Origin of the sequence: Paenibacillus sp. MABNR03, from assembly GCF_050455445.1 — a bacterium.
Classification (GTDB): Bacteria; Bacillota; Bacilli; order Paenibacillales; family Paenibacillaceae; genus Paenibacillus; species Paenibacillus xylanilyticus.
In genome coordinates this window covers 519,042-576,712 of record NZ_JBCIYR010000001.1, presented here as the reverse complement: position 1 = coordinate 576,712, position 57,671 = coordinate 519,042, and the positions used below count along the sequence as shown (strand labels likewise).

At 46.9% G+C, this 57,671-nt stretch carries 55 protein-coding genes (2 of these 55 cut by a window edge); 15 read left to right on the top strand and 40 right to left on the bottom strand.

The window, feature by feature from the left end; all coding sequences use genetic code 11:
• From AAIH57_RS02545 to AAIH57_RS02530, 4 genes are all read left to right on the top strand, one after another.
• Nucleotides 1-699: the 3' portion of a Nif3-like dinuclear metal center hexameric protein gene (locus AAIH57_RS02545; RefSeq protein WP_430020431.1), read on the top strand. Its footprint begins 99 nt before the window's first position; the window shows 699 of its 798 coding nt (coding positions 100-798); its start codon lies off the left edge, out of view; it ends in the stop codon at nt 697-699.
• A 247-nt stretch (nt 700-946) separates the two neighbouring features.
• The gene (locus AAIH57_RS02540; protein ID WP_413033702.1) at nt 947-1,372 is read left to right on the top strand and encodes a DMT family transporter; all 426 of its coding nucleotides are present in this window, start codon (nt 947-949) and stop codon (nt 1,370-1,372) included.
• Nucleotides 1,373-1,416: 44 nt separating this feature from the next.
• Nucleotides 1,417-2,115: a Crp/Fnr family transcriptional regulator gene (locus AAIH57_RS02535; protein ID WP_430020430.1), complete on the top strand. Its 699-nt coding sequence runs from the start codon at nt 1,417-1,419 to the stop codon at nt 2,113-2,115.
• A gap of 14 nt (nt 2,116-2,129) precedes the next feature.
• Nucleotides 2,130-2,618 (top strand): DMT family transporter, encoded by a 489-nt coding sequence (locus AAIH57_RS02530; RefSeq protein ID WP_217506442.1) that lies wholly within the window; start codon nt 2,130-2,132, stop codon nt 2,616-2,618.
• An 84-nt stretch (nt 2,619-2,702) separates the two neighbouring features.
• Here AAIH57_RS02530 and AAIH57_RS02525 read toward each other — a convergent pair whose 3' ends face one another.
• The 4 genes from AAIH57_RS02525 to AAIH57_RS02510 all read right to left on the bottom strand — a co-directional run bounded on the left by AAIH57_RS02525 (nt 2,703) and on the right by AAIH57_RS02510 (nt 7,964).
• Complete coding sequence (locus AAIH57_RS02525; protein ID WP_127536594.1) at nt 2,703-3,419, bottom strand: YebC/PmpR family DNA-binding transcriptional regulator; 717 nt, start codon at nt 3,417-3,419, stop codon at nt 2,703-2,705.
• A gap of 345 nt (nt 3,420-3,764) precedes the next feature.
• Complete coding sequence (gene cysI, locus AAIH57_RS02520) at nt 3,765-5,486, bottom strand: assimilatory sulfite reductase (NADPH) hemoprotein subunit (protein WP_430020429.1); 1,722 nt, start codon at nt 5,484-5,486, stop codon at nt 3,765-3,767.
• Nucleotides 5,487-5,537: 51 nt separating this feature from the next.
• Nucleotides 5,538-7,373, bottom strand: a complete 1,836-nt coding sequence (locus tag AAIH57_RS02515) for an assimilatory sulfite reductase (NADPH) flavoprotein subunit (RefSeq protein ID WP_430020428.1) — start codon at nt 7,371-7,373, stop codon at nt 5,538-5,540.
• A gap of 198 nt (nt 7,374-7,571) precedes the next feature.
• Nucleotides 7,572-7,964: a winged helix-turn-helix transcriptional regulator gene (locus AAIH57_RS02510; protein WP_430020427.1), complete on the bottom strand. Its 393-nt coding sequence runs from the start codon at nt 7,962-7,964 to the stop codon at nt 7,572-7,574.
• Between the two features lie 172 nt (nt 7,965-8,136).
• On the opposite strand from AAIH57_RS02510, the gene AAIH57_RS02505 reads away from it, so the two are divergent.
• On the top strand, nt 8,137-8,490 hold the full coding sequence (locus AAIH57_RS02505; RefSeq protein WP_430020426.1) for an NAD(P)H-dependent oxidoreductase: 354 nt from the start codon (nt 8,137-8,139) through the stop codon (nt 8,488-8,490).
• A 6-nt stretch (nt 8,491-8,496) separates the two neighbouring features.
• Entirely contained in the window at nt 8,497-8,697 is a 201-nt protein-coding gene (locus AAIH57_RS02500; RefSeq protein ID WP_246310904.1) for a hypothetical protein, read from the top strand.
• Nucleotides 8,698-8,786: 89 nt separating this feature from the next.
• On the opposite strand, the gene AAIH57_RS02495 is transcribed toward AAIH57_RS02500, so the two are convergent.
• The gene (locus tag AAIH57_RS02495) at nt 8,787-10,343 is read right to left on the bottom strand and encodes an ABC-F family ATP-binding cassette domain-containing protein (protein WP_095287476.1); all 1,557 of its coding nucleotides are present in this window, start codon (nt 10,341-10,343) and stop codon (nt 8,787-8,789) included.
• Between the two features lie 160 nt (nt 10,344-10,503).
• Between AAIH57_RS02495 and AAIH57_RS02490 the strand changes: the two genes are divergently transcribed.
• Nucleotides 10,504-10,968, top strand: a complete 465-nt coding sequence (locus AAIH57_RS02490; RefSeq protein ID WP_430020425.1) for an SET domain-containing protein — start codon at nt 10,504-10,506, stop codon at nt 10,966-10,968.
• An 80-nt stretch (nt 10,969-11,048) separates the two neighbouring features.
• Here AAIH57_RS02490 and AAIH57_RS02485 read toward each other — a convergent pair whose 3' ends face one another.
• The 6 genes from AAIH57_RS02485 to AAIH57_RS02460 all read right to left on the bottom strand — a co-directional run bounded on the left by AAIH57_RS02485 (nt 11,049) and on the right by AAIH57_RS02460 (nt 17,208).
• Nucleotides 11,049-11,660, bottom strand: a complete 612-nt coding sequence (locus AAIH57_RS02485; RefSeq protein ID WP_430020424.1) for a DUF1349 domain-containing protein — start codon at nt 11,658-11,660, stop codon at nt 11,049-11,051.
• Between the two features lie 104 nt (nt 11,661-11,764).
• A complete protein-coding gene (locus AAIH57_RS02480; protein ID WP_430020423.1) occupies nt 11,765-13,108 on the bottom strand; it encodes a dihydrolipoyl dehydrogenase family protein in 1,344 nt (447 codons plus the stop codon).
• 38 nt (nt 13,109-13,146) lie between these two features.
• Nucleotides 13,147-14,661: an osmoprotectant update ABC transporter permease/substrate-binding subunit OpuFB gene (gene opuFB, locus AAIH57_RS02475; protein ID WP_430021321.1), complete on the bottom strand. Its 1,515-nt coding sequence runs from the start codon at nt 14,659-14,661 to the stop codon at nt 13,147-13,149.
• On the bottom strand, nt 14,654-15,661 hold the full coding sequence (locus AAIH57_RS02470; protein ID WP_430020422.1) for an ABC transporter ATP-binding protein: 1,008 nt from the start codon (nt 15,659-15,661) through the stop codon (nt 14,654-14,656). The genes opuFB and AAIH57_RS02470 overlap by 8 nt, the downstream gene beginning before the upstream one ends.
• 219 nt (nt 15,662-15,880) lie before the next feature.
• Nucleotides 15,881-16,726, bottom strand: a complete 846-nt coding sequence (locus tag AAIH57_RS02465; protein ID WP_430021319.1) for an NmrA family NAD(P)-binding protein — start codon at nt 16,724-16,726, stop codon at nt 15,881-15,883.
• Nucleotides 16,727-16,779: 53 nt separating this feature from the next.
• Entirely contained in the window at nt 16,780-17,208 is a 429-nt protein-coding gene (locus AAIH57_RS02460) for a nuclear transport factor 2 family protein (RefSeq protein WP_430020421.1), read from the bottom strand.
• Nucleotides 17,209-17,576: 368 nt separating this feature from the next.
• Here AAIH57_RS02460 and AAIH57_RS02455 point away from each other — a divergent pair, with 368 nt between their 5' ends.
• A complete protein-coding gene (locus tag AAIH57_RS02455) occupies nt 17,577-17,939 on the top strand; it encodes an iron-sulfur cluster biosynthesis family protein (protein WP_175396322.1) in 363 nt (120 codons plus the stop codon).
• A 259-nt stretch (nt 17,940-18,198) separates the two neighbouring features.
• The gene (locus AAIH57_RS02450) at nt 18,199-18,975 is read left to right on the top strand and encodes a M15 family metallopeptidase (RefSeq protein ID WP_430020420.1); all 777 of its coding nucleotides are present in this window, start codon (nt 18,199-18,201) and stop codon (nt 18,973-18,975) included.
• Nucleotides 18,976-19,104: 129 nt separating this feature from the next.
• Here the strand turns inward: AAIH57_RS02450 and AAIH57_RS02445 are convergent, their stop codons facing one another.
• Nucleotides 19,105-19,344: a hypothetical protein gene (locus tag AAIH57_RS02445; protein WP_175396320.1), complete on the bottom strand. Its 240-nt coding sequence runs from the start codon at nt 19,342-19,344 to the stop codon at nt 19,105-19,107.
• Nucleotides 19,345-19,474: 130 nt separating this feature from the next.
• On the opposite strand from AAIH57_RS02445, the gene AAIH57_RS02440 reads away from it, so the two are divergent.
• Together AAIH57_RS02440 and AAIH57_RS02435 are read left to right on the top strand one after the other, a co-directional pair.
• Complete coding sequence (locus AAIH57_RS02440; protein WP_175396319.1) at nt 19,475-20,107, top strand: nitroreductase family protein; 633 nt, start codon at nt 19,475-19,477, stop codon at nt 20,105-20,107.
• A 149-nt stretch (nt 20,108-20,256) separates the two neighbouring features.
• Nucleotides 20,257-20,715, top strand: coding sequence for an AraC family transcriptional regulator (locus AAIH57_RS02435; RefSeq protein WP_430020419.1), 459 nt, complete (start codon nt 20,257-20,259; stop codon nt 20,713-20,715).
• A gap of 71 nt (nt 20,716-20,786) precedes the next feature.
• Here AAIH57_RS02435 and AAIH57_RS02430 read toward each other — a convergent pair whose 3' ends face one another.
• The 3 genes from AAIH57_RS02430 to AAIH57_RS02420 form a co-directional block, all read right to left on the bottom strand.
• Nucleotides 20,787-22,031, bottom strand: coding sequence for an aminopeptidase (locus tag AAIH57_RS02430; RefSeq protein WP_430020418.1), 1,245 nt, complete (start codon nt 22,029-22,031; stop codon nt 20,787-20,789).
• A 29-nt stretch (nt 22,032-22,060) separates the two neighbouring features.
• Nucleotides 22,061-23,602, bottom strand: a complete 1,542-nt coding sequence (locus tag AAIH57_RS02425; protein ID WP_430021317.1) for an acyl-CoA synthetase — start codon at nt 23,600-23,602, stop codon at nt 22,061-22,063.
• Between the two features lie 264 nt (nt 23,603-23,866).
• Entirely contained in the window at nt 23,867-24,871 is a 1,005-nt protein-coding gene (locus AAIH57_RS02420) for an aldo/keto reductase (RefSeq protein WP_430020417.1), read from the bottom strand.
• 204 nt (nt 24,872-25,075) lie between these two features.
• Here AAIH57_RS02420 and AAIH57_RS02415 point away from each other — a divergent pair, with 204 nt between their 5' ends.
• Nucleotides 25,076-25,918 carry an AraC family transcriptional regulator gene (locus AAIH57_RS02415; protein ID WP_430020416.1) on the top strand — a complete coding sequence of 281 codons (843 nt, stop codon included), beginning with the start codon at nt 25,076-25,078 and terminating at the stop codon, nt 25,916-25,918.
• 93 nt (nt 25,919-26,011) lie between these two features.
• On the opposite strand, the gene AAIH57_RS02410 is transcribed toward AAIH57_RS02415, so the two are convergent.
• The 13 genes from AAIH57_RS02410 to AAIH57_RS02350 form a co-directional block, all read right to left on the bottom strand.
• Nucleotides 26,012-26,410, bottom strand: a complete 399-nt coding sequence (locus tag AAIH57_RS02410) for an Asp23/Gls24 family envelope stress response protein (protein WP_430020415.1) — start codon at nt 26,408-26,410, stop codon at nt 26,012-26,014.
• Between the two features lie 232 nt (nt 26,411-26,642).
• Nucleotides 26,643-27,722: an AI-2E family transporter gene (locus AAIH57_RS02405; protein WP_430020414.1), complete on the bottom strand. Its 1,080-nt coding sequence runs from the start codon at nt 27,720-27,722 to the stop codon at nt 26,643-26,645.
• A gap of 108 nt (nt 27,723-27,830) precedes the next feature.
• The gene (locus AAIH57_RS02400; RefSeq protein WP_430020413.1) at nt 27,831-29,273 is read right to left on the bottom strand and encodes an ATP-binding protein; all 1,443 of its coding nucleotides are present in this window, start codon (nt 29,271-29,273) and stop codon (nt 27,831-27,833) included.
• Complete coding sequence (locus AAIH57_RS02395; RefSeq protein WP_175396311.1) at nt 29,251-29,958, bottom strand: response regulator transcription factor; 708 nt, start codon at nt 29,956-29,958, stop codon at nt 29,251-29,253. The genes AAIH57_RS02400 and AAIH57_RS02395 overlap by 23 nt, the downstream gene beginning before the upstream one ends.
• A gap of 185 nt (nt 29,959-30,143) precedes the next feature.
• Nucleotides 30,144-31,583 (bottom strand): 4-hydroxyphenylacetate 3-hydroxylase family protein, encoded by a 1,440-nt coding sequence (locus AAIH57_RS02390; protein ID WP_430020412.1) that lies wholly within the window; start codon nt 31,581-31,583, stop codon nt 30,144-30,146.
• A 170-nt stretch (nt 31,584-31,753) separates the two neighbouring features.
• The gene (locus AAIH57_RS02385; RefSeq protein ID WP_430020411.1) at nt 31,754-33,712 is read right to left on the bottom strand and encodes an ABC transporter permease; all 1,959 of its coding nucleotides are present in this window, start codon (nt 33,710-33,712) and stop codon (nt 31,754-31,756) included.
• Nucleotides 33,687-34,457, bottom strand: coding sequence for an ABC transporter ATP-binding protein (locus AAIH57_RS02380; RefSeq protein WP_175396308.1), 771 nt, complete (start codon nt 34,455-34,457; stop codon nt 33,687-33,689). Before AAIH57_RS02380 ends, AAIH57_RS02385 begins: the two co-directional genes overlap by 26 nt.
• A 275-nt stretch (nt 34,458-34,732) precedes the next feature.
• Nucleotides 34,733-35,716, bottom strand: a complete 984-nt coding sequence (locus AAIH57_RS02375; RefSeq protein ID WP_430020410.1) for a sensor histidine kinase — start codon at nt 35,714-35,716, stop codon at nt 34,733-34,735.
• Nucleotides 35,713-36,417 (bottom strand): response regulator transcription factor, encoded by a 705-nt coding sequence (locus AAIH57_RS02370; protein ID WP_175396306.1) that lies wholly within the window; start codon nt 36,415-36,417, stop codon nt 35,713-35,715. Before AAIH57_RS02370 ends, AAIH57_RS02375 begins: the two co-directional genes overlap by 4 nt.
• 78 nt (nt 36,418-36,495) lie before the next feature.
• Nucleotides 36,496-37,845 (bottom strand): beta-N-acetylhexosaminidase, encoded by a 1,350-nt coding sequence (nagZ, locus tag AAIH57_RS02365; protein ID WP_430020409.1) that lies wholly within the window; start codon nt 37,843-37,845, stop codon nt 36,496-36,498.
• Between the two features lie 365 nt (nt 37,846-38,210).
• Complete coding sequence (locus AAIH57_RS02360; RefSeq protein ID WP_430020408.1) at nt 38,211-39,314, bottom strand: NADH:flavin oxidoreductase; 1,104 nt, start codon at nt 39,312-39,314, stop codon at nt 38,211-38,213.
• A 254-nt stretch (nt 39,315-39,568) separates the two neighbouring features.
• Complete coding sequence (locus tag AAIH57_RS02355) at nt 39,569-40,882, bottom strand: hypothetical protein (protein ID WP_430020407.1); 1,314 nt, start codon at nt 40,880-40,882, stop codon at nt 39,569-39,571.
• Between the two features lie 213 nt (nt 40,883-41,095).
• Complete coding sequence (locus AAIH57_RS02350) at nt 41,096-42,145, bottom strand: 2,3-butanediol dehydrogenase (RefSeq protein WP_430020406.1); 1,050 nt, start codon at nt 42,143-42,145, stop codon at nt 41,096-41,098.
• A gap of 352 nt (nt 42,146-42,497) precedes the next feature.
• On the opposite strand from AAIH57_RS02350, the gene AAIH57_RS02345 reads away from it, so the two are divergent.
• The gene (locus tag AAIH57_RS02345; RefSeq protein ID WP_430020405.1) at nt 42,498-43,535 is read left to right on the top strand and encodes a LacI family DNA-binding transcriptional regulator; all 1,038 of its coding nucleotides are present in this window, start codon (nt 42,498-42,500) and stop codon (nt 43,533-43,535) included.
• A 134-nt stretch (nt 43,536-43,669) separates the two neighbouring features.
• Here AAIH57_RS02345 and AAIH57_RS02340 read toward each other — a convergent pair whose 3' ends face one another.
• The 3 genes from AAIH57_RS02340 to AAIH57_RS02330 form a co-directional block, all read right to left on the bottom strand.
• On the bottom strand, nt 43,670-44,644 hold the full coding sequence (locus tag AAIH57_RS02340) for a D-2-hydroxyacid dehydrogenase family protein (RefSeq protein ID WP_175396301.1): 975 nt from the start codon (nt 44,642-44,644) through the stop codon (nt 43,670-43,672).
• Between the two features lie 126 nt (nt 44,645-44,770).
• Entirely contained in the window at nt 44,771-45,025 is a 255-nt protein-coding gene (locus AAIH57_RS02335; protein WP_175396300.1) for a hypothetical protein, read from the bottom strand.
• A gap of 178 nt (nt 45,026-45,203) precedes the next feature.
• On the bottom strand, nt 45,204-45,785 hold the full coding sequence (locus AAIH57_RS02330; RefSeq protein WP_430020404.1) for a TetR/AcrR family transcriptional regulator: 582 nt from the start codon (nt 45,783-45,785) through the stop codon (nt 45,204-45,206).
• A 227-nt stretch (nt 45,786-46,012) separates the two neighbouring features.
• Here AAIH57_RS02330 and AAIH57_RS02325 point away from each other — a divergent pair, with 227 nt between their 5' ends.
• On the top strand, nt 46,013-47,266 hold the full coding sequence (locus AAIH57_RS02325; protein WP_430020403.1) for an MFS transporter: 1,254 nt from the start codon (nt 46,013-46,015) through the stop codon (nt 47,264-47,266).
• A 204-nt stretch (nt 47,267-47,470) separates the two neighbouring features.
• Here AAIH57_RS02325 and AAIH57_RS02320 read toward each other — a convergent pair whose 3' ends face one another.
• The 9 genes from AAIH57_RS02320 to AAIH57_RS02280 form a co-directional block, all read right to left on the bottom strand.
• Nucleotides 47,471-47,926 carry an SRPBCC family protein gene (locus AAIH57_RS02320; protein ID WP_430020402.1) on the bottom strand — a complete coding sequence of 152 codons (456 nt, stop codon included), beginning with the start codon at nt 47,924-47,926 and terminating at the stop codon, nt 47,471-47,473.
• Between the two features lie 147 nt (nt 47,927-48,073).
• Nucleotides 48,074-49,159, bottom strand: coding sequence for an HD-GYP domain-containing protein (locus tag AAIH57_RS02315; protein ID WP_430020401.1), 1,086 nt, complete (start codon nt 49,157-49,159; stop codon nt 48,074-48,076).
• Nucleotides 49,160-49,436: 277 nt separating this feature from the next.
• Nucleotides 49,437-51,272, bottom strand: a complete 1,836-nt coding sequence (locus tag AAIH57_RS02310; RefSeq protein ID WP_175396294.1) for a UbiD family decarboxylase — start codon at nt 51,270-51,272, stop codon at nt 49,437-49,439.
• Nucleotides 51,273-51,705: 433 nt separating this feature from the next.
• Entirely contained in the window at nt 51,706-52,998 is a 1,293-nt protein-coding gene (locus AAIH57_RS02305) for an amidohydrolase (RefSeq protein WP_430020400.1), read from the bottom strand.
• A gap of 77 nt (nt 52,999-53,075) precedes the next feature.
• Entirely contained in the window at nt 53,076-53,369 is a 294-nt protein-coding gene (locus AAIH57_RS02300) for a hypothetical protein (protein ID WP_175396292.1), read from the bottom strand.
• Nucleotides 53,370-53,478: 109 nt separating this feature from the next.
• Nucleotides 53,479-53,628 (bottom strand): hypothetical protein, encoded by a 150-nt coding sequence (locus AAIH57_RS02295; RefSeq protein ID WP_430020399.1) that lies wholly within the window; start codon nt 53,626-53,628, stop codon nt 53,479-53,481.
• A 142-nt stretch (nt 53,629-53,770) separates the two neighbouring features.
• Complete coding sequence (yidC, locus tag AAIH57_RS02290) at nt 53,771-54,640, bottom strand: membrane protein insertase YidC (RefSeq protein WP_175396291.1); 870 nt, start codon at nt 54,638-54,640, stop codon at nt 53,771-53,773.
• On the bottom strand, nt 54,577-54,927 hold the full coding sequence (locus AAIH57_RS02285; RefSeq protein ID WP_175396290.1) for a hypothetical protein: 351 nt from the start codon (nt 54,925-54,927) through the stop codon (nt 54,577-54,579). The genes yidC and AAIH57_RS02285 overlap by 64 nt, the downstream gene beginning before the upstream one ends.
• A gap of 92 nt (nt 54,928-55,019) precedes the next feature.
• Nucleotides 55,020-56,645, bottom strand: coding sequence for a DUF4153 domain-containing protein (locus AAIH57_RS02280; protein ID WP_430020398.1), 1,626 nt, complete (start codon nt 56,643-56,645; stop codon nt 55,020-55,022).
• Nucleotides 56,646-56,778: 133 nt separating this feature from the next.
• Between AAIH57_RS02280 and AAIH57_RS02275 the strand changes: the two genes are divergently transcribed.
• Nucleotides 56,779-57,671, top strand: the 5' portion of a protein-coding gene (locus tag AAIH57_RS02275) for an ABC transporter substrate-binding protein (RefSeq protein ID WP_430020397.1). Its footprint extends 829 nt past the window's final position; only the first 893 of its 1,722 coding nucleotides appear in the window; it begins with the start codon at nt 56,779-56,781; its stop codon lies off the right edge, out of view.

The window sequence follows — 57,671 nt, the reverse complement described above, 5'->3', positions numbered from 1 at the left end:
CTCGTCACGGGTATTATCGTTACATTCATGCCCTCACAGCATGTCATTGAGCAGGCAATACATCAGGGAGCCAATCTGATTATCGCTCATGAGCCTCCCTTCTATAACCATCATAGTCACACGGAGTGGCTCACTGAAGACCCTGTCTATCAGACGAAGCGCAGCCTCATTGAGAAGGCGGGAATTGCCATTTATCGTTGTCATGATTCCATTCACCAGATTCAACCCGATGGAATCACGGAAGGATTAATTCAGGCATTGGGATGGTCATCCTATGTCGTGCAAAGAAAGCCCGAAGCAGATATTATTTCTTTCGATGATCACATGACGGTTCAGCAGATTGCAGAACATATCAAAGGTACACTTGGAGTTGAATATGTGCGCGTTGCCGGCAGTCTGGAGATGACTTGCAAGCGTGCAGCAGTGTTGGTCGGTTTCCGTGGAAACGGTAATCTAACCATCCCCTTACTTCATAACGAACAATTGGACCTCATTATCGCAGGCGAAGGCTTCGAATGGGAAACACCGGAATACATACGTGATGCTGTGAAGCAGGGCAAACAAAAGGCACTTATTATGATGGGACATGCCGAAAGCGAGGCCGCGGGTATGAAGCTTCTGGCAGCAAGGCTTGACCATGCCTTCCCCGGATTGCCTGTCCACTTTGTAGGCGAGCAGCCCGTGTACAAAGTACTCTAATGAAATGCGATTAATCGCTCCCTGATGTAGGGGGCTTTTTTCTTTTCCTCCATAAACTCCTACCTGTAATTGCTTCCTCTTAAAAATGAATTATTCGAGTGATCATTCGGTCATATGTGGATTTTTGCAGTCCTTTGTTGTACGCTGAATGCTGTGTATTTGGAGCTGAGGACATTTGTCCTTGGCGATCGGGGTACGTTTGTCATTTAATAGAAGTCAAAGTAACACATGATAAGGAGAGTACAGCATGAAAGGAATTATTTTTGCATTATTGGGCGGGGCCTGCATTACGCTGCAAGGTGTAGCCAACACCCGGATAAGTACCGATATGGGCACATGGCAAGCCGCCACCATTACGCAGCTGACCGGCTTCATTTTGGCAGCCATCATCCTGATGTTTGTTCGTGATGTCAACCTTCAGGGTTTAAAACAAGTCAAACCGTTATATCTGGCCGGAGGTGCCTTCGGTGCAGTTATTATTTTCAGCGAAGTGACCGCCATACAGCAAATTGGAGTCACATTTACGATCTCGGCCCTGCTGATTGCCCAGCTGTTCCTGACTTTTCTGGTAGACAGCAACGGGTGGTTCGGTGTAGTGAAGCAGAAGATGAAGTTACCACAATTTCTTGGCATAGCACTCATGGTTACAGGTGTCATCATTATGAAGCTGTAGTTTGCTTTTAGTTTTCACAAGAACAAGTCGGGGGCGAAGTACTGATGGAAGAAATCCATAATGAAAATCAATTGTTGCACTATTTGAAGCAGTATCAGCTCGAATCGGTATTTCACGAGCCCCTGCGTCCATACATGACGGTATGCCATTTTGAGAAATGTGAGTTGATCTATCGCGAAGGCGAAGTATCGGAATACTTATATGTGCTGGTGGAAGGCAAAGTCAAGATCTTCACCACCTCCGCTCAGGACAAAACACTTGTACTCTGCTTCAAAACACCACTTGAAGTTGTTGGCGATGTGGAGTATGTCCGGGAAAGCAATATTATCAATACCGTACAGGCCGTCACACCTGTCGTCATGCTGCGTATTCACTATCGATACCTCGCTGAACATGCGAGTGATTATGCACCATTGCTCAAATTTTTGCTAAAAATTATATCCCATAAGTTCTACATTGATTCGAACTTTTCCAACTTCAATCTGATGTACCCCGTTGAGGTTCGGTTAGCCAGCTACCTGCTCTCCATATCCACCGAAGAAGCAGGAGCAGTTGTACACGAGGAGCTTGACTCATTCAATCTGACCGACATCGCGAATCTGATCGGTACAAGTTATCGGCATCTGAACAGAGTCATTCAGAAATTGTGTACTGATGGGTTGATTGAACGCAACCAAGGTTTTATCCAGATTAAAAACCGGGACGGTTTGCGTCTAATAGCAGGTCACAATATTTATGAATAAGGAGTTTACAACCGATGATTATTACGGGTATTTTGCTCGCATTACTTGCAGGTTCACTGGTCAGTCTGCAGACCGTTTTTAATAGTAAAGTCAATGAAAAAACCGGATCATGGTCCACTACAACGATGGTTCTACTCACCGGATTTCTTGCCTCATTCCTGATCTCATTGCTGGTGGAAGGCAAGAATACCTTCAGCTTCCAGCATATGCAGCCGTGGTACTGGTTAAGTGGAGCAATTGGTGTAGGCGTCGTGTTCTGTCTCGTACAGGGGATGAAGCTGCTGGGACCCACCTTTGCTATTTCCATCGTGCTGACATCGCAGCTGAGTTTTGCACTGTTGTTTGATTCCATGGGGTGGCTTGGCCTGGAGAAAATTCCGTTTTCCTGGAATCAGCTGCTCGGCGTGCTTGTTATCGTTGGAGGGATCGTATTATTCAAATTTGGCGGCAGCAAAACAAAGAAATCGGAAAAAGCCCGTAGAGCTCTGCGGTCCAATTCGTAGGGAACCAAACAAAAAGAGTGTCCAACCCATCAGCAAGATGGACTGGACACTCTTTTTCAATTGACAAGAGCTTACGTCGTTTTCTTATACAAACTCTACGTTGTGGTACACTTGCTGAACATCTTCAAGGTCTTCAAGGGCATCAATCAGTTTTTCGAATTGAGCCTGTGCATCCTCGGGAAGTTCAATATGGTTTTGCGCCAGCATGGTCAGCTCGGCAACGGTGAACTCAGTAACACCGGCAGCTTTGAATGCTTCCTGTACCGCATGGAATTGATCTGGCTCCGCGTAAACGATAACAGCCTCATCCTCATCCACGATATCACGAACATCCACGTCTGCTTCGAGCAGAATTTCCAGCACTTCTTCAGCGTTTTTACCTTCTACTCCGATTACCGCAGTTGGATCAAACATGTACGCAACAGAACCGCTGACACCCATGTTTCCTCCGTTTTTGTTAAACGCGGAGCGTACTTCAGGGGCTGTCCGGTTTACATTGTTGGTGAGTGCATCCACGATGACCATCGCACCATTCGGTCCAAAGCCTTCATAACGCAGCTCTTCGTAGTTCTCATCCCCACTGCCTTTTGCCTTTTCCATGGCACGATCAATGATCGCTTTGGGTACGTTATACGTTTTCGCACGTTCCAGCACGACTTTCAGTGCACGGTTCGCCTCCGGGTCTGGTTCACCCTTCTTGGCAGCTACATAAATCTCAACGCCGAACTTGGCATATACCCGGCTCGTATTTGCATCTTTTGAAGCTTTTTTTTCTTTAATATTATTCCACTTACGACCCATATCGTTTCCGCTCACTTTCAACATGTAATCTGCATTCTACCTAGTTATTATATCTTGTTAACACTGCTTCAACAAGTTCAGTGAGACGAAATAATGGTAATCTATCCATCCAAAAGGAGGGACTGATAAAGGATTTACCAGTCACTAGCCTTTAATCAAGGTCTCGGCTCCATCAACAAATACCTCAGTACCTGTAATGTGAAGCGCCTCGTCGGATGTCAGATAGAGTAATAGACTAGCTGCATCTTTCGGTTAGCCTGGTTTTCGGGTAAGCGGAATACCATGTTCGGAAATTCCAAAAGGAGCACTCCCACAGGGAATGCTCCTCTAACGCTACCGGATCATTTAAGCGTGAAACTGCTGGCCGTCCAGCACTTCAGGCACATAGCCGGCACGAATCACAAAATCTCCAAAATGTTCACCTTCATGACGTTCTCTCGCATACTGATGCACCATCGGCGTCAACGTATCCAAAATCTCCGTTTCACCAATATTTTCTTTGTAAAGCTTGTTTAGACGATGACCGGTAAAGCTGCCCCCGAGATACATATTGTATTTGCCCGGAGCCTTTCCGATAAATGAAATCTCGGCCAGCATCGGACGTGCGCATCCATTAGGGCAGCCCGTCATGCGAATGACAATTTCCTCGTCTCTCAGTCCTGCTTCATCCAGAACGGGTTCCAACTTGTCGATCAGGGACGGAAGGTAACGCTCGGACTCTGCCATTGCCAAACCGCAGGTAGGAAGTGCCACACAAGCCATGGAACTCCTGCGCAGTGCCGAATAATGAGCACCATCCGTGAGATTATACTGCTCAATCAGCGCTTCGATCTTTTTCTTCTTCTGACTGCTGATATCCCCAATAATCAGGTTCTGGTTGGCTGTCAGGCGGAAATCTCCGCTATGAATCTTGGCTATTTCACGCAAACCCGTCATGAGCGGATAGCCATCAATGTCTTTTACCCGTCCATTTTGGATAAACAACGTATAATGCCATCTGCCATTGCTGCCTTTGACCCAACCGTAACGATCTCCATTATGATCAAAATGGAAATCACGCGCGGCTTCCAGACTCCAGCCCAGGCGGTTGGTCAATTCCTCTACGAACCAGGCCAGCCCACGATCATCAATCGTATATTTAAAGCGAGCGTGCTTACGAACTGCACGATCACCATAGTCCCGCTGGATCGTGACCGTTTTTTCCGCAACATCAATCATTTGCTCCGGTGTGCAGAAGCCAATGACTTTGGACACTTGCGGATATGTCTTCGGATCTCCATGGGACATTCCCATGCCGCCGCCTACCGATACGTTAAAGCCCTGCAGCTTACCATTCTCCACGATCGCGATAAATCCGAGATCCTGTGAAAATACATCGACATCATTCGATGGCGGAACCGCAATCCCGATCTTGAACTTCCGCGGCAAGTACACTTTGCCGTAGATCGGCTCCACTTCCTCGTCACTGGACCCGGTATCAATCACTTTCTCTCCATCCAGCCACAGCTCATGATATGCCCGAGTGCGGGGATCCAGGTGATTGCTCACCTGACAAGCCCATTCGTATACCTCTGCATGCACATCCGACTGATTCGGGTTCGGGTTGCACATTACGTTCCGGTTAACGTCTCCACACGCCGCAAGTGTGCTCAGCAAGGAATCGTTTACTTCACGTATCGTATTTTTGAGATCCCACTTCAATACCCCATGGAGCTGGAAAGACTGGCGAGTAGTTAAACGAATCGTACCATTCGCATATTTATGAGCCACGCGGTCCATCATCAACCACTGCTCAGGTGTTACAATTCCGCCGGAAGCCCGGACGCGCAGCATGAACTGATAAGCAGGCTCCAGCTTCGACTTATTCCGCTCGTTGCGCAGGTCACGATCATCCTGCATATAGCTGCCGTGATGCTTCATGAGCCGGTTGTCATCCTCCGGAATCGAACCACTAATGCGATCAGCCAGCGTTTCGGTAAGACTGCCGCGCAAGTAATCACTCTTGATCTTTATATCTTCCACATCGCTGTTCGCGCGCTGCGGATTCAGTAAGTTATTATAAGCCATGCTGCTTTCTCCTCTCGTCTCTGCGGGATGCCTTGATCCGGGGTTACGGAATTAATACACGTCCCGCTGATAACGTTTTTCCTGTTGCAACCTAGTCAGATACTCCGAGGCCTGCTCAGAAGTCAAACCGCCTTCTTGTTCAAGGATGGTAGCAAGTGCGCCATGAACATCATGCGCCATTTTTTTCTCATCACCGCACACATAAATGACTGCGCCCTCCTGAAGCCATTGATACAGCTCTTTGCTATTCTCCAGCATCCGGTGCTGAACATATACCTTATGCTCCGTATCCCGAGAGAAGGCCACATCCATCTTGGTGAGCACGCCGTCTTTGAGCCAGCGCTGCCATTCCGTTTGATATAGGAAATCCGTGAGGAAATGTTGATCCCCGTAGAACAACCACGTTTTGCCCTGCGCGCCCGTTTCTTCACGCTCACCCAGGAACGATCTGAATGGGGCTACTCCCGTTCCAGGACCTATCATGATGATTGGGGCATCCGGGTTCTCCGGCAATTTGAAGTTCGGGTTATGCTGAATGTACACCGGTAGGCTGTCTCCTGCCTCAATCCGCTCTGCGAGATGAACTGAACAAACTCCATAACGCTCTCTTCCGCGCGCTTCGTAACGCACCGTACGCACCGTAAGATGTACTTCATCCGGGAATGACTTCGAACTGCTGGCGATGGAATATAAGCGTGCAGGGATTTTACGAAGAACGGCGACAAATTCTCCCGCCGGTATGCCCTTCAGATTATAATCCTGTACCAGATCCAGCAGATCACAGCTGTTCATAACATTGCGGAACTCGGCGTCATTTGCAAGCAAATCGGCAAGTCCACTATCAGGACTTAGTTTTGCAAGCTCCTGGACTACAGGTTTGGTCACAGCAGTAATTTCGAAATAGCGCAGTAACGCTTCATATACCGATACCTGCTCACCGGATTTGTTCACCGTTACACGTTCATCGGCATTCCATCCCATGGCTGCAATCAGCTCATCTACCAGGCGAGGATGATTTTCCGGGAATACACCCAGGCTGTCTCCCGGCTCGTAGTCCAGATTGGAACCTTCCAGGGACAATTCGATATGACGAGTCTCCCGGTCTGATCCCCTGCCGTTCAGATTAAGATTCTCCAGTACTTCTGCCTTGAATGGGTTGGTCCGATTGTATTCGGATTCCCCGCCACTCACCGCAGCGACAACAGCTTCGCTGGATAGGGTGCCCGCCGTCGCTGGCGTGCTGCTAAGGGAGGCAAGAACGTCATTCATCCATTCCGCAGCCGCTTCGTCAAAATCAACGTCACAGTCTACACGAGGAACAATTGGCGTACCACCAAGCTCCTGCAGACGCTGGTCGAAATCCTTGCCAGTTTGGCAGAAGAACTCGTACGACGTATCGCCCAACGCCAGCACGGAATATTTTAATCCATCAAGCTTCGGAGCGCGTTTGCTGTTTAGGAACTCATGAAGCGGAATCGCATTATCCGGCGGTTCGCCTTCACCGTGAGTACTGACAACAATGAGCAGATTCTCAATTTTTTTCAGTCCGTTCGGTTTGAAATCTCCCATGGCGGACAAGGTCACCTGAAGACCCTGCTCTTCCAGCTTCTTGGCCAGCTTCTTGGATAGTCCGCTGGAATTTCCCGTTTGGGATCCGTAGAGCACCGTAACTTCGCGGGAAACCGGAGGTACACTAACAGCAGATATTGTCTCTGCTTGTACGTTTTGTGCTGCACCTGCTCCGGCCGCTACCGCTGAAATCCCCTGAATTGCTGTCAAATATCCGCTAAGCCATGTCTTTTGTCCAGCGTTCAATGTAGGAATAAGACGATTGAGCAGTTCAACCTGTTCCTGATTAAAAGGGCTGTTTGTCACTTGAAGTTCCACTATTTGCCACCTCGCGCATTGCTTCAATTTTAATTCCTACTAAAATGATCATATTAATTTCTACTACTTAGAACCTAACACACGGGGTGTTAGGGGTCAATTTCAATGATTTTATAACATTTATCAGTTTCGCTGATAAAGGACAAAAAACAAAAAAAAACCATCCTCATTCATCAAGGACGGTTTCATTTTTCGTTGTCATCCATTTAGGGGCGAAGTCGGTACATAATCGCTGAAATGGTTTTCGAGCACTTTGTTTTTATCTCCGTATACCCTGTCCAAATGGTTTTCTCCCCATAAGCAGATGCGATCAATGATCTCCTGAAGCGTTAAGCCATACTCGCTGATTTCATACTCTACATTGGGAGGAATCTGGTGATGAATTATTCGGTGAATAATACCATTCCTTTCGAGTTCCCGCAGCTGCTGGGTAAGCACTTTCTGGGTGATCGCTGGAATCGCCCTGCGCAGCTCACTTGTTCGTTTCCTGCCTGAAATCAGCTGATGTAGAATGAGGATTCTCCACTTGCCTCCAACCAATTCCAGCATCGCCTGCACGCCACTCTCGTGTTTTTTAATTTCTGCTTCCATCGGAATTCCCCCCTGAAGATACGGCCTTATCCGTTATAAAAAGTAATCGAAGAACCTCAAGGTATCTACAGCACTTGAAGGTGCGTACTTCTCAATAACACGCCATGAAACTTATAATAACACTTGTCAAAATGTTACTTCAAAAAATATGGAATAGGAAGGTCACTCAATCATGAAAGTTAAACTGGTCGTTGCTCATCCAAGACAGAATTCCCTGACGTTCGCTGTTATGAATCGTTTTATAGATGGTATGAAGGAGAATCATCACGAAATCGATATCCTTGATCTGTATCATGATGGATTTGATCCGTTGTACAGTTTAGAAGATGAACGGGATTGGCAAAATCCCAATAAGCAGCACGCCCCTGTGATTCGAAAAGAATTGGATCGTGTCCTTGCAGCTGACGCAATAGTGCTTGTTTTTCCCATATGGTGGTACAATATGCCTTCCATGCTCAAAGCCTATCTGGATAAAGTATGGAACATGGGTCTGCTAAACAGAGTAAATTCCAAAAAGGTACTCTAGATCGCGTTGGCTGGCGGTACGGAGGCCTCATTCCAGAAATACGATTATTACAACATGATTACAAATTATTTGAATAACGGAATCGCTGGTTATGCAAGAATGCAAGAATCCCGAGTAGAGTTCCTATACGAAACCATATCGGAATCCAAAGCGCATATCGAAGGTTTGCTGGAGCGAGCGTATCAGATCGGCAAATATTACAATTAATTGTTGCTGCGCAAAAAGACAGCGTCCATTTTTCCATGGCACGCTGTCTTCTTTTTGTCCTTATGTTTCATACGATGCAGGATTCGACATTAAAATACTTTGGTTGTCCATGATTCGCAGTTCCATGTCTCCGTCACGACATCACGATAGAATTCCGGTTCGTGCGAGATCAGCAGAATGCTGCCTTTGTAGGCTTTGAGCGCACGTTTCAACTCATCCTTGGCATCCACGTCAAGATGGTTCGTCGGCTCATCGAGTACAAGCAGGTTCGTTTCGTTGTTGATCAGTTTGCAGAGACGCACTTTGGCCTTCTCTCCCCCGCTCAGTACTGCTACCTTGCTCTCAATGTGCTTCGTAGTCAGTCCGCATTTTGCGAGTGCAGCACGCACCTCGAATTGCGTGTAGGACGGGAACTCCTGCCAGATCTCTTCGATACAGGTATTGTAGTTGGCATCCTTCATCTCCTGTTGGAAGTAACCGATCTCGAGATGCTCTCCACGCTGAACCGTTCCTTCCAAGGCAGGAATTTCACCCAGAATGCTGCGCATCAAGGTCGTTTTACCGATACCGTTCGCACCTACGAGTGCGATCTTCTGACCTCGCTCCATACGCAGATCGAGCGGTCTGGACAACGGCTCATTGTATCCAATCACTAGACCTTTGGTTTCAAAAATAAGCTTGCCGGACGTTCTTGCATCCCGGAAGTTGAACTGCGGCTTCGGCTTCTCCTTCGCGAGTTCAATGACATCCATTTTGTCGAGCTTCTTCTGTCTGGACATCGCCATGTTGCGTGTCGCCACACTGGCCTTATTACGTGCAACAAAATCCTTAAGATCAGCAATTTCCTGCTGCTGGCGCTTGTAGGCCGACTCCAACTGCTGCTTTTTCATTTCATATACTTCCTGGAAGTGATCATAATCGCCCACGTAGCGGGTCAGATCCTGATTTTCCATGTGATAGATCAAGTTGATTACGCTGTTCAGGAATGGAATATCATGTGAAATGAGAATAAAGGCATTCTCATATTCCTGCAAATAGCGCTTCAGCCATTCGATATGCTGTTCATCCAGATAGTTCGTCGGCTCATCGAGGAGCAGAATATCCGGTTTTTCAAGCAGCAGCTTGGCCAGCAGAACTTTGGTCCGTTGACCTCCACTCAGGTCATTAACGTCCTTGTCGAGACCGATATCCGTGAGGCCCAGACCGCGTGCTGTCTCGTCCACTTTGGCATCGATCATGTAAAAGTCCTGGTTGGTCAGCGTATCCTGAATGGTTCCAACGTCCTCAAGCAGCTGCTCCAATTCCTCTGGAGTAACATCCCCCATCTTGCCATACATCTCGTTCATTTCCTGCTCCATGTCGAACAGGTATTGGAACGCACTGCGCAGGATATCACGGATCGATTGTCCCTTGTTCAGTACGGCGTGCTGATCGAGATATCCCACACGCATCCGTTTGGACCACTCGACTTTGCCCTCATCCGGCTGCAGTTTGCCCGTAATAATGTTCATGAAGGTGGATTTACCTTCACCATTGGCTCCGATCAGTCCAATGTGCTCGCCCTTCAACAGGCGGAAAGAAACGTCGTTAAAGATAGCACGGTCACCAAAACCGTGGCTTAATTTTTCCACATTTAATATGCTCATTCATGACACCTTTTCTATATAGACTTCATTCTTGTATATTATAATCAATATATCATGCACAACTCAACGCCATATTTGCCTTATATGCATGAATCGGTTAAAATTTGGCCTTAAACTACTACAGAACGGAGCTCTCTCAGACGAGCATAAGGTGAAGATTATGATTGAAGTAAAACAATCCAAATTGGGTGATGGCGAGTTTAATCGGGGGGTATTTGCCACAGTGGATATTCCCAAAGGCCAGTTGATCCATCAGGCCCCGGTTGTGCCTTATCCCAACGAAGATCACGAACATGTGGAAAAAACAATCCTGGAGGATTACGTATTCGAATATGGTGCCAATCATACTGCCATTTTGCTGGGTTACGGCAGCTTGATCAATCATTCGTATGAACCGAACGCCACCTATGATATCAACTTTGAAAATCATACCTTTGATTTCTATGCTTACAAGGATATCAAAGCAGGCGAAGAGGTCCTGATTAATTACAATGGCGAAGAAGACAATATGGACCCGTTATGGTTTTTGGATGATTATGAAGAACGTATGCGTGAGCTGAACGAAGAAGACGAACGTAACGATGAGAATGGTGAAGACAACGAGTCAAGTTCAAAAGATGCATAACGCAAACAAGCAAGTCTTCCATCACGGAGGACCTGCTTGTTTTTTTGTGGAATAAATTAGTCCACTTGTCCTGAGCATTCTCAATCATAAATGGGTGGATCTGCGTGCAGGTCCTCATCGGGTGCGGTTGTTCTCCACTGCGTAAATGCGACTTCAAACCCAGCTCGCTTGGGTGAACACAGAAACGGCCCCGCCTGTTTGTTCGTCGGATACGCGAAACGCGCAACCCGAATCGTCCGCCAGGGATGTTCATCCGTACGTGCTCGAATGACTACCGCTTCATTGTGGTAAGAGGCTCGAATGGTAACCAACCGTCCACCCCACTCCGGGATTGGAGATAGTGACCAGTCAGAGAATTGATCTGTTACCACAGCACCGATATGCACCACCCCGTCGTTCACTTCCACCCCGGCCTTGATCCATTGTTCCTTGCTGTGCCAGAGCATCAAGCCTGCCTGATCATATAATTCAGTGAATGAACTCAGATCAAATGTTACTTCAACCGCTTTACTTTCGTCCCATGGGGCCAGCAGGGCATGTCCATTCTGATGACAGAATCCGTAGAACGTTTTCTCCCAAAAGTCACTGCCTTCCTGTGCTTGCACGATGAACCGCTCACCCTCTGTTCGGGTAGCAACCGGTTCAGTAGTCCATCTGGCATCGGATGAACCAAGAAAATGCGCTGCTGACATGTGTTCAACATCCTTCCATCATCAATGTCTTCAAGAATCGATCATTACTCTTTATTCTCTAATCATCTAGTTCATAAAATCACTTATCCTCGTTTCCATACTGTTTAAAGCAAGGAGCCCAGGTCCGAAGCAGCTGTAGGATATGCGAAATTCATCGTGTTCAGCTGATCTGTTGTGATCCCGAACTGAATCGCCATCGCAAACAGATTAATCAGCTCTTCGGTCTCGCTGCCGATTACATGTGCACCAAGGATGCGTCCTGTAGCGTTGTCGATCACAACTTTGGCCATGGCATATTTTTCATTTGTCCGTTTATAAGTATACCATTTCGACATGTCATTTACTTTCACTTCGTAACCTTCCTTCTCGGCTTGCTCAACATTGAGACCAACAGAGCCAAGGGATGGCACGGTAAATACGATGGAAGGCATGACTTTATAATTCGGTTGGGCATGGTTTCCCTTCAGCAAATTTGAGGCTACAGCCCGTGATTCCTGACCTGCCAGGGGCGTAAGAGGAAGACCTTTCGTCGCAGCGACGTCACCGGCTGCATATACTCTGGGATTGCTGGTGCTTTGCAAATATTCATTCACAATAATACCGTTCTTACTATAGCTGACTTTCCCCTTTTCCAGTTCCAGGCCCTCGATGTTTGGGATACGCCCTGCTCCATGCACGACCCGCCCGCAATGCCACTGGTGATCTGCCCCATTCCGGGTGCCACTGACCAGGTAGGTTCCCCCCTGCTGCCGAATGGATTTCACTTCGGCGTTCAGGTGAACATGTATGCCAATCTCTTCGGATTTCTGAACCAGCAAGTCTACGAGATCCTTATCAAACTGCTCCAGCGGTCGCTCGCCCCGGTGAATAATGTGTACTTCGGTCCCCGCTCTTGCGGCAATGTGAGCAAATTCAAACGCGATGTACCCCCCGCCCACCAACACCAGTTGATCGGGAAGCTGTTCCATATCCAGGAAATCATCACTGTAAAGGAGATGCTCTGCACCTTCAATGGGAAGTGGTGCGGGCTGGGCACCCGTTGCTATCAGAATGTGTTTGCCACGAAGTAGTGCGTCACCCACACGAATGTGTTCTTCATCTACAAAAACAGCCTCGCCATGGAATGTATCCATCCCGGCCTGTTTGAATTTATCCTCGCTCGCTCTCGGAATACTTGCTGTAAATGTACGTTTAAAGTTCATCAGTTCAGGCCAGTTCATGGTCGTCTTGCCCTGAGTGCCCTTCCCCAACATTCGCTCATTCCAGTCGATGAGTTCAGCAGCTCCGGCCAGCACTTTTTTGGGATCACATCCTCGCAAGGCGCAAGTTCCGCCAAACTCACGCTCATCAATGACGGCTATCTTCCATCCGGCTTCAGCGCAGCGGGATACAACTGAACTCGCTGCACTTCCGGTACCTATTGCGATTAGATCATATAATGGTGTCATGACTTGTTCCTCCTCTTCCTTTTCCGAACATAAAAAATCTATAACAAACCTGCCTGCTGCAAATAGTCAGATGCTACCTGCTCCGGACGGGCTCCATTCACATTCACCTCATAATTCATCTGACGCATCTCATCATCTGTAATGCGTCCCGCCAGCTGATTCAGTACCTCGATCAGTTGCGGATACGCATCTGCTGTCTCCTTGCGAAGCATCGGTGCTCCCTGATATGGAGGAAAGAGCTCCTGATCATCTTCCAGCACCACGAGATTATATTGCCTCAGCTCACTGTCGGTAGAATACGCATCAACCAGGTTAATATCCCCTCGCTGAACAGCACTATATCGCAGTTTGGGTTCCATCGTGGCTACATTCGGAAACTGAATATCATACTTTTTCTGTATTCCGAGATAACCGTCCTCGCGATCTGAAAATTCCAGAGTAAATCCAGCTTTCATCTGCTGCTGAACCGACTGGAGATCAGATATGCTTTTCAAATTAAACTGGTCAGCAACCTTTTGCGGGACGGCCAGCGTGTACGTATTGTTGTATTCCATCGGATTCAAAAGCACCATATCAAACTGGCTTAGCATTCCGTCTCTTGCCTGTTCGTAGACTTCCGTGCGATCCGTGCTGACTGCCGTTTCTTTCATGAATTCCGATATGGCCGTGCCTGTAAATTCGGGATAGATATCGATGTCGCCGGATTTTAAGGCATTGAACAAAAACGGGGTCTTCCCCAATCCCGGCTTTAATTCAACGGTGAGATCCGTATCTTTTTCAATCATCAGCTTGTACATGTTGATTAGAATCTCAGGCTCTGCCCCCAGCTTGCCTGCAATGACCAGATCCTTCTGACCACCACGGAATAGCAGCGGAATGGTGATCACAAGTACTGCGGCCAGTGCCAGTGCACCAAGAGTACCAAGCGTTTTGCGGAAGGACAGCCGCTGGAATTGGCGGAGCAGGACATCGAACAAAATTGCCAGCAATGCGGCAGGTATCGCCCCCAAAATAATGAGTGCCGTATCATTCCGATCGATGCCGAGCAAAATCAGATCACCGAGACCGCCTGCGCCTATTAACGCCGCTAAAGTGGCTGTCCCCACAATGAGAACCATGGCCGTCCGAATCCCTGCCATAATGACAGGCATGGCGAGCGGCAGTTCCACTTTGCTTAGACGCTGACGACTATTCATGCCCATCGCATTGGCAGCCTCGACCATTGAAGGATCCACCTCGGTTATGCCCGTGTATGTATTGCGAAGTACCGGAAGCAGGGCATATACCACGAGCGCAATAATTGCCGGAACCGTACCGATGCCGAACAGCGGAATGAGCAGCCCGAGAAGGGCCAGCGAAGGAATGGTCTGCAAGACTGCGGTGACACCGATGATTGGTTCAGCAACTCTGGGCTTTCTCGTTAGATAAATGCCGAGTGGAATCGCAATCAGTACCGCGAAGAATAAGGCAATAAACGAAATCTGGATATGCTCCAGAAGAGCTGACAACAGCTGTCCTTTCCGCTCACTGAACACCTCGGAGAACCTACTCATGACCATCACCTCGCTCCTGCTGCAGCTGACCGGACCAGTACCGCAGCAGATCCGTTCTGCTCACCTGACCTACAATCTGGTGGTTTTTCTCCACCAGCAAGGTGTCGTAGGCATCCATGACATCTAATAAATCGGTCAGTGTGATGGAAACCGGAACAGCCGTCTTGGCAGACTTGGGTACATGGCCCGGTGCCAGGGGGACCATGATCGCTTCAAGATCAAAAACCATCTGATCATCGGAAGCAAAGTGTGAAGTATGATCTTGATTCACATCTATGTCAGGACCTCCAACAAAATCTCGTACAAATTCATCGGCAGGCTTCTGTACCAGCTCTTCAGGTGTGCCCACCTGTAATACTTGTCCATCCTTCATAATGCAGATGCGATCGCCCAGCTTCATGGCTTCCTGTATGTCATGGGTGACAAACACAATGGTTTTCTTCATCTGACGCTGGATTTCCAGAATATCATCCTGCAATTTCTCCCGGCTTATAGGGTCCAGAGCACTGAATGGTTCATCCATCAGTACAATCTCCGGGTCTGCCGCAAGTGCCCGCAGTACGCCGATTCTTTGCTGCTGTCCGCCGGACAGTTCCCCTGGTTTGCGATCACCATAGGTTTCTCCATTCAGTCCCACCATGTCGAGCAAGCTATGTACACGATCATGAATCTGTGCTGATTTCCATTTTCTTAGTTCGGGAACAACCGCAATATTTTCGGCGATCGTCATGTGTGGAAATAGGGCAATCTGCTGCAGTACATATCCAATGTTCCAGCGTAACTCGTGAATGTTATATTCATCGATTGGCCGCTCATTGATACGTACCGTTCCATCCGTTCGCTCAATCAGGCGATTAATCATTTTGAGCATCGTCGTTTTGCCGCAGCCGCTCGGGCCAATCATGACAAAGAGCTCGCCTTTGTTGATTTTGAGATTGACCTGACGAAGTGCATGTGTCCCATCAGGGTATTGCTTGGATACATTTTCGAATTGAATCATCCGTACTCTTCTCTCCTTTATCAACAACCTTTCATTCTCATCTATTTCCCCAAAAGCACAACCCTATAATCACCACTATAGACATTGGGCTCTTCTGTTCATATGACGCCAGATATACGAGAATTTCTGCAAAATGTTGATAGATCAGCAAAAAAGACGGGCCACAGGGCACCGTCCTATTTGCTGATATTGGAATGTTTCCTGTATTTCATTTCTGCTTCATTTCACAGGAACTTTAATTAATTGCTCCAGTGCAATCGGGTCCCGGCCCGTCACTTTTTTCACTGTATCCGTCGTTTGGTCCTCACTTCCTTCTTCCCGGATCCGTCTATCCAATCCGGCAAGGAGAGCGGCATAGTCACCCGGCATTCCTGCGTCTACCATGCTTTGGGTAAGTGCTTCATCTGAGAGCGGACGATACTGTATGGATTGCTCCATAACCCGACTGAATAAATCAGCGACCTGTCCATAGGTCAATGCTTCCGGGCCTGTAATGACATGTGCTGTATTATAAGGCACATCATCCGTGAGAGCGTGAAAAGCAACAGCTGCAATGTCATCCGCGCTGACAAAGCCAACTCTCCCATCGCCCGTAGCACTATAAATTTCTCTATGCTGCTCCATCGTTACCCGGTGTGGCCCCTCCGTAAAGTTTTCCATGAAGTAGGATGGCTGCAGCACAGCCCATTCGGGAGCAAGCTCCTTCAAAGCCTGATGCACCTTGCCAAAAACAGGACCATTTTCATCCACAGAAGCACTGCCAAGCAGCACAAATCGTTTCGCTCCTCCCCATAGGGCTTCCTTAATAAAAGGAATCATCACATTCTCCGGATTCATGTCCAGTACAGGTACAACGAGATATACATGATCCACATTTTTCAGTGCTGCTGCATAAGTGGATGGGTCGTACCAATCAAAGTGGACCTGGAGTTCGTCAGAATTTGAAGCGGGCTTGTTTCGGCTTGCGAGGCGAACCGGGTAATTTTGGTTCTGAAGCAATGCTGCAACGCGGCTGCCCGTCTTGCCGCTCGCTCCAGTTATCAGTGTTAGGGGTTTATCGTTAATCATGTGTATCTCCTCCTGAGTTTAGATGAATAGATATATTTTGCAAGTCAGGCTCACTCTGCCTCTAAAGACTCCAGTACAACCAAAGGATTCCAATAGTCCTTATAATGGGTGATCTTGCCGTTATGATGAGTGACAACCGATATGTAGGCTTGATGATATGGTTTGTTTGTAATCAACGATCGGCCTTTGCAAGTGAATTCGGCTACAAATTGATCCTGATCCTGTGCAACCATGATTACAGGTTCAGAAAACTCCTGGATCTCCATTTGTTCGAAAAGAGAATGGACATGCTTCGCAATTGCATCTTTTCCTTCCAAGAGCTGTGGGTACCCTGCCGGTGCGTATGGAAATTCAAAAACAGCATTGGTAGCAAACAGCTCCGTCCATTGATCCAGCTTTCCATCCAGTAACCATTGCGTAAATCCATGCATGATGCGATGTGCCGTGTTATTTTCCTTTTGTTCCATAGGACTTGTCATATCTTAATTCCTCCTTCAATCATTTTTAAGGACTTTTCCAGACTGATTAGTCTAAAATCAAGAAAAAATAAACGCCTTACGCGTTCATTCTCCAACACATGAATCTAATCCAAAACAATTCCCTTCATAGCCATGTGGACCGAATACAGCCGTTGCTTCAAGGAAAACAAGTTCTGTTCAAATTCCTTTGCTCTTCCCAAATTCCGTCCTCACCTCCCTCTGTATTGAGTATAGAATACATTTTCCGGACTGATCAGTCAAGAAAATATTTGAGTTGAGTTTGGAGCCAGGTGGTATAATGAAAAGAGACGCTGATTTTCTATCATTTACATTTCAGGATCATTTTCAACATATAAGGAGTGAACCATATGCATATTCAAATTACAGATCTGGCTGCGGCGAGATTAACCGAGAGCCTGAACGATCAACCTGGATATTTCAAAGTATTTTATGATACTGAAGGCTGTGGCTGTAACGGAATTCTGGTCATATTGATTGTGGATGAACCTGCAGCGCTGGATGAGCAGATCGAAACCAACCTGGTTCCGTTCTATGTTGACCCGAAGCAGCAGTTAAATCTTGAACAGCATATGAAACTGGATACGGAAGAAAACTATCCTTCCTTCACGTTAAGCAGTGATTCCGGTGTACTTAGCAGCAACGTCCGCGTTCGAGACACGCGTGCTGTGAATGCGGGTATTTCCGGTGCACCGGATGCGTGCATGCTGTAATCTTTTTTATTTTTTCCAAAGAATGATGAACAATTTCTGTTATTAAACGCAAAGACTCTGCGCACAGTGCAGAGTCTTTTTGTGTCCCATTTGGCTGAAACGCCCTAACATATGAATCTCGCACAATTTGTTTACATCTCGGAAACAATTGGAGAACCTCTTGATATAATCCTCTAGTATACTCGGTATATAGAAAAGCATGTCTGGAATCTATCCGATGCAGCATGCGAGAGATTCATCAACCCCGAGGAGGATCATCATGAAATCATTCACACGTAAATCTATCGTATCCACGCTGCTCATAGGGTCTGTCATAGCAGGTGCTGCCTTCACTGCATTTCCCTTTATACCATCCATGACGCCAGTCGCTTTGGCTGCCAGCTCCAGCTTCACCCAATTTTTGCATGATAATGCACCCTCTCGCACCATTAAAACTAGCAGCAGCGGTCTTTCCACTGTAACGAATCTATCCAGCACTGTGGTTCTGGTGAATAAAAAGAGAAATCTGCCTTCTTCCTATGCACCGAAAGATTTGGTGGTACCCAACATTCCATTCAGCTTCTCCGGCTCCAGTCCGAAAAAGCAAATGCGCAAAGTCGCTGCTACCGCGATTGAAAAGCTGTTTGCTGCAGCCAAAAAAGACGGCATTGATATCAAAGCCGTATCGGGTTACCGCTCGTATTCCACACAGAAATCCATTTTCAACCGGAATGCAAGGATCAAAGGTGAAGCTGTCGCCAACAAAACAAGTGCTCGACCTGGCCAAAGTGAACATCAGACCGGTCTTGCCATCGATATCTCCAGTGCATCGGTCCGCTATGAACTGCAGCAAAGCTTTGGCAATACCAAAGAAGGCAAATGGCTGAAAGCCAATGCCCACAAGTATGGATTCATCATTCGTTACGGCAAGGATCAGGAGAAGTTGACAGGCTACTCCTATGAACCTTGGCATGTTCGTTACGTCGGAGTGTACATTGCAGGAGAAATTACCAGTCAGAAGCTTACCCTTGAACAATATCTGGAACGCGCAAAATAAACGACCATGTGCAATCACAAATAGAACACCATTCGGAGTCAGGGCCCGTAGGCGGGCCTTCTGCTCCAGCATTTTACCCAACTACTCCCAGACTTTCGGGTATCAAACTTTCGAAAAAACAGCCTTACATCAAAAACTGACAATCCTTTTGACAACGAGAGGCAGTCGCTTCAAACTTTCGGTTCCTGCCCATGAACCCGCTCCTGCCAGTATGGCATTATGGCACAAATAAAATGCCGCATGGTAGGCAAGCGTGCCTACGATGATTTCCATCACCAAAAATCGTTTCAGTGTGGAGGATTGGATGACATATACCTTGAACTCGTGATTCGAACTATCCCTTTTGAATCTGGTGATGAATGCCCTCATGAATCACCTCAACTGTTTTTATTTAAAGTTATGGTCGTTCAGTCTTGTCTTATTCAAAAATAATACTTACCAAAAGTAACTAAGCGTGTTATAGTCAGTCTATACTTTATACATAAGCGAGGTAACCACCATGAGTGAACTGGAGAAATTGGTCAAAAATCGTAGATCAGCCGTTATTTTTGAAGAAGGTATTGAAATCCCGGAATCGGACTTGCAGCAAATGTTCGCATTAAACAAATTTGCCCCATCTGCCTTTAACCTGCAGCATACCCACTATCTTGTCTTGACCGATCCTGCACAAAAAGAAAAAGCATATGAAGCTTCACAGCAATACAAAGTAAAAACAGCCTCGGCAGTCATCGTTGTCCTGGGGGATATCAAGGCTCACCACCACATCCGCACGATAAACGAAGGATTATTGCACTTGGGAGTGCTTAACCCGTTTGAATATGAACAGGAGTCCCAAAGTGTCTTCGATTTCTACGAATCCCGCGGCAGCGTGTTTCAGCGTGAGGACGCCATCCGGAATGCCAGTCTGTCGGCAATGCAGCTGATGTTGATTGCACAGGATATGGGATGGGATACGTGTCCGATGATTGGTTTTGATGCGGATGAACTGCAGAGCAGCTTGGATGTTCCAGAACATTACGTGCCTGTCATGATGATTACGATTGGTAAAAAGTCTGAAGCCAAACAGCGTCCACGCGGCTATCGGAAACCCATAAACGAGTATGTCAGCTTCAACAAAATGCATGCAGAGTAATTCATAACATATCAAACCAAGAAGGCCACGGTATTCCGTGGCCTTTTTTACGTTTTCGTATTCCGTTACAAAAAGAATTATGTAATTTTTTTATAACATGTTAACATCCAACTTGTAAGAAAATCCAATACAGAATGGAAGATAAAAAAATGGAAATGATTATCGAACATTTCTTACCCTGCCAAATCGCTTATGTCAGGCAAGTGGGCCCTTACGGCCCTGCCAACGTTCAAGCCATGAACAAGTTAAAACAGTGGGCAAACGAGAAACAAATGCTCACGGAAGCTGCGGTTTTATTTGGCATACCACAGGATAACCCGACAACGACATCTCCGGAGAACTGCAGATATGATGCAGCTATTGTCCTCAATGAACCTGAATATTCCGATGATGATTCGATCGAGATGGGTGAGCTACCAGGCGGAGATTATCTGATCTGTAAAGTTAGACACACGGCAGAAGATGTCCAGCAGGCATGGAATGAAATTATCCCGCATTTGCAAAACAGCAGTTATGTCATCGATCACAAACCGGTATTGGAACGATATCAATGGGACCTCCTTGAACAGCACTATTGCGAAATATGCGTGCCTGTGAAGAAGGTCTAACGCGATAAGCTGCACAAAAAAAGTGACTTCATCGTTGAAGTCACTTTCTCTCATCAATCTAGGTCAGATCATTAAAATGCCCAGTTACCTTTGCGGAACACCGGCTCAATCGTACCATCCTGCAGCTCGCCGTCAATGTCCAGTTCAGCCGACCCAATCATGAAGTCGACGTGTGTCAGACTCACATTACACTCATGTTTGAGCAATTCCTCGTTAGACATCGTTGTGCCGTCTTTCATGTTAAACGGATATGCGCTGCCTACCGCCAGGTGACAGGATGCATTTTCATCAATGCCGGTATTATAGAAAATACGATTCAGGTTCGAGATTGGAGAATCATGCGGCACCAATGCCACCTCACCAAGATAACGTGCTCCTTCATCCGTAGCAAACAGGTTTTTCAGATGCTCTTCACCGGATGCGGCTGTGAAAGCAACAACCTGACCGTCCTTGAACGTAATTCTCATCTGATCTACCAGCTGTCCGTTCAAGTTCAGGGGCATCGTACTGCTGACATAACCATTTACGCCGCTGCGCTTCGGCATGGTGAACACTTCTTCGGTTGGCATATTGGCAACAGTGTACACGCCTGCCTTGTTCTCACTTCCGCCGCCACCCCAGATGTGATTCTCTACCAGCTCAATTTTTAGATCCGTTCCCGGTGCACGGTAGTGCAGGCTTTTATAATTTTTCTGATTCAATTGATCACTCTTCGTGTTCAGGGTATCCAGATGCTGTCTCCAGTTCTCGATGGCATCTCCGCCGTCCACACGATTCATTTTGAAGATTGTATCCCACATCACATGAATGCGATCTTCCTCAGGAATATCCGCAAACACCTTATTCGCCCATGCCTTCGTCGGCGCTTTGATCAGACACCAGCTGATCTCGTGGTTGCGTGTATATTTTGAATAGCCGCGACGTGCTTGAGCAGCCGCCTTGGTCGCACGGGAAACTTTGTCCGAGTCGATGCCGTTGTACAAATCCGGGTCGGGCACTTTAATCGTCAAGGTTGCACCGCCTGCTTCTGCAAATCTCTCCATCATGTCGCCTTTCCATGCGGGATAGTATTCGAAGCTGTCATCAGAACCTTGCTGGAAACGACTGCGTGTAATTTGATCGTCCTCGAAATCGACCTGTACGTACTTTGCCCCGGCAGCGTATGCCTTTGCGACGATCAGGCGGGTAAATTCAAGCGTTTCGATGGGCGCTGTGACGAGCAGATCCTGCCCTTTCTGAATGTTTACGCCCACTTTTACCACCAGTTCTGCATATTGCTCCAACGATTTCTCAAACGTTTGCTCAAAATTGCTCATAGGTCGATTCACTCCTGGTTCATTATTATTTAGGCATTTCGCTTTTCTTGTTCACGCAGCTCAATCCGGCGAATTTTGCCGGAGTTCGTTTTCGGCAGATCCGTCACAAATTCAATCTTGCGTGGATACTTATAAGGTGCTGTCCATTCCTTGACGTGATTTTGCAGTTCACGCATCAGTCCTGGTGAAGCCAGAGACTCGTCCCTCAGGACTACAAAGGCTTTGACCACATTACCCCGAATTTCATCCGGACTGGCAACAACGGCGCACTCCTTCACACTGGGATGTTTCATTAACGCTTCTTCCACCTCGAACGGTCCAATCGTATATCCCGAACTGATGATAATATCGTCACTGCGGCCTTCAAACCAGAAGTATCCTTCTTCGTCTTTGCGGGCGCGGTCTCCGGTTACGAAATAGTCCCCGCGCTGATTCGCTTCCTTCCGTCCCTCATCCTGATAGTAGGTACGGAACAAGGCAGGCATATCCTTGTGAACAGCGATATCTCCCACTTCACCTGCTGGTTGAGGCTGCCCTTCTTCATTGATAATCTCAATCAGACCAGGTGTAATGGATTGTCCCATGGAGCCAATGCGTACGGGAGCGTCTTTCAGACTGCCAATCAGCAAAGTACTTTCGGTCTGACCGTATCCATCACGAATCGTCAGGTCGAAGTGACGCTGGAAGATTTCAATGACTTCCTGATTCAATGGTTCACCCGCAGACACGGCGCTGCGCAGTTTGGACAGATCATAATGTCCAAGATCGTCCGCTTTTGCCATCAGGCGATACTCGGTTGGTGTGCAGCACAACACATTGATCCCGTATTCCTGCATCAGTTCAAGATAACGTTTTGGCTGGAATGATCCATTATAAACCAGACCTGTTGCTCCTCTTCCGAGTACGGACAGGAACGGACTCCAGATCCACTTTTGCCATCCAGGTGCGGCGGTTGCCCATACGGTATCCGAAGGCTGAATATCCAGCCATAACGAAGAAGCGATACGCAGGTGGGCATATCCCCATCCGTGGCTATGTACAACTCCTTTGGGATTTCCGGTCGTGCCGGAAGTATACGCGAGAATGGCAATATCGTCGCGGTGTGTTTCCACTGCACTCATCTCGTCGGATTGCCCTTCCATCAACTGCTGCACGTTGACCCAGCCTTCTGCGGGAACGCTGTTGTCCCCCGTAGGTGATGCAACAATGCGATGAGCCAGTGCTGGCAGGTCTGCATCCATCTTTTCCACTTCTGCCGTCGTTTCGGACCAAACAATTACAGCACGCGCCTCCGAATGCCGCAGGCGATACTCCAGATCTTTGGCACGCAGCATCTCTGAAGATGGAATAACGGCAATCCCCAGTTTAAGACAAGCAATGTAAATCACATAGGCAATAATACGGCGCGGTACCATGACCAGCACCCGATCACCTTTCTCCAGACCCAAATCACGCAAGCCCCCGGCAAGGCGATTTGCCTGCTTGAATAATTCACCGTACGTAATCTCTTCCAATTCTTTATGATCGCTGAGCCATCTAAGTGCAATCCGATCTGATGGATGATTTTCCATCTCGGATGTCAGGTTATAGGTTTCAGGCGAAATCCACTGTTCAAAATTCAAATGGAGCCTCTCCTTCATATTTCAAATGTATAGCATCTATATATTATACCCTAAATCCTAGGACCAGGTGCTATGATATGAAATACTTTTTCAAAAAAATAAACACAGGTCAATTATAATGACAATTCATTATAGCTGACTTGTGCTTATCTCAATCATTCTTATATCCATCATTCTTTCATCATATCTGAAAGTTATTCCTGCTAATCGACTCTACCAAGCGTAATTCCCGATACCGTCCAATATACTTTCAATTTCTTTCAGTTCTTCGCTTGTCAGGCTCGGTGCCTTCAACGCGGCAACATTTTCTTCGATCTGTGATACACGGCTTGCGCCAATCAAAGCGGAGGTTACCCGGTTGTCACGCAAAATCCAATTCAGCGCCAATTGGGAAATCGTTTGACCTCTGCGCTCAGCAACAGCCTGCAGGGCTTCGAACTTGGCAATCCGTTCATCCGTATATGCTTCTGTCTTCAAATTACCCGTCGGATTGGCGCGTTCTTCCTTGATCTTGTCCACGTATTTGTTCGTCAATTGACCGCGTCCCAGAGGACAGAATGCTATGGAGCCTACACCTTGCTCATCCAGTACATCCTGCAATCCATCTTCGATCCAACGATTTAACATCGAATAGTTCGGCTGGTGTACGAGACAAGGTGTTCCCAAACTCCGCAGGATGGCGACGGCCTCTCTTGTCTGCTTCGCATCATAATTGGATAATCCCACATACAGCGCTTTGCCTTGTCTCACGATGTGATCCAATGCAGCCATCGTTTCCTCCAGCGGCGTATTCGGGTCCGGACGATGATGATAGAAAATGTCCACATAATCCAATCCCATCCGGCCGAGGCTTTGGTCGAGACTGGCTATCAGATTTTTGCGGGAACCCCACTCACCATAAGGCCCTTTCCACATGTAATATCCCGCCTTCGTCGAGATGAGGAGCTCATCGCGGTAAGGACGCAGGTGTTTTTTGAACAAGACACCAAAGTTTTCCTCAGCCGAACCTGGAGGCGGTCCATAGTTGTTCGCCAGATCGAAATGGTTAATTCCCAGATCAAATGAACGCAGAATCATCTCTTCCTGAATATCCAGCGTGCGGTTTCCGCCAAAGTTCTGCCATAAGCCAAGTGCAATTTGGGGCAGCCTGATCCCGGATTTGCCGGAACGGGCATAAGTCATTTCATCATAACGCTGTTCACTCGCAGTATAGGGCATATTAAACTCTCTCTTTTCTTGTTAGGGTTGATGAACACCCTTTCATCTTAGTCATTTTCAATCCGGAACGATATGGCATATCACTATAACCCTATGGAATAATACTTGTTATCTTTTTAAGAGTTACATCTCATATTTCATTTCTTTTGAATAAAAATATGTTAAAATGCAAGACGAAACGAACTCACACAGGAGTGATTAACCTTGATTACATATATGTTCAAAAACAATCCATTGCAGGATCTGCAGCTCCTTCATTACGGAACAGAACCTTGTACTCCCGGTCACTATTTTGGTCCTGCCATGCGGGATCACTACAAAATCCATTATATTTTGGATGGCAAGGGCACCTTCGAAGTTGGAGGCAAAACGTATGAACTGCATAAAGGCCAAGGCTTCCTCATCGTCCCCCATTCTGTCGTTCATTACAAGGCCGACTTGGAGGATCCGTGGGAGTACAGCTGGGTTGCATTTCAAGGAAGTATCTGTCCTTCACTTTTGCAGCAGGCTTGCCTGTCCGAGCATCATCCAATCTTCGAACTGGCAAATGATGATGATATGCGCTCCTGCCTGCATCGCATGCTCAGTTCCCGGAATTCCCACAAAGGCTGGGAGATCAGCATGACCGGATGGTTATATCAATTTTTCTCCATCCTGATCGATCAGGCCAATGAAGACATTCTCCCCTTGGAGCAGGAATTCACCAAAGAAGCCTATGTGACGCAAGTGATGGATTTTGTCGAGATGAATTATGCCAATCCCATCACTGTGCAATCCATTGCTTCTCATATCGGTTTGCAGCGCAGCTATCTGTGCTCCCTGTTCAAGGAACGGATGGGCACCAGTATTCAGTCCTATCTCGTCAATTACCGAATGCGCAAGGCGGCCGAATTGACTCTCGACACCGGATTAACTATTGGGGATATCTCCCGTTCAGTTGGATATTCAGACCAGCTTCTCTTCTCGAAAATGTTCAAAAAAGTGATGGGCGAAGCTCCTACACATTACCGCAAACACAAAACAGCACCTTCCCGGTTAAGCAGTTAACGGGAACGTGCTGTTTTTATAAATTTTCAGGACATGACAGCATAGCTTGCCATCTGTTTTTATTCATTCAGTATTTCGACATCAGACTTCCAACTACACTTGTTCCTGCATGGCTACACCCACGACGTGCACTTTAATTTCTTTTACCATAATGCCTGTTAACTGTTCTACAGCTTGTTGTACATTATGCTGCAGTTCCTGGCAGACTTGATGCATCCTGAACCCGTACTGAACGTTAATTCGCAGCTGAATGGAGGCTTGGTCCTCCTTCACCTCGACGTCGATGCCTTTTTGCAGGCTTTTGCCGCTGATGCTCTTGGCAATACCTTCGGTTAATCCGACAGACATGGAAGAGATGCCGGAGGTCGCCTGTGCAGCCATACCCACAATCTTGGATACCACATCGTTGGAAATATGAATGGCGCCAATTTGAACGGATTGAGGTTCGATGTACTCGGGGGCGATGTATTCTTTAGGGATGATTTCAGACATGCTTTCCACTCCTTTAATGATTATCGATGGATTAAGATATAAAATGCAATTCAAATTTTTACACGTTAACGGAGAGTGCAGTACCGATCTGGAGAAGCGAAGCGCTCGCCTTCATCACCAGAGTTTTTCCCTTATAAGGGAATCAAAGAAACTTGGGGATAACAGCGATCGGAAGATGGTACTGCAATCGGAGTGACTGAGTGTAACAGCCCATGAATTTTATATCCTAAAATCAGGCATTCTGCCATTTCTCCTTGAAGAACAGCTGGTAAACCCGGACCAGAATAATTTTGACGATCATGTAGACAGGGATGATAATCAAAATCGCAATGATTCCGCCCAGATCTCCCGCTCCCAGCACCAATATAATCGTTGTGAGCGGATGGATGTCGAGCTTTTTGCCAAATACATACGGAGCCACCAGATTGTCCTGAATTTGCTGTGCCACCAGAATGATAATCAATGACCAGATCGCCACCGACGGTGATTGAATCAGACCGATAATGACAATAGGGACAGATGACACAATGGCTCCAATAAACGGAACAAAGTTCATAATGACGGCGACGACGGTAAGCAGGAGTGCATAAGGCAGTCCAATGAGCAGGAAACCGATATACATCAGCACGCCGAGCGCCAGATTCACCAGGACTCTTCCAACAATAAAACCACTTAGCGCCTGATCGATCTCAAGGACCACTTCACGGCTGTCTTTTTGGAATCGCTTCGGTGCGATGTGCACCAGTTTACGGCCAAACTTCTCACCCTGCTTCAGCATGTAGAACAAAATGATCGGGAATGTAAACAGAATGATCGCAAAGCTGGAAATGAGTGAGAACAATCCACTCACATAGTTGGTTACAAAGGTAAACCCTTTGTTGATATAGTCCGTAATCTGCGAAAACGGCGTTGATCCTTCAGGGAACAATGCCTTGATCGCTCCGTTCTGCTCCAGTTCTCTCAACTGTACACTGAGTGAATTTATCAAATTGGGTGCATTATCCACCAGATTAATAAGCTGCTCCCGTAAGGATGGCCATAACCCAACGATGAACAGGACAAGCAGCACACCGAACACGAGATAGATCAGCAGAATGCTAAGTGTGCGGTTCAGCTTTTTGCGTTCCATATAGTTCACGAGCGGCCTTAACAGATAATAAAAGAATACGGACAGCATCATCGGCACGGTAATGACCGTAAGCATGGTCACGAGCGGCTGAAATATAAAGCTGACGCGAGATAACAGATAGATATTGACGAGCACCAGCGCCAGCCCAATGCTGAACCGGACAAACGAACTTCCTTTTAACAAATAGTTCCCCTCCACATAGCCTTCTCTTTTTTGGATCGATATAAGTTGAACCCATACACTAACGCTAAAGCACTGCCCGGTCAGAACAAACTTACATGTACATTCAACTTATCCGTTTGGAATTTGAATGGTAAACACGGTTGTTTCTTTACCGCGCCGGGACAGGATCAGGCGTCCGCCCATCTTCTCTGTATTTCGCCGGGCAATCGCGAGTCCGAGTCCAGTTCCGCCCGTACCGGTTCGCGCTTCATCCCCTCGTACAAATGGATCAAAAATGGTGCTCCACAATTCCTGGGGTATGCCCACACCCGTATCTGCAACCTCAATAACCACATGCGTATCCAGCGGAATCAACTCCACGCGCAGCTCTGTTCCCTGCGGATTGTAGGAGAGGGCATTGGTAATCAGGTTTTGAATCACTCTCGATAACAATTCGGGATCATATCTGGCGTAAATCTCCTGGTCAGGCACGAGCATATGAAGTACAAAATGCTTTTGTTCAATCTCCCCATATGTATCGGCCATGACTTCACGCACGAATTCCCCAATCTCCCTCTTTTGAATCTGCATGTGATAATCGGGAGAATCCACCTTCAGCAGCTCGAGCATATTCTGTATCATGCGTGCAACCTGAACGGACTTGTTATAAATGTATCCCAGATAACGCTGCTGCCTTTCCTTGTTTTCTCCCCGTCCCTCCACGAGAGCCTGGGCGTATCCCTGAATGGAGGTAATTGGCGTTTTTAAATCATGGGACAGATCGACGATCAGCCGCTGCTTGCTTTCCTCCGCGTAACGCTTCTCTGCCGAGGTGTTCTCGATGACATCTGCCATATAATTAAATGTTTCGCCAATCTGGACGAATTCCTTCTCCGCCGAGATCGACAGACGTGTGCTGTAATTCCCTTGAATCATCTGTGTAAGACCTTGGGACAAAATACTCAGTGGTTTTTTGATTCGACGCGCAACCCAGTAGCTGTATACGAATATCAGCAGCAGAACGAAGCCAATTCCGATCATGATATAAAATGACAATGGATGCTTTAGGTTGGTAATCAGCTGATTTTCATTAATACGGATACTGACCAGATCACGGGGAATCTTCAGCAATACATACTGTGCATCTCCCTCTGCAGCATATTGAGAAATCGAGTAATAAAAAGGTTGATCACTTCGATTCTCCAATCCCGCATACAGCTCCGACTCACTGTAATGGATAACCGCATCCTGCTTATCGCCGATCCGGCGAATGACCGATCGATCTTCATCCAGAATCTCAATCCAGCCTCCGCTGTCCATCAGCCGCTGTATTTCAGTGCTTGTGGAGTCATCTTCTCGCCCCTTATTCAATTCGGCTGCATAGACATGCGCCTCCACGTTAAGATCAGGGTCAACGACCTGGTCCGAAATACGAAAATCCACGACATCCAGTGAAACCATAAGGTAGACAATCAAGACAAGAAGCAGCAAAAAGAAGTTGAACAGCAGGAAATCCAGTGTCAGGGAGGTTTGCAAAAGTCGCTTTTCTCTAGCTTTCCGTTGGCGCTTCAATTTTGTATCCCAGTCCCCTTATCGTTTTTAGGTATTCCGGTTGTCTGGAGTCGCGTTCAATCTTCTCCCGAATATTGCTAATGTGTACCATGATGGTGCTATCCTCATGCGCATAGTAATCTCCCCATACCGCCTCGTATATTTTCTTGCGGGTAAATACCCGGCCCGGCTGCTCCAGCAGCAGATCCACAATTTTATATTCCGTAGAGGTCAGGGTGACAGGTTTGCCTGATCGGAAAAGTACACATTTGGAGCGATCCAGCATGAGTTCACCAAGAACCAGATTCGTCTCTTTAGGCACAGTAAACTCAGGAGCATCAAATTGATTCACACGTCTTAATAAGGCTTCCACACGGGCAACAATCTCGAGTGGATTAAACGGCTTGGAAATATAATCGTCCGCACCAAGTCCAAGTCCGAGTATTTTGTCGTGGTCCTGGCTTTTGGCGGATAAAAACAGAACAGGCATATGATGGGTTGCCCTGATTTGTTTAATTAATTGGAGACCATCCATCACAGGCATCATGATATCCAAAATCACCAGGTCAATGGGGACAGAACGAATGCATTGTAATGCTTCCGCTCCATTTGCGGCGGTCCTTATGTCATAGTCCTTCTCCAGGTACAATTGAAGCAATTCCACAATTTCCGGTTCATCATCTGCGATCAGTACGGTGTATCTCATGTTATTCCTCTCATTTCTTCATTCCTCTATCATCGGCTGTGTATTCTTTTACATGCATGCTACTACTATATACTACGTCTCTTAAATGAACCTAAATCAATTCTAAAGATAACCTAAATAAAAAGCCCAGGCAGGGGCCGGGACTTGATTCCATCAAAAATTACATGGTTGTAGTGCTTAAGCTGTTATTTCATATGAAGCCACGGTTTAACCTTTTTATTCAAATACTCCTTGTCATGCTGCACATACTGGCTTGCACGGTTGCGTGCCGGATCACCTGCATAGTACCGCTCGTATAGATCGTGTCTGGCTCCGAGGGAACTCCCGGTCAGATCCCAGGCAAGTTGAAACAAACGAATTTTCTCAGGAGCTTGCATTGTTACTCCACCAAGGTATTTGGACATCAATGTCCCTACCGATTCATCCTGGCCGAATTGGCCTGAAGGAATCTGAATCAATCCACCTGCAGCAATGGTTTTCAAAATTTCGACCGCTCGCGGATAATATCGACTCCCCAAATTACGTGCTGTATCAATGTATTTGAATGACGGCAGCCAGTTACCATATGAATCTGGCTTCGCCTGAACCTCAGAAGCAATAATTAAACCCTCGATCGTCTGCATCTGGCTGATCATCTCACCCAATTGTTCCTGGACATTCAGGAAAGAATCCACCCCAATCTCCTTGGCAATTGCCGAAGTGACTGCGGTGATGAATTCCAGTTTGGAATGCAATCGAATAATGCTCTGATGGTAGGCCAGACTGGACGAGGCTGTGTTGCAGCGGATCTGCCAAACGGCCTCCGGGTTGTTGTGCAGCAGTACACGTTCCCAAGGGACCAATACGTCGTCGAAAAACAACACAGCATCCATCTCATCATACCGCGCACTGAGCGGGTGAGCAAAATCAGATGGGGAAGCCGCAAAAGATTCCCGGCATACCAGATGCAACCCCGGACTCCCTACCGCAACAATGACCATATGGGCGAGTTCCGGCCGATGTCCAGGAATCCGCTGGATCGGATACGCAATGATATCATCTGCATATGGAGCTGCCGTAGCCACCATTTTGGCGCCCCGAATGACAATGCCTTCCGAGTTGGTTCTTACAATCCGCAGCATGGCATCTTCATCTTCCCCAACAGGCAGGGAACGATTAATCTGTGGGTCACGCTGGACGATCGTCAGAAATGCATCTTTTCGTTTAGCTTCCTGATAATAGGCTGTTATTTTGTCTGCATACATGGGATCATGTGAAGCCATATCGTCTCTCGTAGCATACCATCCGGTAAGGCGGGACCGAGCATAGTCAGACAGTCTGCTCATCACCCCATAGGTCCGCTCTGACCAGAGCCGAAAGGCTGCCGCCCTGCTGCTGATATCCTGAGTAGAAAGAGGGACCTGGAATGCCTGGTGTACATAACCTCCCGTCTGTTCATCCCAATAAGTGAGCGTATCTCTTGCATCCTGTTCATCTGCCAAATTAAACAAATTTTCTATCGTTTGCAGTGTACCCTGAAAGGCGGGATGTTCGGTTACCTGGACACGCTTGCCATCCAGCCATACATTTCGCTCATCATTCAATCGGTGTATGAAAGCTTGTCCACGAGACATCGTGATGCTCATTATACGTCCTCCCTCAGGCATAAGCCCACTGTTCCTATAACTCACAAATCTGCAGTTTTACGAAATTATGTAATGATACAAATTGTATCTAATGAAATAGTACAGTGTCCTGGACAGAAAAGTCAACAAACACCGAACGAGTCATCCGGTGTTTGTTCTTCTGTGCTGATTTAGACTAATTTGGAATACATGTGACGCAGATACCGCCAGCGCACAAGGGCAAAGTAGACGATCTGCATGGATGCAAAAACCAAGAAAATACGCAGGCTGTGCCCCACGACCGAAAAATCGACCAGCTGCTGCAGTGCCACAAAAGCGACTGAGCTATGAATTAGTGCAATCAGAAGTGGCAGGAAAAACATCAGGAGCAACTGTCTTGTTACGATTTTGCGAAGTTCGGGACGACTTAGGCCCATCTTGCCGATCATGCGATACTGTGCCTCATCCCTTTCCAGATCCGCGTAGAGTCTAAAATAGGTGAAGCTTGCCGCAAAGGTGAAGAACACAATGCCGATCAGACCGCTCAGAATCAAAATGATCCCATTGGTTTGTTTCGAATTCAGCCAATCCACAACGAGAGCGCTGACCATGAAATAGCCTTTTGTAAAGGGCTGCTTCTGTATGGAATCAATCAGTTCAGGGGCAAAGGCTCGTGTACCCATCCAGTCTTCGACGACAAATTGGGTCATTTTGTTGGAGTAAAAGTCCTCACTCATCTCTATGACCTCATTGTACGCTCGTTTCATTTTTTCGAACAATTCATCGGAAACGACGTAAATGTCCATTTTACCTTCATTAGGGATAACGATCTGGGTAGCGGGAGGAGATAGCTGAACCTGTTGATGATATTGTTCGACTTCCAGATCGACCATTGTTGGTGAGAATCCCTGTTCCACTTGTTTACGCAACTCTTTGCGTGCTGTCAAATTCGCCGGGGTCATGAAGGCCCCATTTTCCTTATCCAACGTCCGCTCTTCATAACCAAGGGCCTTGGCCAAATGGTTGTATTCACTCAATTTGATAATATAGCGATTACTATTCTCATACAGCGGGGTGTAGCTTCCTTTTACATATGGAACTTCATGTTCTATTAGCGATTCTTCAATCTGTCTGATATTCTCCTCTGCCTCCGGTGTATCCCAATAATTCGTGTATGTGAATGCATATGGATTCGTCATGGACGACAACCCGGGGTCTGCCACTGCCAGCATGGTGCCTATTCCCGTAAAAGCAGAAGCCGAGATCACACTCACCATAAAAAACATGACGGCATTATCTTTCATTCGATAGGTGAGCTCGGACAGGAACAGCAGATTCGTTTTGCGGTAGAACAAACGTGGATTGCTTTTGAGTGCCCGAATGACGTACACACTGAGCTGGGTGAACAGCAGATATGTGCCCGCGATAACCATAACGACACTTCCCAGCAATAATGGAAATGAGAAGTTTACCCACACAAAAGTGAATACCCCAGCATACCCTCCCCCAATGAGCACTACGGAAAGTATAGCGAGCAAACGAGATGCTTTCGGTTCCGGTTTCGGCTTTTCCTCGGATTTGACAAGGTCAATGAGTGTACCTTTGCGTATAAGCAGAGAGGAACACAGCGCAATAACTCCAAAAAGCAGCAGAAACGCACCAGCGGTCAGGGCAATTCCTTTCAGCGGAAAATAGAATCGGAGACTGTTCTCCACAGCTAGCATCGAACCGCAGATGAGCAGAATCAATTTCCCGAAGATCATCCCCAAACCAATACCCGCTATAATGGCCGCTATTCCGATACACATGTTCTCCATAAACAGGAGCCGGTTCATCTGTTTGCGAGTCATCCCTATGATCAGAAAGATACCGAATTCCTTTTTGCGCGTCTTCAGAAATGAACCTACCGAGTAGAGCAAAAACAGGAATGAAAAGATGAATATAATCATTTCCGCAATCATAAAACCCTGGTTGGCAAGCAAAGTAACCGTTCCACTCGAACCCTTTAATCCTTCTTTTAAGTCCGGATGGAACAAAAGCAATGCATACGTAAAGAAAATCATGACGGAAAACGTGCTGCTCAGAAAGTGAGCCAGATAAATCCGTTTGTTGCGAACCACATTATTAATGGCGAACTGGCGAAAATTCATGTCCTGACCCTCCCATTAGGGATAACACATTGATAATTTTTTGATAAAAAGCAGCCCGGTTATCGCCGTAGTGAATCTCATTGTAGAGTTTGCCATCCTTGATAAAGACGACCCGGCTGCAGTAGCTCGCAGCAACAGCATCATGCGTCACCAGCAGCATGGTAGTCCGATCCTCCTGATTACGGCGTTCCAGCATTTCCATCACGTCTCGTGCCGCCTTCGAATCCAGGTTGCCTGTCGGCTCATCTGCCAAAATTAATTTGGGCGAATGAATCAGCGCCCTTGCAATGGCTGTACGTTGAGCCTGGCCACCAGAAATCTCATACGTCCGCTTGTCCAGAATGCCCTCGATCCCGAGTTTGCTCGCCAGCCGTTCCACACGTGTGTTCATCTCTCCCAGTGGCGTTCCGTCGAGTGTAAGCGGCAGCACGATGTTCTCCTTGACTGTGAGGGTATTTAGCAGATTAAAGGATTGAAAAACAAATCCCAATTCTTTACGCCGAAAAAGGGCGAGCTCATCCGGATTGAGTTCAAACGGATTTTTCCCGCCAATCCGCAGTTCTCCTGATGTCGGATGATCAATCGTTGAGATCATGTTCAGCAGAGTCGTTTTTCCGCTGCCGGATGGTCCCATAATGCCAACAAATTCCCCCTCCTGAATACTGAGGTCAATGCCCGATAGTGCTTCATACGAGACGATTCCTTTATAAATCTTGCTGATCTGATTTACCGAACATATTTCCATATGTACAACTCCTTCATTTATAATTCGATATGACAAGCCTGACCTGCACATCAATTCATTGGCACTTGTTTTGCCTATTGACCCCAGTTTACCTGAAGTTTCGGCTGTTCTCCTATGGCTTAACCTTTCACTTGCATGACAATGTTGTAAGGTTGGTTACTGGAAAAACAAAAAAGACGCCGTTACCTCATATGGGGAAACAGACGTCAATTGATATCCATCTTTTTTCTTCATGAAACGAATTGCTACGAATTGCTTGCTGCCACCATCCAGCCTCAGGTATTAAACGTAATCCGGACAGTCGTTCCTTCCCCATACACGGATTCCAGATCAATCCGGTGATTCATCCGAGTCAGGACTTCCTTTACAATGTATAACCCCATACCGGTTGACTCCTTGAAATGACGACCGTTCTCTCCGGTGAAGAAAGGCTGGAATACCCGTCTTAGATCAGACTTTGGAATGCCAACACCCTGATCCTGAACTTCAAGAACGATTGACCTCTCCGCTTGATAAGCTCGCACGTATATCTTTTGCTCGCTACCAGAGGAGTATTTGATCGCATTGGACAAGAGCTGCACCAGGACAAAGCGAATCCATTTGGCGTCCGATTGAACGACGATCGAAGAATCCATCTGTATTTCCGGATAAACGTGATTGCGAATGAAGAAACGCTTCAGTTCATGAATGGCCTCTTCACCGGCAGTCTTGAGTGTGACGGGTTCCACGCTGAAGTCCTGTTCAAATGTGTCCAAACGGGCCACATACAGCACGGTTTCCAATCCACGTCTCATCTGATCTGCTTCCTCCCGAATGCTCTTAAACCGCGGATCATCGTCCTCCTGATCCTGCACGGTTAGCTCAATCACCGATAAGGGCGTTTTCATTTGATGCACCCACTGGTTCATAAAAGTCAGATATTCCTGTTGACGCTGTTCCAATCGATGCAAGTGTGCATGATAATGACCATATTGTGAATCAAGCAGCTTCTCCAGTGCCAGTGATAATGGAACCGCCTCATTTAATGGGACAAATTCATTTAGTGATTTCATGGATTGTGACATTCGGCTGTAAAAGGATCGGTGTGACAAATAACGGATAATCAAGTAGCCTGCATATAAAAATAATCCTAACGATACGGCATAGACAGCCGTTAACCAATGATCATAACCGTCATACCAGAACACGGCGACAACGGTAAGCAGGATGACGACCACCCAGCAAGTCAAGGCAAGGTGCTCTCGCATAAACAATTTCATGATGGCGATGCTGCTTTCCAGTTCGCATTCAATCGGTAACCCGAACCCCTCACCGTCTCCAGTGCGTCCGTTATTCCAAGCTCGGCCAGTCGCTTGCGTACTCGAGTGACATTGACGCTGAGTGTGTTGTCATCAACAAAGGAGTCATCCCACAGCTTCTCCAGGATTGTCTCCCTGCTTACCAGCTTGGGACTGCGGCGCAGTAACGTTTCAAGCAGAATCGTTTCCTTTTTCGTCAGCTGCACTTTGCAATCACCGAGCTGAATCTCCAGCCTTTCCAGATAAACCGTCAATCCGTCCAGTTCGACTTTGCGCTCTTCGTCGCGGGCAGCATAATCCCCATATACACGTCGCAGCTGACTTCTGATTTTGGCCATCACAATCTCATGTTCGAACGGCTTCGTAATATAGTCATCTGCTCCGTTCTCCAGCGCCATTACCTGATCCATCTTTCCGCTTCGGGCCGAGATAAACAGAATCGGACACGTAGACATCGTACGAATTTGGCGACACCAGTAGAATCCGTCGTAGCTCGGCAAGTTGATATCCAGTAGAACAACATGAGGCTGTATCCGCTCAAACTGCTGTACAACCCCTTCAAAATCCTCAACCAAGACGGCTTTGTCCCCGTAGCGCTCGATATGGGATTTCAGCAGTCCTGCAATCTTGGGATCATCTTCGATGATCATAATGGTATACATATGTGGGTCTCACCTCTAACCTGTAATCATGAAATGCAGTGTTCTTCTCTCTTATCCAAAATCATACCACAGGATGTCCTACTCGGCATTGACCCGTTTGCGCCATTCCACAATGTCTGTGTTTAATTGCTTCAGGTCTCCTGAGGCTTGTTGTTCATCAGACAGCTTGTACGACTGCTTCAGTGTCAGAATACGATACACGCTTTCATCGATTCGGGATTCGGTAATTGTGCCTTTCTTTACTGCATCTTTCAACGTATCGAAAATGGTTTTGGCACTTTCATAGCTGTGAGCCACGAGCAGAATGTCACTTCCTGCCTGAACCGTCGCGATTGCGGCTTCATTCAGTTTAAAATTTTTGGCGATGGCACCCATGCTTAGATCATCGGTAATGACGACACCGTCATAATTGAATTTGTCTCTTAAATGTTCACCGATAATTACATCCGATAACGATGCAGGATGGTCCGGATCAAGCTTCGGGAATAAAATGTGAGCCACCATGACGGCTTCAGCATGCTCTTTCACTGCGGCTTGAAATGGAATCCACTCGAGCTCGGCCAGCTGTTTCTCCGTTTTGTCCACCACTGGCAGATCCAGATGAGAATCCACGGAAGTATCACCATGACCGGGAAAATGCTTCACAACCGGGATGATGCCTTGGCTGCGCAAACCTTTCATCTCTGCGATACCGAGACGAGACACCAATTCTGCCGAACTGCCGAAGGATCGGTCACCAATTACCGGGTTGTTCGGATTGCTATTGACATCCAATACGGGAGCAAAATCCACATTAAAACCTGCAAGCTTGATCTGCCTTGCCAGCAATTCCCCCATTGTCTCTGCCAGCTCGGCGTCTTTCGTGGCACCTAATTTGCCGTTCGATGGGATGCTTTCCACTGCTTCCGGCATTCGGCTGACTTTGCCACCTTCCTGATCCACACTCATGAAGATTGGTACAGGGTTGGAACGATTCTCCTCTTTTATGGACTGGACAAATTTCGCCGTTCCCTGCAAAGTCGTTACGTTATTGGCATAGAAAATGATACCTCCAACCTTCTGGTTCACAATCATCTGTTTGGCTTGTTCATCCAAAGCCGTTCCCTGAACGCCAGCCAGAATCATCTGCCCAATCTTCTCATCCAAGGTAAGCTGATCAAGCTGTTCTTGAACCGGATCAGTCTCTTCCTCAGGCGGAGTGTTGTTTTGTTGATTGCTGTTTTCTTCCTCTCCGGTTGTGAGTGAACCATCATTATTATCCGGTGCAGATTGTTGTTCCGTATTAGAACCTGCAGAAGAATTTGCCGTGGAATCGGGCTTCGAAGCCTGTCCGCATGCCGTTAGAAGCAAGAGTATTCCTATAAGCAGGAACAATATTGGCAGCGAAAATTTACGTTTACTTCTTATAGGATCATTACGCAAATACAAGGAAGTTCATCCTCCTAAATCTTGTTGGAATGTGTACTGTCATGTTCAGGCATAACATTAACATACACAACACTATTTTCAAAGTCATTGCTCTGATGACAAAAATGGAGTTGAGTTAAGAAAAAGGTTTCGCTTATCGGGGTGTAGTGTGGTACTTCGTGGTGTTATGACAATGAGCGTGTGCGATCGATGGGTGAGGGATATGGTAACAGCGGATGAGAATCGGTTTATTATTGTGAATTTTTCATGTGTTGAAATTGTAATTATAGAGACGGGAAAAAGCCGCCTTTCGGCGGCCTAAGGTTTATTGTCGATTTTCACGTTTATTTGGCATCGTTTTAAATCAAGTCTGTAATGGAATGCTTTTAACTCAACGTTTTCAACACTTCTGTTGTAAAAGGGATAATTTCTGCCTGGCGTCCTTCCCGTACTTTTGCCGGCCATTCCGGGTCACTGAGGAGTACACGTCCCAGTGCAATCAGATCAAATTCATTGTTTTCGAGCATTGAATTCAATTGGTCCAGATGGGCATCGCCTGTTCCTTGATTCTCGGTTGATCTGTCGACGAATTCCGCTTCAAGGCCTACCGATCCAACGGATATCGCAGGTTTCCCACTTAACTTCTGTGTCCAGCCTGCAAGGTTCAATTCAGATCCTTCAAATTCCGGCAGCCAGAACCGACGAGTCGAGCAATGAAAAATATCTACGCCCGCTGCAGTCAGTGGTGCAAGAAATTGCTCCAGCTGTTCCGGGGTCTCTACCAGACGAGCATCGTAATTGCCCATTTTCCATTGAGAGAAACGAAGCACAATCGGGAAATCCGGCCCAACTGCCTCACGGCACGCTTCAATCACCTCAACTGCAAAACGTGTACGATCGGCCAAATCACCACCATACTTGTCTGTGCGACGATTGGTGTGCTCCCAGAAGAACTGGTCAATCAGATATCCATGAGCACCATGCAATTCTATGCCATCAAACCCGATTCGCTTGGCATCTGCTGCAGCTTGTGCAAATGCTTGTACCAGGCCTTTGATCCCTTCTTCGGTTAACGGTTCCTTGTTCTCTTCCCCTGCCATGCTGATACCCGAAGGGCTAACCGGCTCCGCCTCTGCATGGGGAAGATCACCAGTACGGCGGGCAGTGCCCACATGCCACAGTTGAGGCATGATTTTGCCACCAGCCTCATGGACAGCCTGGACCACATTCGACCAGCCTTGAAGTGATTCATCACCATAGAATAACGGGATGCTCTCACCGCTTACGGATGAAGGGTGATTAATACCTGTACCTTCCGTGATAATAAGGCCTACACCACCAGCTGCTCTGCGTCGATAATATTCGGCAACTTCCGGTCCAGGTACGCCTTCTGGAGAGAAGCCGCGAGTCATTGGTGCCATGACGATCCGATTGGACAATGTAAGCTTGTCTGAAGTGAAAGGTGTAAACAACGCTGAAGATATACTCATTTGTTTATAGCTCCTTTTTCTTTGGAATGTCAGAACCCAATTACCTTTCTATTTTATAGTTTCTAAATTTTATTTTCAAACATCGCCAGAGCGGTTTATGCTTCTATGTAAACAGGCAAAAAAATAGAGCACCCCCGCAGCAATTTTGGATCACTCTGCTGCACAACGCATGCTCTGTACTTGCATCCTCAACCATCCTACACGGAACCGAAAATATGAATGATGCATAATATATTCCCTCATCTTCCTTTCATTTAGTCCGAATTCACAGGAATTTCATTCCGATGAACTCTGAGTATCTTGCCTGATGAAGGTGAAACAACGTCCGGATCCGTGCCCAGACCGAAATAGAAATCTCCCTCATGCTCTTCAAATGATTTGGCATACGTATCCTGGTTAAACCGAAGAATTTCATGCCATGTGACCAGATCCGTTGTCTGATACACCCGGTTGATATACAAGTTTTTGTTTTGCAGCGTGTACGTGAGTACATATACTTTACCGTCCCGTAAAAGCAAGTCGGTTGGCAATGCCTTTGGATCTGGCAAAATCACGCGTCTTACCTGATTAATGGCTGTCATGACATTCAAGGATTTAGGGAGTAGCTGACCATCATTGAATACTCCGCCAGCGATATAAACTAACTTGTTATCGAAATTAACATTTTTCCCGATCTTATTATACGGAACTGTCCCCTGTTGATAGGTTAATCCAGGCAGCATTTTATTGCCATAAATGACCACATCTCTCTTTTCGAGATTGGCGTTAATCTCCAGAATGTTCGTTTTGTCATTCCAGATTTTATTGGCAGGATACATCATGCCTGAAGCATACAGCTTGCCCCCCAGCTCAAACAGCGTATAAGCCCTCAGCCCAAACGAATTAATGTTCGCATACTTCTTCCAGGTCACGCCCATATCATGGGAGATCAGCACTGTTGGCTTATCCTCTGTTCCAATGGCCGCAAACATTTTTCCCTGAAACAGGGCCAGATCGTAGACGTGTACACCGAGCGGAAGATTGCGATACTTTGTCCACACATCCCCGTCCAACCGATAGAAGTTACCGAGACTCCAATGCTCCCCGTCCGAATCATTCCCCGGAATATAAAGCTTGTCATCCAGTACTTTGTAGATATCGATCTGTTCCTCATCCACTACCATTTTGGTCGATGGAACAATGCCAGGGTTGCTGTTGCTAACTGCCTGTTTATTAAACGAAGAAGCTGCTGTATCGTAATAAACCACCGGGATGGGGCCCGAGTTGGGTGCTACCCCCATGTTGCTGCTGTTCCCATGACCCAAATAGATTTTACCTCTGTACAGCTGCATATCCCACACATTATTGGCGTATGGCGTTTTTGCAAAAGGTCGACCGAGCAGCTCCAATTTGGATGTCACATCAGCAGATGTGATCGGAGCATTAGATACGTTCGCCATCGCCCGTTCAACAGTGGGCTTTCGTGCGGTCGAGTCATTGTTTTTGGGCTTGGCACTCCCTGTAACCATCCAGCCAACACCTGCAACAATCGTCAAAATAACAGCTGCCCATTTCGTGTTATTATGCATGCCCGCTTCCTCCTTCAACGTTTATATTGAATGCCTTTTCAAAACAACGATACAAATCGTATCTTTTTATATTATGTAAAATGAAACAAGCATGCAACACATTCCGCCCGCTTCAACAAAAATAGACAGCTGCATCCGAAGATGAGCTGCCTACGCAGTTTATATCAAGCCAAATATACTATTTTCATTAAGTTAGAAGTTTCTGAATTCTAGCTATTCAGCTTTGACCAGAATTTTCACCTGATTTTTCTCTTTCAGAAGTGCTTCAAATCCTTGATCGACCACTTCATCCAGCGAAATGCGTTTGGTAACCAGCTTGTCTGCCGGGAAAAATCCTTTATCCATCAGACTAATGACAGCCGGGAATACATCACGGTAACCGATAATACCATTCACTGTACGTTCTTTCATGACAATGGAGTTCGGCAGGATCGGTGCTGCCTGTTCGAAAATACTGACGATCATCAGCTCACCGCCAATACGTGTCGAGTCGATCGCTTGCTGCAGCACAGGTGGAACACCTGTTACCTCATAAGCTACGTTAACACCGCCTTGCGTGCGTCTGTGAATCTCTTCCACTACATTGTACTGTTTAGGATCAATGACGATGGCACCAAGCTCTTCGGCTTTTGCTTTGCGTTCCTCGGACAACTCCACTACATAAATATCGGAAGCACCCGATGCTTTCAACGCTTCAATGACCAGCAGACCGATAGGACCTGCACCAAATACAGCTGCAGTATCGCCCACTTTCAGCTTGCTTTGGCGGACAGCATGCAGAGCAACCGCAGAAGGCTCAACCAGGGCACCTTGCTCATAAGAAATGGAATCAGGAATAGCATGCACCATGTACTCTTCAGCCGTTACATATTCGGAGAAACCTCCGCCTCCTCCAGCGAGACCGAGGAATCCCATCTGGTCGCACAGATTGTATTTTCCCTGTTTGCAGGCTTCGCAATGTCCACATGCATAGATAGGTTCTACGACAACACGATCTCCTGCTTGAAAACGGGTAACGCCTTCACCCACTTCAACCACTTGCCCCGAGAACTCATGCCCCATTACCACAGGTGCTTGTTCGCCTGTTAGCGGATGTGGTGCTTGAGCCGGAATGAAAATGGGTCCTGCTGTGTATTCATGCAGGTCACTACCGCAAATTCCGCACCACTCCACTTTTATTTTAACTTTTCCCTCTGCAGGGCGGGGTTCATCAATATTTTCGAGACGCAAATCTTTAACACCATGCCAACGTAATGCTTTCATTCATTTCATCTCCCAGATCATAGGTTTGAATATAACCGGAAACGTTTCCGTAGTTAAATATGTCACAGTTTAGATAGTCTGTCAAACACATTTTCCCATAAATAAGTCGAAATCATGAATTTTATGGGTAAACATGCTAGCATGAAAAATACTCAACTACTGGCTTTTTCCAAGGGAATAGCGTGATTAAGAGCTGTTTTCTTTGGGAGAACTTTACACAGCTCCACCATTTTGAACGAAAGGTTAGGGCATTTGGTTTATCTGAAGTGTTATAATCAGAATATAGACATGAACACAACATGAAATTAACATATATTCGGAATCGTTTCCGATAAAGTGAGGTCAACCAAACGTGAGTAAGGATCAAAAGGTTACAATCAAGGACGTGGCAGAGTTTGCGGGGGTGGGCATTGCAACCGTCTCTAGGGCAATTAACAATTCCGAAGGAATCAGCAGCAAAACAAGGGACAAGGTCATGCAAGCCATTGAAGAGCTTGGTTTTGTCCCCAACACGTCCGCACAAAGTCTCAAAATTCGCCAGACACACCAGATTGCCCTGGTCGTACCGGATATACGGAATGCCATCATTCCAGAGATCTCCTGGTCTGTCGAGCAAACGGCAAAACAGCACGGGTACCATGTGGTACAGATTAATACGGCGGGTAATGCCCGCACGGAGCTGGAAACGATTCGTAATATCAAAAAGCTGCATGTGGACGGGCTTGTATTCATGCCACTTGCCTATCCCAAAACGCTGCCCGGATTAATCGATAAGGCCCCACTCCCGATCTCCATGATTAATTATGGCAAAAAGCTTGAACCCGGTATGAAGGCAGATATCGTCTCGTTGTCTCAACCTGAGGGAAAACTGGTGATGGAACATTTGATTAAGATCGGGCGTACACGAATTGCCTATGCCGGAGCTCCCAAAGACATTATTGAAGAGCGTTACCGCGCATACGAACAAGCCTTACCGCATGTCGATATCTCGCTTGTTTACTTTGGAGAAGATTTCTCCCTGAATACCGGAGCCAATGCAGCGGATTATTTCCACGGACTGACACATATGCCGGATGCGGTATATGCAATCAATGACATGGTAGCCATAGGATTGGTTAACCGCTTCAAAGAACTTGGTATACGTGTACCCGAAGATGTCGCAGTCGTTGGAGTGGATAACAACCAATGGACTACCGTCTCGTTCCCCCAGATCAGCTCGGTCTCCATTATGGGAGAAGAAGTCGCCAGACTTGCGACTGAACTGCTGCTCAAACGCATACGCGAAATGAGTTCTACCGACTACGAGCATATTCAGTTCGAACCCAGACTTATTGTACGGGAATCCAGTGTCGCCATGATTCGTTCCTCGTCTCGAGGGCACAGCATGTAATCGTAAGTACGAACCAACGCAAACAAACAAGGTGTCCTTGCCGCCGCTAATCACGGCTCGATGTTCACCTTGTTTGTTATGTGTATTGCTTCAATTGGAACAGTCCGGGCCTCTGGATGGCTCGTCATTGCTCGTTATTGCTTCGCTCCCAGCTGCCTGATCGGGCTTCCTTTCAGAAACATATCGATGTTCTCTACCGTATGACTGAAATATATCTCGTAATTTCCTTGGGTCACATAACCCAAATGGGGTGTAGCCAGTACGTTGGGTAAGGTCCGCATCACATGATTTACCGGAAGAGGTTCTTGCTCGTAAACATCAAGCCCTGCGCCGGCAATCAGCCCGCTTTGCAAAGCTTCCACCATGGCTCCCTGATCCACAATGCCCGCACGGGACGTATTAATCAGCAGCGCAGTTCTTTTCATCCGCTGGAATTCGGCTTGTCCAATCAGATGACGAGTGCGTTCACTTAGCACCAAATGAATGGAAACGATATCACTTTGCTCCAGCAGCTCTTCCTTCGTTTCACACCAGATTACGCCGTGCTCTCCGGCTTGTCCTGGCGTCAGATTCTGACTCCAGGCCATGACGTTCATACCAAATGCTTTGGCAATTCCGGCCATTCGAGTACCTATTTTCCCCAAACCCAGGAGTCCAAGTGTCTTCCCGTGCAAGTCCATGCCGATGGTGCTCTGCCAGTTGCGATTGGATTTCAGGGCATTATTTTCTGTTACCAGCTGTCTGGATAATCCCAAAATAAGTGCCCAAGTCAGTTCGGTCGGTGGATTAGAGCTGCCCTCTGTTCCGCATACAATGACTCCTTGTCGTTCCGCAGTCATCAGATCAATCGATGCATTTCGCATCCCGGTTGTAATCAGCAGCTTCAGATTGGGAAGCCCGGATATGACCGATTCGGGAAATGGAGTACGCTCACGCATTAGAACAATAATGTCATAATTCTGCAGCTCCTGAATCACCTTTTCTTCCGATCCCATGTAGTTATTGAAGGTTTGAACCTCCACCCGATCCAGGATTGGCATCCAATCAGCCGACGACAGGGCAACATTCTGATAATCATCCAATATGGCACAACGCAGCTTTGTCTGCATTCTGTAACCCTCCTCCTCCAATATACGGTATATCCTGCACCTACCTGTATTGTATCAACTCGATGCCGGTCTGCCCAATGTCCTCAGACATAAAAAAGAGCCGGAAATGAGGTTCCGCCTCTACATTTATATCAAAATCTTAAAAAGAAGTGCCGTAATAATAACGGCAACCATGACCTTGGCCAACCCGCGAACTTTGTTAACAAACTGATCCAGCTGTGCATGATCATTGGTAAAAAGAGAGGCTGCTATAGCCGTTGGAGCTAAAATTCCAAATAGAATAAGACTGTACATTACAATACTTACTTTACCTATAGTTGTTATCGATACACCTATGACATAAAAGACGATAAGATATATTCGCCAATAAGCTGGCGCCATGCTATTCCCCCTTATGTTTGATGTTACTACATTTACGTTTCACTATACATATTGTCTCATTCATCTATATTTTCCTATCGCATAACAATGCGGAAGCATATACAACTGAAGCAAGGCAGAGAACGGTCCGCATGAAACCATCCCCCCAATCTCTCGATTGGCTTGATCATAATGTTTCTCACCCAAGCTGAGATATCGCAGCCTCAATACTTTGCTCGACAAATGAGCGATCCGGACCTGATTTCATTAACACGGTCAATCCGATCATGGAAATCACCAAAGACCTGGCGACAGCACTCGCATTCAAGTTACCAGACAGTTCTCCGGATCGTTGCCCCCGTTCGATCGTCTCCTGAAAAATTACAGCCAGATACATCTGATGCTCTCTTGTCAGGACGGCGAATTTAGAATCGTGAGGAGCCAGTTCGACCATCGTATTGATGCAAAAACAACCATGACGCGGATCGGTCACATCCCCTTCTGCCCCGATATGCTCAAACAGCGCATGAAAAGCTTGTTTTACTGAGCTCTTTCGTTGAAGTCTTGATCGGATCTGAGCTGCATGCAGTGTGGTATACCTGCGCAGCACCGTCTCAAACAACGCCTTCTTGTCGCCGAAGGCGGCATACAAACTGGGGCGTTGAATGCCCATACTTGTGGTCAAGTCCGTCAATGATGTAGCTTCGAATCCTTTATCCCAAAACATGTGCATCGCTGCATCAAGCGCTTTGTCGGTATCAAATTCCCGTTGTCTCACCATAGCTTTTCTCCTTTTATATACCAATCAATATACTATATCCTAGCTTCCACCCATATCGATGTCAAATCTAAAAGCCCATACGCATCATCGTAATACCTTAATACTATTATACTTTAAAATTTGTTGTTGACATTCCACCCAAGCTTAAAGTATGTTTTTCCAGACTCATATTATACCGATCGGTACATTATAGACATAAAAAATTCTCAATCAGGAAGGTGACTCACATGAACACTCCCATTCCACAGACAGATCTATCTTCTAAAGCACATCCCGGTATGTCACAGCTTGTAGCGGTTCTCTTCGCCCTATGCAGCGGACTTGCCGTATCCAACATTTATTATGCTCAGCCACTCCTTGATACCATCGCCGAGGAGTTCCATATCTCCCATTCCCATATCGGCATGATCATCACAGTAACCCAAGTCTGTTATGCCCTTGGACTGTTATTGCTCGTTCCTCTAGGCGATCTGATTAACCGCCGGAAACTGATCATTGTCCAAATGTTCTTCTCTGTACTTGCCCTGCTCGTGGTAGGCACCACATCATCCAGCTCCATCCTGTTCATGGGCATGGCAATCGTCGGTTTGTTGGCTGTTAATACCCAATCCCTGGTTGCATTTGCTGCAGCACTCGCCTCCCCTTCGGAACGGGGACGTATCGTGGGGCTTGTTACCAGCGGAATCGTGATCGGCATCTTGCTGGCCCGAACCGTTGCAGGCACCATGAACGATTGGATCGGGTGGAGATCTGTTTACCTCTTCTCCGCAGTACTAACGCTGCTTGGAATGGTCGCCTTGTTCCTTCTTTTACCGAAGCATGAACCGCAAAGAAGAACGAAATTAAATTATGTACAGTTGCTCATTTCGGTATTCCAACTCTACCGGGAGATGCCTATACTTCGAGTCCGCGGGGTGCTGGCCATATTGATATTTTCGGCTTTTAGCATATTATGGACATCCATGGTACTCCCGCTCAGCGCACCCCCACTCTCTTTGTCACATACAGCAATTGGCGCTTTTGGGCTAGCAGGTGCCGCTGGCGCACTGGCAGCTGCTCGTGCCGGGAAGCTGGCTGATCGGGGACTCGGGCAAAAAACGACCGGCTTCTCTCTCATGCTTCTCCTATTGTCCTGGCTGCCGATCGGATACGTTCATCACTCGCTGTGGTTTCTGATCGCTGGCGTTATTCTTCTTGACCTCGCTGTGCAAGCAGTCCACGTCACCAATCAAAGCCTGATCTATAACGTTCGCCCTGAAGCACAGAGCCGCCTCACCGCTGCCTACATGATTTTTTACTCTATTGGCAGTGCAGCCGGGTCCATCGCCTCAACCCTGATGTATGCATGGGCCGGATGGACTGGCGTGTGCTGGTTAGGTGCAGGGGTGAGTGCAGCCGCATTCCTATTCTGGGCAATCGACAGTTACCGGCAGCGGGAAGTACTCCAATGTACATCCGTTCAGCCAGATAACGGAGACTGAATGATTAGTCCAACTTATTACAGACAACGATGAACAACGTTGCAAGCGGACCACACAAGAGGGAAATCAGGAACCAGTTAAGCCCACTTCTGTTTTTCCCCTGAGCAAGTCCCGCATTAATTAATGCAAGGGTACCCCAACCAACAAAATATTCATTTTCCATCGCTTATCATTCCTTATTCTGTGAATATTTTCAGACCGGTTCTATCGTTCAAGCAGGGCTTTAAGCTTTGTGTTGCGGCTGAGGAGAAAAGCGTACATATATCTCTTTAATATAAGTCGCTCGGCTGCCCAGCCCAATACACCGAGTGGTGCTTCAAATTTCAGTGTGTCTCTCATACAAGTGGTTTTCTCATCGAGTTTGCGGAAGTGATGTTCATGGCGCATGCTTCGGAATGCCCCTTTTACCATCTGATCCACAAAAACATGTGGACGTTCGTAATGTACAATCCGGGAAGTCAGCTTCTGACGGATACCAAAATGGATTGCTTGAAACGTCACGGTGTCCCCAGCGCCTATTTTTCCAGACGTTACGCCTGATACAGCCCGTTCTCTTGTATGCTTCCATACCGTCTGGGTATGAACATCAATGTCCCGGGCATAATCAAAACATTTTTCGATCGGGGCATGTATCGTCATTTCGGTTACGACTTCAATCAAGGTGTATCGCTCCTATATGGAAAATGAGATCTGTGCCCCAGTATACGCCTGCTCTGCAGGGAGAACAATGCACTTTAGGAAATTCATCAAAAAACGGGTCCCCTGACATGTGCAGGAGGCCCGTTGTAAATTTAAACGTATTCAAACTTAGATAATCAGCTCATTGATTGCGATACTTCTTTCTTTGGACAAGTCACGATACTGCTCGGACTCGACCTTAACAAGTGGCTTGAAGATATCCGACGTATTATTCATGATGATTACGCCTTTCTCACCATTGCTCAGAAGCACTTGTTTACCAATAAAATTCGGAAGAAGATGCTGCATCAGCGCCTGGACTGGCTTTTCATTCAACTTGCCGAATCCCATCCCATAGATGTCACGCAGATTGTTGATGAGGTTCGGATTGCTGCCGCCGTGACTGCCGGATCTCATTCCGATGTACACATCAGCCACTGACACGATCTGCGTGTAAGGATGAATTTCTTTTTTATCAATTTGCATCGGATAACCGGAGCCGTCTTCACGTTCATGGTGCTGAAGCGCTACGAGTGCCGTGGCTTCATCCGTCATGGAACTCTTGATAATATCATGCCCGTATATGGTGTGGCGCTGCAATTCCAGCTGTTCATCCGCTGTTAATGGTTCCATCTTGTTCCGAATCCGATGGGACACTCTGCATTTGCCAATATCATGCAGATAGCCGCCGCGGCTGATCTGGTAGCTTTCTTTTTGAGAATAACCGAGCCAGCTGGCAATATAGAAGGACAACAATCCAACCTGAATGGAATGCGTGTAGTTATTCACATCATCCCGTTCCAGCATCATCAGGAGATGCACGACATCCTTTTGCTCATCCAGTCCATCCACCATTGGCTGCAGCGCATCATCAACCATGGTTGCGTTAAATTTGCCCACGGTGAGTGCTTCCAGAAAGGCATTTTGGTAATTATGTACAGTCTGTGTAAATTGAGATTTCATTTCTTCTTCGGGTGGTTCTTCCTTCGTGCTTAAACCGGATGCAAATTTTGCCGCCGCGGCAAAAAATTCGGCTTCCGTGATCTCTTCCTCACGTGATTCAATATCTACATAATCCACACGGTGCTGCATCAGCAAGGAAATATCCTCACTTTTAATTACAGTCCCTTTTCCGAGAATGTGTAATCCCGCATCGCTAAACGTATCCGCAGTCAGACGGTCTCCGTCTTGCAGGTTCATAATATGGATTCTCAATCGGTATTCCCCCTGAACAATTCATTATAGTAACAGTACCCGATGGTTTGGGTCCCAAAAATACCTTTACTTCTTTATATCGAACTGTTTCTTGTTTTTATACATAGTTCTAATGACCTTAATCACAAAAGGAAATACGAACGAATAAGACTTTATCCTCATTGAGACGACTAAAATAATCCCGGTTTAGGAGAATAAGGAACATCAGATGTTATGTTTCACCGAGGGTTGAAAATTTAAAAAGCCCAAACTTAGCGTTTGGGCTCCTCAAATGCAGCTAAATTTTGACCGATGCCAGACTGGCACCCTTTACAAATAGGCGTTCAATGCTTTTTTCCACCGAAGGATCCGGGATCAGCGGCGGCGCCTGATGCGGCTTCACGCGGGCATCAATGATGATCTGGTCACAACCCCAGTGCTTATGCGTGTAGCTGCTGTTTACCCCATACATGTCATGGGATGGATTGCTTCGAGTAAATGTAGCCCATAAGAAATTACTGAGGTTCGCACTCAGGAAAGAACTATCATCGCAAAGGATGATCATTGGGCAGGAGTCAAGCCCCCCTTGTTCCTTCAGCATATCCGTAAATTGCTCCATCTCACGTGCCGTTTCTTCATAACTCGTGAAAGCTGTTGTTTGCATCGAGACAATCCCTGGCATAATCAGCTGCGGATTCGAATACCCACGAACGTTTTTCAAGGCATCTGGCACTTCCGTACACAACTCCCGAAGCTTCTCACCATAGGCTGCAAAAACCACCTTACTGCCGGTATTCAATCCGGTTCCCGAGTAATCCAGCGTATCGATTGTTGTATTCGTATGAAAATGGATATCACGCTGCAGATTCATGCGCTCCAGAATATAGGTCAGGAATTCCACTTCGCGGTGGGTGTCCAGCGGCTGCTGATCTTCAGCTGTAATAAACAAATACTTCGCCAGACTGAGCTGCCCCGTACCCAGAATGCGATTGGCAATCGTCAGCAATTCCGTTGGCTGCTTCACGGTCTGATAAGGCGTGTAACGCTCACTTCCGATCGCAAACAACAGGGGATGCACCCCTGCAGCATCTACGGCGTGTACTTCTTTGACACCCGGAATTTCCTGTTTGATGGCATCGCCCGTAATTTCATGAATCAGGTCACCAAAAGCCGTATCCTCCTGCGGAGGACGACCCACGACAGTAAACGGCCAGATCGCATTGGGCTTCGCATACACTTTGTGCACTCTCATCAGCGGGAATTCATGTGTCAAGCTATAATAGCCCAGGTGATCGCCAAACGGCCCTTCCGGTTTCGTTTCACCTGGATAAATATCTCCGGTAATGACAAAATCGGCATCATTGCTTATGCAGTATCCATCCTTATAGCTATAGCGAAAACGTCGTCCGGCGAGCAGACCGGCGAAGGTCAATTCGCTGAGACCCTCTGGCAATGGCATAACCGCAGACAGTGTATGCGCCGGAGGCCCGCCGATAAAGATGCTGACTTTTAGCGGCTCCCCTTTTTTGACAGCCTTAGCCTGATGAATACCAATCCCGCGATGTATCTGATAGTGCAAACCAATTTCATCGTTCATGGCATAATCATTGCCGCTCAGCTGGACACGGTACATGCCCAGATTGGAGTTCATGATCCCCGGCTTATCCGGGTCTTCCGAATAAACCTGCGGCAGCGTTACAAAGGCTCCCCCATCCATAGGCCAATGTTTGATCAGCGGCAGATCCGAGATTTGAATTTCCTGAGCAGATACGGGCAGACTGATCGACTTCTGTTTGGGAAGCGCCTGCCAGGCCGCAAGCCCTGTGCTGATGTGCTGCAGAGGTGTTTTGAGCGCCTTCATCGGATCATCCCTCACGGCCATGACGCGCTGCACGCCTTCAAGGGTGTTTCGGAACATGAATTTACAGCGTTCCAGTGTACCAAACAGATTGGATACCGCCTGAAACTTTGAACCTTTCACATTTTCAAACAGCAGCGCCGGGCCTTTCGCCTCGTGCACTCTCATATGGATCGCTGCCATTTCGAGATCTGGGTCCACTTCTTCTTTTACCCTAATCAAATGTCCATGCTGCTCCAGATCGTTAATGCAATCTTCCATATTGCGATATTTCATGGGACGGCTCCATTCTTTTTATATAATAAATAAATTGTTTATATCAGTAGTTTGCAATATTCGATTCACTCGCTCCCGGCACAGTATATAGAGGAAAAAAACATTTCGATCTATATATTGAAGATTGGAAGCCGTTTATTGGATTTAAACACAATACTTATGTTCATATATTCACATGGACGTGCAGAACAAGTAAGCAGGACCAAACCTCAATTCCATGCCCTATTCTACTTTCTTCATCATTGATCCATTTTCACGTCTCTACTATTTTATCAAATGATCTGCTGGTAAACAAAATATTATATAAAAATCTCTCTTAATATGAGATAGAAGAGTGGAAAGCCAGGCTGCTAATTGTCTTAATCATACAAAAAAAAGCAGCTTAGAACCTGAGTTCCTAGCTGCTTTCATATCTCTATTATTGCAAAACTTACTAAATGCCCTCTACAATGCGCTTCGCTCTAACCTTCACCTGACGGTAAAGTTCGTCTTCATCCATGGTTAACAGTTTCCTGCCTTTCATCAGTACCTGCCCATTCACTATCGTTGTGTCTACGTCCGCACCATTTACGCTGTATGCCAGTAACGATTCCACCTCATGTACAGGCTGAAGATGCGGTTTCTTCAGATCAATCAGAATCAGATCCGCCTTGCGCCCTGCTTCCAGCATACCCACATCATCCTGAAGGTTAAGCAGACCCGCACTGCCACGAGTTGCCATCTGAAGAACCTGCCTTGCCGGCAATCGAGTTGGATCCCCGTAATCCAGTTTTTGCAGCCATGTCGCAGACTTGATCTCTTCGAACATATCCACTGTCGTGGCACTTCCGGCCCCGTCTGTTCCGAGTCCTATATTTATCCCCTGTGCCATCATGTCCATGATGGGAGCAATCCCGCAACCCAGCTTCAGATTGCTGACCGGATTGTGGGCTACGCCTCCACGCATGCCCTTCAGTCTCCCGATATCCCTGCGATTGAGGTGAACGCCATGGGCCAGCAGCACATGAGCCCTCTCGAACATGCCAGCTTCCTCCAGATACTCCGTTGGTGTCATGCCATATCGTTCTCGAATCTTCACGGTCTCTTCCTTGGTCTCAGCCAGATGGATATGAAGAGGAATATCCGCTTGCTCAGCCATGCTGATGACTTCCCGCAACGGCTCTACAGGACAGGTATATGGCGAGTGAGGGCCGTACATCGTTGTAATCCGTCCATCTGCCTTGCCTGACCAACGCTGAACGAGATCGATCGCTTCCTGCATCCTGCGGCCACCATCATCCTCCATAAACACCATTCCACGTGTAAGTGATGCCCGGATGCCTGTTTTGGTTACTGCTTCGGCAATTTCATTCATGTGAATGTACATATCTGCGTAAGTTGTGGTTCCGGAACGGATCATCTCGGCTATGGATAGTTGAGCTCCCCAGTAGATGTCTTCAGGCGTCATGCTTGCTTCGGCAGGCAGCATTTTGCGGTCAAGCCAGTCCATTAACTTCAGGTCATCGGAGAATCCGCGAAGCAAACTCATCGGTGAATGCTGATGGGCATTAATCAGGCCAGGCATGGCAAGCATGTTTTTCCCATCTATACTGTCGTCTCCCGGCTTGCTAAGAAGTTGACCCGCAATCTCGGTAATCCGATCTCCTTCAATACGTATATCCCCCGTGAAGGGGGCTTCTCCGTCTTTCATCGTTAAGATCAACACGTGCTGAATCAAAATGCCCATTTGTTTCACAGCTCCTCTGGATTGAATTGAATAGCTCAGATCCAAAGGATATGCCTTCACGTAACGGCAAGGTCAAGTCATGACCAATTCTGAATGGTCATTTTTCGATAACTTTGAATGAATGGCTTGGGATCAATTTTTACCATGTAAGGATATACTCCTGTGCTCGTATGGAGGTAAAAGAAGCCACCTTCATTCCCTATTCTTCGAAAGGACATGTCGAACACATCCTTAATACTGAACTCGCGATACTTCGTTACAATTTTATCCGAGTACAGGATCATCGATCGTTCATTCAACTTTATCTCTTGTGCGAGACCCGTCACTTCTCTCTGTACTTTATAATAGGGCAATACAGCAATATAGGTCATGGTCTCCCTCCGTCCTTGTCATGATTCTGGTTCCATCATAGCAGATTGGAGAGGAGAGCCAAAATAAACGGCCTGAATTTACGCCCAGCCTTTACTTCAGCATTTTACATCATTCGATTCCACTCGCTCCGGGTACAATATATAGACGAATAGAACCATTTCGAACTTCTGTCCGGTACATTCGCTCGGCTATCGCTGCAGCTACTGCTGCTGTCGCGTCGGCTAACAGATGATCTTGCTGTTTGACGATATGATTCATCTTGATTCAATTATTCTAAAATGGGGCTCGATTCATGTGGCAAAAAAAGAAGCGTAATCCATATGGATCACGCTTCTTTTGGACTATTCATTTATCAGCTCGGGCTTACTGTTCTTGTTTTGTGTATGTTGGCGTTCCGCAACTAGGATTTCGCAGGTTTGGTTCCTTTGGCAGATTTGATCTTCTTCTCCTGTAAGATTACAGGCTCATGAGGATGCTCCACCGGATACAATTTGCGGAACAGCAGCGTCTGCAGGACAAGGAATGATCCACCAACCGTCCAATAGAGCGGCATGGCTGCAGGTGCTGACAGGGAGAAAAAGGCCATCATCAGCGGAGAAATGTACCCCATGATGGCAAACTGTTTTCGCTGTTCAGGTGCCATATTGGCTTGGGAAACTTTGGCCTGAATCAGGTAGATGATCGCTACTACAACAGCTAGTACATAATCGGGTGCTCCCAGTTTGAACCACAAAAAAGAATGAGAAGACAATTCAGGCGTGAGACGAATAGCGGTGTATATGCCTGATAGAATGGGCAACTGAATCAGGAGCGGCAAGCAGCCTATGTTCAGTGGATTAAAGTTATGCTTTTTGTACAGTTCCATCGTCTCTTGGGAGAGCTTCTGACGATCCGCTGCATCATTCTTGCCCTCATACTTTTTCTTGAGTGCATCCATCTCGGGCTTCATCGCATTCATGATCACCCGCGTGCCTTGCTGGGATTTCGCCTGCCGCATCATTAAAGGCAGCAGTGCAAGCCGTATGACCAAAGTGATTACGATAATTGAAACTCCGTAGCTGCCACCAAAGATGGTTGCAATGTGCTGAATCAGATAAGACAGCGGGAATACAATATAGTGATTGAAAAATCCCGGTGTTGAAGCGTTAATCTCCGATACATTATTGCTGCATCCGGCCAAAAGCATAACTGCAAACAAAATTGCAATCAGCCCATAGATCCGTCCCTTGCCAGATGTAAAAGTGAATCCCTTGCTTGTCTTATGTTCCATATATATCCTCCTCGTTGATTAGGTTCTACTGCGTTCAACGAGGTCTTACAGTCCGGCTCATCTTCATCCGGTGCTTCTCTACGTCTGATCATCCTGGTCAAATCTTCAGGTCTATGCTGCCCATCCAGGGTCAACGCAGGGAGTCCGGGTTCAACGCCGTCTGCCCCTCCGCCTTCCATCCAGTACTCTGTCAACCCACAGTGCAGATGGGCAATATAGGCATAGCTTACGGTGAAAATAAGCCCAATTGAGAATATATAAGGTAATAACTCCTGAAGTTCAAACAAGGGATTCACCCCCTTTATAGGTTCATTTTTATATTATAACACTTACATATGGATTTTGCATAAATTCATGGCTCAAAAGTCCAGAAAACAAACTACTCTGTTCTCCATTTGGACAATTCCTTTGCTGCGCTATTTCTTGCTACGTTAAAAGAAGGCCAGGAACTTCTGTTTTCCCCCTCATTCATATAGGCTTCACGTTCCAATAAATGATCCTTCAGATCCGGAAACTCCTCGTCAGCAAACTCCCGTAACAGCGGAACCGCATCTGCTGACAAATTCGCAAGGTAAGCAGCATCAATGTTGCCTGTGTCATGATAACGTTTGATGTTCAGCTCCGCAATTCGGTTGTCCATGCCCACATAATTGACCGCTACGTAGGCTGTAAGCGCCAGCACAATGTACCAACGAATCAACGGAATGGATGTGTATCGGATGCGCAGACCTGCTATGAACAGCAGCAGTGCCATAAAGATCATGAACGCATGCACCAGGAATCGAATGTACGTGTACCCGTAGGCCTGTTCGTATAGATTAAGACGCATGAACGCAGAGTACAGCATGATGGCAGAGCATCCTACCAGAACAAGCAGCAGCACCTGGTGGGTAATCGAAGCTGTTCTTCCACTCGGCCTTGTATATTGAAGTGCTACAATCAGAATGAAAAAGTTAATCCCAGTGACCAGCACCAGCTCGGCAAAACCACTTCGGGCATATTCTGCGTAAGACAGATCTGGGGGAAGATGCCCATTCCCCGCTCCAAAGAGGTAGGAAAACTGAACAAAGACAAACAGTACATACACACAGTTAATGACGAACAGCATGGTGCCAACAATGATGGGATCGAGCTTCACCGGCTCACTGCCGGTTCGGATCGAATGAGCACCGGTTTTTACGTTACTCGATACGAGCGTTTCAGTTGCAGGAGTCGCTTGGCTTGCATTTACGCTTTCGACCACTTGAATCGCATTAGGAGAAGACACCGTACCACTTTTCCAGTGGGCATTCTCTCTCTTCTCGGCTTCATATTGCATGGGCTGAACAAATCCCCACACATAGCTGAACAGCAAAACGCCTGCGATGATGACCCATATGATTCTCGGTAAGCCAGGAGTGAGCGTCAAATGATTCAACCATTCCGGAAAACCAGACAAATATTGATTGAACACGCCATCCGCTGACGTCAGCAATGCGAGCACTACAATCAGGATCGGAAAGGATGCGGCCAGACCAATAAATACTTTGACCATGACTGCTTTCTGAGACTTCCCCATTCCACGTCCCCCAGCTTTCACTGCAATGGCAGCGATGGTTCCCCAGTGACGAATCGTTTGTGGCACCAGATGATCCAGGGATGTACCGATTAGTCGGATGTCCCACCAGTGCCTTTGTTTGCGGCCAGCCAAATAAGTCATATGTAATATCACTAAACCGGGTACGACCAGAAAATTGAGTACTTTCAGCAGTACATTATCAAATAGGACAAATGTTAGTGACAACATCAGTACAACTGCAGCCATAAATGCATCAATGAAGGTCAATGCCCGTACACGATCCCTTGCAAACACAAACATAAATCCATAGAAAAGGACCACAAACAACGGATAAGATACACCCGGCTCTTCTCCATAGAACAAATACTGATGAATGACAGCCAGCAGCAAGGCAGACAACAGCGTAATTAAAGCACGATTCGGCGAAGCCAGTATTTTCTCAATCATGGGAAAAACCTCCATTTACTTTCTACACTTTATTCTAGATGATAAAATAAGAAGATAAATAGAAATTACAGGAGATAAAAGTTCTTATTTTAGACCGGATGAATCAACATCTCACACGAGGAGGATTGCAATTATGAAACTGCATCAACAATATTTGCTGCTTCATAACCGTTTTGGTTACATGGCTGAGCATGAAGCTACACTTTCCGATCTCGCAGAACTGCTGGATTGCACACATCGAAATACGCTTACCATTGTCAAAAAAATGGCTGCCTGCAGCTGGATTCGCTGGATCTCCCAGCGTGGTCGCGGCCGCCGGTCAACCCTTACACTGCTTGTACCTGCCGAACAGATCGCAGCAGAATATATGATGCAGGCTCTAAACCGCCGGGAATTGCAGCAAGCGGCCGAGCAGGTACGTGCCTTTTCCAGCTCAACCATGATGCAGGAGCATTTAAACCAGTGGCTGCTCGGATATTCGGGACATCACACGGAAGCAGGAGAACACAATGAATGTATTGATACGTTAAGACTGCCGCTCCAGCAGCAGCTTCATGCTCTCGATCCGCTGTATATTAATCTGCTTGCCGAGTCTTTTGTCACCAGCCATGTGTTCGATGGATTGGTTCAGCGTAATGAGCAGGGAGACATCATCCCCTGTCTAGCCCACACCTGGGATATTAGCAAGGATCGGAAGACATGGCTTTTTCATCTGCGCAAAGGGGTCTTGTTTCACAATGGTCAACTGCTGACTGCCGAGGATGTAGCGTGCACCTTTGCGCGCCTGCAATCCACAGAACGCCGAACATTGTATCGTGATGTGAGCAAACAGATTATGTCTATTGAAGCCTTGAACTCGCTAACCGTGTGTTTCCGTCTCAAAACGCCACATGAATTGTTTTTGCCCTTTCTATCCACGAGTCGTGCAGCAATTGTACCTTCGGACAGCACCATGGAGTCCGGCAGTGAACAGTCAGTTGGAACATCGGCTTTGCAGAAACCTGTAGGAACAGGTCCTTTCAAAGT

Excerpts from the sequence above, each read along its gene's own strand:
- AAIH57_RS02375 (WP_430020410.1), bottom strand. The coding sequence starts at position 35,716 with ATGAAATTGTTTATGCGAGAGCACCTTGCCTTGACTTGCTGGGTGGTC.
- AAIH57_RS02280 (WP_430020398.1), bottom strand. The coding sequence starts at position 56,645 with ATGATTGAGAAAATACTGGCTTCGCCGAATCGTGCTTTAATTACGCTG.
- AAIH57_RS02295 (WP_430020399.1), bottom strand. The coding sequence starts at position 53,628 with ATGAATCATATCGTCAAACAGCAAGATCATCTGTTAGCCGACGCGACA.
- AAIH57_RS02495 (WP_095287476.1), bottom strand. The coding sequence starts at position 10,343 with ATGAGCATATTAAATGTGGAAAAATTAAGCCACGGTTTTGGTGACCGT.
- AAIH57_RS02335 (WP_175396300.1), bottom strand. The coding sequence starts at position 45,025 with ATGGCGCCAGCTTATTGGCGAATATATCTTATCGTCTTTTATGTCATA.
- AAIH57_RS02540 (WP_413033702.1), top strand. The coding sequence starts at position 947 with ATGAAAGGAATTATTTTTGCATTATTGGGCGGGGCCTGCATTACGCTG.
- AAIH57_RS02485 (WP_430020424.1), bottom strand. The coding sequence starts at position 11,660 with ATGTCAGCAGCGCATTTTCTTGGTTCATCCGATGCCAGATGGACTACT.
- AAIH57_RS02530 (WP_217506442.1), top strand. The coding sequence starts at position 2,130 with ATGATTATTACGGGTATTTTGCTCGCATTACTTGCAGGTTCACTGGTC.
- AAIH57_RS02455 (WP_175396322.1), top strand. The coding sequence starts at position 17,577 with ATGCATATTCAAATTACAGATCTGGCTGCGGCGAGATTAACCGAGAGC.
- AAIH57_RS02390 (WP_430020412.1), bottom strand. The coding sequence starts at position 31,583 with ATGAGCATCACGATGTCTCGTGGACAAGCTTTCATACACCGATTGAAT.
- AAIH57_RS02430 (WP_430020418.1), bottom strand. The coding sequence starts at position 22,031 with ATGAGCAATTTTGAGCAAACGTTTGAGAAATCGTTGGAGCAATATGCA.
- AAIH57_RS02360 (WP_430020408.1), bottom strand. The coding sequence starts at position 39,314 with ATGAGTATATCTTCAGCGTTGTTTACACCTTTCACTTCAGACAAGCTT.
- AAIH57_RS02445 (WP_175396320.1), bottom strand. The coding sequence starts at position 19,344 with ATGAGGGCATTCATCACCAGATTCAAAAGGGATAGTTCGAATCACGAG.
- AAIH57_RS02325 (WP_430020403.1), top strand. The coding sequence starts at position 46,013 with ATGAACACTCCCATTCCACAGACAGATCTATCTTCTAAAGCACATCCC.
- AAIH57_RS02425 (WP_430021317.1), bottom strand. The coding sequence starts at position 23,602 with ATGGAAAATCATCCATCAGATCGGATTGCACTTAGATGGCTCAGCGAT.
- AAIH57_RS02350 (WP_430020406.1), bottom strand. The coding sequence starts at position 42,145 with ATGAAAGCATTACGTTGGCATGGTGTTAAAGATTTGCGTCTCGAAAAT.
- AAIH57_RS02380 (WP_175396308.1), bottom strand. The coding sequence starts at position 34,457 with ATGGAAATATGTTCGGTAAATCAGATCAGCAAGATTTATAAAGGAATC.
- AAIH57_RS02330 (WP_430020404.1), bottom strand. The coding sequence starts at position 45,785 with ATGGTGAGACAACGGGAATTTGATACCGACAAAGCGCTTGATGCAGCG.
- AAIH57_RS02460 (WP_430020421.1), bottom strand. The coding sequence starts at position 17,208 with ATGACAAGTCCTATGGAACAAAAGGAAAATAACACGGCACATCGCATC.
- AAIH57_RS02440 (WP_175396319.1), top strand. The coding sequence starts at position 19,475 with ATGAGTGAACTGGAGAAATTGGTCAAAAATCGTAGATCAGCCGTTATT.
- AAIH57_RS02355 (WP_430020407.1), bottom strand. The coding sequence starts at position 40,882 with ATGCATAATAACACGAAATGGGCAGCTGTTATTTTGACGATTGTTGCA.
- AAIH57_RS02395 (WP_175396311.1), bottom strand. The coding sequence starts at position 29,958 with ATGAGATACACCGTACTGATCGCAGATGATGAACCGGAAATTGTGGAA.
- AAIH57_RS02470 (WP_430020422.1), bottom strand. The coding sequence starts at position 15,661 with ATGATTCAATTCGAAAATGTATCCAAGCAATACCCTGATGGGACACAT.
- yidC (WP_175396291.1), bottom strand. The coding sequence starts at position 54,640 with ATGGAACATAAGACAAGCAAGGGATTCACTTTTACATCTGGCAAGGGA.
- AAIH57_RS02510 (WP_430020427.1), bottom strand. The coding sequence starts at position 7,964 with ATGGAAGCAGAAATTAAAAAACACGAGAGTGGCGTGCAGGCGATGCTG.
- cysI (WP_430020429.1), bottom strand. The coding sequence starts at position 5,486 with ATGGCTTATAATAACTTACTGAATCCGCAGCGCGCGAACAGCGATGTG.
- AAIH57_RS02340 (WP_175396301.1), bottom strand. The coding sequence starts at position 44,644 with ATGCAGACAAAGCTGCGTTGTGCCATATTGGATGATTATCAGAATGTT.
- AAIH57_RS02490 (WP_430020425.1), top strand. The coding sequence starts at position 10,504 with ATGATTGAAGTAAAACAATCCAAATTGGGTGATGGCGAGTTTAATCGG.
- AAIH57_RS02480 (WP_430020423.1), bottom strand. The coding sequence starts at position 13,108 with ATGACACCATTATATGATCTAATCGCAATAGGTACCGGAAGTGCAGCG.
- AAIH57_RS02450 (WP_430020420.1), top strand. The coding sequence starts at position 18,199 with ATGAAATCATTCACACGTAAATCTATCGTATCCACGCTGCTCATAGGG.
- AAIH57_RS02310 (WP_175396294.1), bottom strand. The coding sequence starts at position 51,272 with ATGAAATATCGCAATATGGAAGATTGCATTAACGATCTGGAGCAGCAT.
- AAIH57_RS02535 (WP_430020430.1), top strand. The coding sequence starts at position 1,417 with ATGGAAGAAATCCATAATGAAAATCAATTGTTGCACTATTTGAAGCAG.
- AAIH57_RS02385 (WP_430020411.1), bottom strand. The coding sequence starts at position 33,712 with ATGAATTTTCGCCAGTTCGCCATTAATAATGTGGTTCGCAACAAACGG.
- AAIH57_RS02435 (WP_430020419.1), top strand. The coding sequence starts at position 20,257 with ATGGAAATGATTATCGAACATTTCTTACCCTGCCAAATCGCTTATGTC.
- AAIH57_RS02505 (WP_430020426.1), top strand. The coding sequence starts at position 8,137 with ATGAAAGTTAAACTGGTCGTTGCTCATCCAAGACAGAATTCCCTGACG.
- AAIH57_RS02300 (WP_175396292.1), bottom strand. The coding sequence starts at position 53,369 with ATGACCTATATTGCTGTATTGCCCTATTATAAAGTACAGAGAGAAGTG.
- AAIH57_RS02305 (WP_430020400.1), bottom strand. The coding sequence starts at position 52,998 with ATGGGCATTTTGATTCAGCACGTGTTGATCTTAACGATGAAAGACGGA.
- AAIH57_RS02420 (WP_430020417.1), bottom strand. The coding sequence starts at position 24,871 with ATGCCCTATACTGCGAGTGAACAGCGTTATGATGAAATGACTTATGCC.
- AAIH57_RS02410 (WP_430020415.1), bottom strand. The coding sequence starts at position 26,410 with ATGTCTGAAATCATCCCTAAAGAATACATCGCCCCCGAGTACATCGAA.
- opuFB (WP_430021321.1), bottom strand. The coding sequence starts at position 14,661 with ATGAGTAGGTTCTCCGAGGTGTTCAGTGAGCGGAAAGGACAGCTGTTG.
- AAIH57_RS02370 (WP_175396306.1), bottom strand. The coding sequence starts at position 36,417 with ATGTATACCATTATGATCATCGAAGATGATCCCAAGATTGCAGGACTG.
- AAIH57_RS02525 (WP_127536594.1), bottom strand. The coding sequence starts at position 3,419 with ATGGGTCGTAAGTGGAATAATATTAAAGAAAAAAAAGCTTCAAAAGAT.